Annotated in this window: 56 protein-coding genes and 2 pseudogenes (1 of these 58 cut by a window edge); 25 read left to right on the forward strand and 33 right to left on the reverse strand. The window is 73.7% G+C overall.

Translation table 11 applies throughout. The features are described 5' to 3' along the window. A pseudogene (locus ACWD5O_RS26975) lies at positions 1-321 on the forward strand (hypothetical protein); the annotation flags it as partial. Positions 322-758: 437 nt separating this feature from the next. Here the strand turns inward: ACWD5O_RS26975 and ACWD5O_RS26980 are convergent. Both ACWD5O_RS26980 and ACWD5O_RS26985 read right to left on the reverse strand, forming a co-directional pair. Then, complete coding sequence (locus tag ACWD5O_RS26980) at positions 759-1,595, reverse strand: undecaprenyl-diphosphate phosphatase (protein ID WP_450006404.1); 837 nt, start codon at positions 1,593-1,595, stop codon at positions 759-761. Then, on the reverse strand, positions 1,592-2,644 hold the full coding sequence (locus ACWD5O_RS26985) for an LLM class F420-dependent oxidoreductase (protein ID WP_354967701.1): 1,053 nt from the start codon (positions 2,642-2,644) through the stop codon (positions 1,592-1,594). The genes ACWD5O_RS26980 and ACWD5O_RS26985 overlap by 4 nt, the downstream gene beginning before the upstream one ends. A gap of 187 nt (positions 2,645-2,831) precedes the next feature. Between ACWD5O_RS26985 and ACWD5O_RS26990 the strand changes: the two genes are divergently transcribed. Continuing rightward, positions 2,832-3,803: an aldo/keto reductase gene (locus tag ACWD5O_RS26990; RefSeq protein WP_450006400.1), complete on the forward strand. Its 972-nt coding sequence runs from the start codon at positions 2,832-2,834 to the stop codon at positions 3,801-3,803. A 33-nt stretch (positions 3,804-3,836) separates the two neighbouring features. Here the strand turns inward: ACWD5O_RS26990 and ACWD5O_RS26995 are convergent, their stop codons facing one another. The 3 genes from ACWD5O_RS26995 to ACWD5O_RS27005 are packed head-to-tail and all read right to left on the reverse strand — an operon-like array spanning position 3,837 to position 6,165. Continuing rightward, complete coding sequence (locus tag ACWD5O_RS26995) at positions 3,837-4,754, reverse strand: hypothetical protein (RefSeq protein ID WP_450086946.1); 918 nt, start codon at positions 4,752-4,754, stop codon at positions 3,837-3,839. Between the two features lie 20 nt (positions 4,755-4,774). Next, positions 4,775-5,836, reverse strand: a complete 1,062-nt coding sequence (locus ACWD5O_RS27000; protein ID WP_354967698.1) for a WXG100 family type VII secretion target — start codon at positions 5,834-5,836, stop codon at positions 4,775-4,777. Next, a complete protein-coding gene (locus ACWD5O_RS27005; RefSeq protein ID WP_354967697.1) occupies positions 5,833-6,165 on the reverse strand; it encodes a hypothetical protein in 333 nt (110 codons plus the stop codon). Before ACWD5O_RS27005 ends, ACWD5O_RS27000 begins: the two co-directional genes overlap by 4 nt. A 93-nt stretch (positions 6,166-6,258) precedes the next feature. On the opposite strand from ACWD5O_RS27005, the gene ACWD5O_RS27010 reads away from it, so the two are divergent. The 3 genes from ACWD5O_RS27010 (at position 6,259) to ACWD5O_RS27020 (ending at position 7,742) form a co-directional block, all read left to right on the forward strand. After that, entirely contained in the window at positions 6,259-6,678 is a 420-nt protein-coding gene (locus tag ACWD5O_RS27010) for a YbaB/EbfC family nucleoid-associated protein (RefSeq protein ID WP_450086947.1), read from the forward strand. Further along, positions 6,675-7,439 carry an SseB family protein gene (locus ACWD5O_RS27015; RefSeq protein ID WP_450006390.1) on the forward strand — a complete coding sequence of 255 codons (765 nt, stop codon included), beginning with the start codon at positions 6,675-6,677 and terminating at the stop codon, positions 7,437-7,439. Before ACWD5O_RS27010 ends, ACWD5O_RS27015 begins: the two co-directional genes overlap by 4 nt. Positions 7,440-7,550: 111 nt before the next feature. Continuing rightward, positions 7,551-7,742, forward strand: a complete 192-nt coding sequence (locus ACWD5O_RS27020) for a DUF5703 family protein (RefSeq protein ID WP_089021145.1) — start codon at positions 7,551-7,553, stop codon at positions 7,740-7,742. A gap of 71 nt (positions 7,743-7,813) precedes the next feature. Here ACWD5O_RS27020 and ACWD5O_RS27025 read toward each other — a convergent pair whose 3' ends face one another. Continuing rightward, a complete protein-coding gene (locus ACWD5O_RS27025; protein WP_354967694.1) occupies positions 7,814-8,482 on the reverse strand; it encodes a hypothetical protein in 669 nt (222 codons plus the stop codon). Between the two features lie 58 nt (positions 8,483-8,540). Beyond that, the gene (locus ACWD5O_RS27030) at positions 8,541-9,869 is read right to left on the reverse strand and encodes a M20/M25/M40 family metallo-hydrolase (RefSeq protein ID WP_450086948.1); all 1,329 of its coding nucleotides are present in this window, start codon (positions 9,867-9,869) and stop codon (positions 8,541-8,543) included. Between the two features lie 174 nt (positions 9,870-10,043). On the opposite strand from ACWD5O_RS27030, the gene ACWD5O_RS27035 reads away from it, so the two are divergent. The 3 genes from ACWD5O_RS27035 (at position 10,044) to ACWD5O_RS27045 (ending at position 11,975) form a co-directional block, all read left to right on the forward strand. Beyond that, positions 10,044-10,646: a hemerythrin domain-containing protein gene (locus ACWD5O_RS27035; RefSeq protein WP_450086949.1), complete on the forward strand. Its 603-nt coding sequence runs from the start codon at positions 10,044-10,046 to the stop codon at positions 10,644-10,646. A gap of 86 nt (positions 10,647-10,732) precedes the next feature. Continuing rightward, positions 10,733-11,704: a LysR family transcriptional regulator gene (locus tag ACWD5O_RS27040; RefSeq protein ID WP_450086950.1), complete on the forward strand. Its 972-nt coding sequence runs from the start codon at positions 10,733-10,735 to the stop codon at positions 11,702-11,704. Positions 11,705-11,732: 28 nt separating this feature from the next. Beyond that, positions 11,733-11,975, forward strand: coding sequence for a hypothetical protein (locus ACWD5O_RS27045; RefSeq protein WP_387328053.1), 243 nt, complete (start codon positions 11,733-11,735; stop codon positions 11,973-11,975). A 59-nt stretch (positions 11,976-12,034) separates the two neighbouring features. Here the strand turns inward: ACWD5O_RS27045 and ACWD5O_RS27050 are convergent, their stop codons facing one another. The 3 genes from ACWD5O_RS27050 to ACWD5O_RS27060 are packed head-to-tail and all read right to left on the reverse strand — an operon-like array spanning position 12,035 to position 15,149. Next, positions 12,035-12,385: a DUF3140 domain-containing protein gene (locus tag ACWD5O_RS27050; protein ID WP_354967690.1), complete on the reverse strand. Its 351-nt coding sequence runs from the start codon at positions 12,383-12,385 to the stop codon at positions 12,035-12,037. Continuing rightward, positions 12,385-12,597: a hypothetical protein gene (locus ACWD5O_RS27055; RefSeq protein ID WP_450086951.1), complete on the reverse strand. Its 213-nt coding sequence runs from the start codon at positions 12,595-12,597 to the stop codon at positions 12,385-12,387. Before ACWD5O_RS27055 ends, ACWD5O_RS27050 begins: the two co-directional genes overlap by 1 nt. Continuing rightward, positions 12,594-15,149, reverse strand: coding sequence for an ATP-dependent Clp protease ATP-binding subunit (locus ACWD5O_RS27060; RefSeq protein ID WP_354967688.1), 2,556 nt, complete (start codon positions 15,147-15,149; stop codon positions 12,594-12,596). Before ACWD5O_RS27060 ends, ACWD5O_RS27055 begins: the two co-directional genes overlap by 4 nt. A gap of 140 nt (positions 15,150-15,289) precedes the next feature. Here ACWD5O_RS27060 and ACWD5O_RS27065 point away from each other — a divergent pair, with 140 nt between their 5' ends. From ACWD5O_RS27065 to ACWD5O_RS27085, 5 genes are all read left to right on the forward strand, one after another. Next, entirely contained in the window at positions 15,290-15,682 is a 393-nt protein-coding gene (locus tag ACWD5O_RS27065; RefSeq protein WP_354967687.1) for a PIN domain-containing protein, read from the forward strand. 151 nt (positions 15,683-15,833) lie between these two features. Next, on the forward strand, positions 15,834-16,094 hold the full coding sequence (locus tag ACWD5O_RS27070; RefSeq protein WP_030504016.1) for a hypothetical protein: 261 nt from the start codon (positions 15,834-15,836) through the stop codon (positions 16,092-16,094). A gap of 6 nt (positions 16,095-16,100) precedes the next feature. Continuing rightward, positions 16,101-17,114 carry a hypothetical protein gene (locus ACWD5O_RS27075; protein ID WP_450086952.1) on the forward strand — a complete coding sequence of 338 codons (1,014 nt, stop codon included), beginning with the start codon at positions 16,101-16,103 and terminating at the stop codon, positions 17,112-17,114. Continuing rightward, positions 17,107-19,782, forward strand: coding sequence for an FtsK/SpoIIIE domain-containing protein (locus ACWD5O_RS27080; protein WP_450086953.1), 2,676 nt, complete (start codon positions 17,107-17,109; stop codon positions 19,780-19,782). Before ACWD5O_RS27075 ends, ACWD5O_RS27080 begins: the two co-directional genes overlap by 8 nt. Continuing rightward, a complete protein-coding gene (locus ACWD5O_RS27085; RefSeq protein ID WP_450086954.1) occupies positions 19,779-20,444 on the forward strand; it encodes a hypothetical protein in 666 nt (221 codons plus the stop codon). Before ACWD5O_RS27080 ends, ACWD5O_RS27085 begins: the two co-directional genes overlap by 4 nt. A gap of 47 nt (positions 20,445-20,491) precedes the next feature. On the opposite strand, the gene ACWD5O_RS27090 is transcribed toward ACWD5O_RS27085, so the two are convergent. Both ACWD5O_RS27090 and ACWD5O_RS27095 read right to left on the reverse strand, forming a co-directional pair. Further along, positions 20,492-21,766: a cupin domain-containing protein gene (locus ACWD5O_RS27090; protein ID WP_450086955.1), complete on the reverse strand. Its 1,275-nt coding sequence runs from the start codon at positions 21,764-21,766 to the stop codon at positions 20,492-20,494. A 10-nt stretch (positions 21,767-21,776) separates the two neighbouring features. Next, positions 21,777-22,082: a hypothetical protein gene (locus ACWD5O_RS27095; protein WP_354967682.1), complete on the reverse strand. Its 306-nt coding sequence runs from the start codon at positions 22,080-22,082 to the stop codon at positions 21,777-21,779. A gap of 167 nt (positions 22,083-22,249) precedes the next feature. Here ACWD5O_RS27095 and ACWD5O_RS27100 point away from each other — a divergent pair. Continuing rightward, positions 22,250-22,648, forward strand: a pseudogene (locus ACWD5O_RS27100) (DUF72 domain-containing protein); the annotation flags it as partial. A 77-nt stretch (positions 22,649-22,725) separates the two neighbouring features. Here the strand turns inward: ACWD5O_RS27100 and ACWD5O_RS27105 are convergent. From ACWD5O_RS27105 to ACWD5O_RS27145, 9 genes are all read right to left on the reverse strand, one after another. Further along, positions 22,726-23,154 (reverse strand): DUF2267 domain-containing protein, encoded by a 429-nt coding sequence (locus ACWD5O_RS27105; protein WP_354967681.1) that lies wholly within the window; start codon positions 23,152-23,154, stop codon positions 22,726-22,728. Between the two features lie 298 nt (positions 23,155-23,452). After that, positions 23,453-24,325 (reverse strand): DUF72 domain-containing protein, encoded by an 873-nt coding sequence (locus ACWD5O_RS27110; protein ID WP_450086956.1) that lies wholly within the window; start codon positions 24,323-24,325, stop codon positions 23,453-23,455. A gap of 48 nt (positions 24,326-24,373) precedes the next feature. Next, positions 24,374-24,772 (reverse strand): TraR/DksA family transcriptional regulator, encoded by a 399-nt coding sequence (locus tag ACWD5O_RS27115; protein WP_089021162.1) that lies wholly within the window; start codon positions 24,770-24,772, stop codon positions 24,374-24,376. Positions 24,773-25,102: 330 nt separating this feature from the next. Further along, entirely contained in the window at positions 25,103-25,765 is a 663-nt protein-coding gene (locus tag ACWD5O_RS27120) for a uridine kinase (RefSeq protein WP_450086957.1), read from the reverse strand. 50 nt (positions 25,766-25,815) lie between these two features. Continuing rightward, positions 25,816-26,421, reverse strand: coding sequence for a winged helix-turn-helix domain-containing protein (locus tag ACWD5O_RS27125; RefSeq protein ID WP_450086958.1), 606 nt, complete (start codon positions 26,419-26,421; stop codon positions 25,816-25,818). Between the two features lie 259 nt (positions 26,422-26,680). After that, positions 26,681-27,244, reverse strand: a complete 564-nt coding sequence (locus tag ACWD5O_RS27130) for a winged helix-turn-helix domain-containing protein (RefSeq protein ID WP_450086959.1) — start codon at positions 27,242-27,244, stop codon at positions 26,681-26,683. A 51-nt stretch (positions 27,245-27,295) separates the two neighbouring features. Next, on the reverse strand, positions 27,296-27,784 hold the full coding sequence (locus ACWD5O_RS27135) for a rhodanese-like domain-containing protein (protein ID WP_450086960.1): 489 nt from the start codon (positions 27,782-27,784) through the stop codon (positions 27,296-27,298). A 43-nt stretch (positions 27,785-27,827) separates the two neighbouring features. Further along, positions 27,828-28,283 (reverse strand): cysteine dioxygenase, encoded by a 456-nt coding sequence (locus tag ACWD5O_RS27140; protein WP_450086961.1) that lies wholly within the window; start codon positions 28,281-28,283, stop codon positions 27,828-27,830. Between the two features lie 109 nt (positions 28,284-28,392). Further along, on the reverse strand, positions 28,393-28,770 hold the full coding sequence (locus tag ACWD5O_RS27145; RefSeq protein ID WP_450086962.1) for a signal peptidase I: 378 nt from the start codon (positions 28,768-28,770) through the stop codon (positions 28,393-28,395). A gap of 108 nt (positions 28,771-28,878) precedes the next feature. On the opposite strand from ACWD5O_RS27145, the gene ACWD5O_RS27150 reads away from it, so the two are divergent. Both ACWD5O_RS27150 and ACWD5O_RS27155 read left to right on the forward strand, forming a co-directional pair. Beyond that, complete coding sequence (locus tag ACWD5O_RS27150) at positions 28,879-29,226, forward strand: ankyrin repeat domain-containing protein (RefSeq protein WP_450086997.1); 348 nt, start codon at positions 28,879-28,881, stop codon at positions 29,224-29,226. Positions 29,227-29,258: 32 nt separating this feature from the next. Continuing rightward, positions 29,259-30,209: a DUF3500 domain-containing protein gene (locus ACWD5O_RS27155; RefSeq protein WP_450086963.1), complete on the forward strand. Its 951-nt coding sequence runs from the start codon at positions 29,259-29,261 to the stop codon at positions 30,207-30,209. Between the two features lie 21 nt (positions 30,210-30,230). Here the strand turns inward: ACWD5O_RS27155 and ACWD5O_RS27160 are convergent, their stop codons facing one another. From ACWD5O_RS27160 to ACWD5O_RS27190, 7 genes are all read right to left on the reverse strand, one after another. Then, positions 30,231-31,031 (reverse strand): methyltransferase domain-containing protein, encoded by an 801-nt coding sequence (locus ACWD5O_RS27160; RefSeq protein WP_450086964.1) that lies wholly within the window; start codon positions 31,029-31,031, stop codon positions 30,231-30,233. Positions 31,032-31,192: 161 nt separating this feature from the next. After that, a complete protein-coding gene (locus ACWD5O_RS27165; protein WP_450086965.1) occupies positions 31,193-31,696 on the reverse strand; it encodes a DUF2231 domain-containing protein in 504 nt (167 codons plus the stop codon). 165 nt (positions 31,697-31,861) lie between these two features. Next, entirely contained in the window at positions 31,862-32,602 is a 741-nt protein-coding gene (locus tag ACWD5O_RS27170; protein ID WP_387328013.1) for a GAF and ANTAR domain-containing protein, read from the reverse strand. A 190-nt stretch (positions 32,603-32,792) separates the two neighbouring features. Then, positions 32,793-35,084: an accessory Sec system translocase SecA2 gene (gene secA2, locus ACWD5O_RS27175; protein WP_450086966.1), complete on the reverse strand. Its 2,292-nt coding sequence runs from the start codon at positions 35,082-35,084 to the stop codon at positions 32,793-32,795. An 85-nt stretch (positions 35,085-35,169) separates the two neighbouring features. After that, entirely contained in the window at positions 35,170-36,921 is a 1,752-nt protein-coding gene (locus ACWD5O_RS27180; protein ID WP_450086967.1) for an ABC transporter ATP-binding protein, read from the reverse strand. A 52-nt stretch (positions 36,922-36,973) separates the two neighbouring features. Continuing rightward, the gene (locus ACWD5O_RS27185; RefSeq protein ID WP_450086968.1) at positions 36,974-38,062 is read right to left on the reverse strand and encodes a zinc-binding dehydrogenase; all 1,089 of its coding nucleotides are present in this window, start codon (positions 38,060-38,062) and stop codon (positions 36,974-36,976) included. Next, a complete protein-coding gene (locus ACWD5O_RS27190) occupies positions 38,055-39,065 on the reverse strand; it encodes a Gfo/Idh/MocA family protein (RefSeq protein ID WP_450086969.1) in 1,011 nt (336 codons plus the stop codon). Before ACWD5O_RS27190 ends, ACWD5O_RS27185 begins: the two co-directional genes overlap by 8 nt. Before the next feature lie 226 nt (positions 39,066-39,291). Between ACWD5O_RS27190 and ACWD5O_RS27195 the strand changes: the two genes are divergently transcribed. From ACWD5O_RS27195 to ctaD, 5 genes are all read left to right on the forward strand, one after another. Further along, a complete protein-coding gene (locus ACWD5O_RS27195) occupies positions 39,292-40,275 on the forward strand; it encodes a glucosyl-3-phosphoglycerate synthase (RefSeq protein ID WP_450086998.1) in 984 nt (327 codons plus the stop codon). A 43-nt stretch (positions 40,276-40,318) separates the two neighbouring features. Further along, complete coding sequence (locus ACWD5O_RS27200; RefSeq protein WP_354967663.1) at positions 40,319-41,476, forward strand: glycosyltransferase; 1,158 nt, start codon at positions 40,319-40,321, stop codon at positions 41,474-41,476. An 81-nt stretch (positions 41,477-41,557) separates the two neighbouring features. Beyond that, the gene (locus ACWD5O_RS27205) at positions 41,558-42,016 is read left to right on the forward strand and encodes a DUF4383 domain-containing protein (RefSeq protein WP_354967662.1); all 459 of its coding nucleotides are present in this window, start codon (positions 41,558-41,560) and stop codon (positions 42,014-42,016) included. A gap of 106 nt (positions 42,017-42,122) precedes the next feature. Then, positions 42,123-42,851, forward strand: coding sequence for an STAS domain-containing protein (locus tag ACWD5O_RS27210; protein WP_450086970.1), 729 nt, complete (start codon positions 42,123-42,125; stop codon positions 42,849-42,851). Between the two features lie 126 nt (positions 42,852-42,977). Continuing rightward, positions 42,978-44,969, forward strand: a complete 1,992-nt coding sequence (gene ctaD, locus ACWD5O_RS27215) for an aa3-type cytochrome oxidase subunit I (RefSeq protein ID WP_450086971.1) — start codon at positions 42,978-42,980, stop codon at positions 44,967-44,969. A 72-nt stretch (positions 44,970-45,041) separates the two neighbouring features. On the opposite strand, the gene ACWD5O_RS27220 is transcribed toward ctaD, so the two are convergent. Both ACWD5O_RS27220 and ACWD5O_RS27225 read right to left on the reverse strand, forming a co-directional pair. After that, a complete protein-coding gene (locus ACWD5O_RS27220) occupies positions 45,042-46,178 on the reverse strand; it encodes a SigB/SigF/SigG family RNA polymerase sigma factor (protein WP_450086972.1) in 1,137 nt (378 codons plus the stop codon). 223 nt (positions 46,179-46,401) lie between these two features. Continuing rightward, on the reverse strand, positions 46,402-47,814 hold the full coding sequence (locus ACWD5O_RS27225; protein WP_450086973.1) for a hypothetical protein: 1,413 nt from the start codon (positions 47,812-47,814) through the stop codon (positions 46,402-46,404). A 233-nt stretch (positions 47,815-48,047) separates the two neighbouring features. Between ACWD5O_RS27225 and ACWD5O_RS27230 the strand changes: the two genes are divergently transcribed. After that, positions 48,048-48,278 (forward strand): CDGSH iron-sulfur domain-containing protein, encoded by a 231-nt coding sequence (locus ACWD5O_RS27230; protein ID WP_354967658.1) that lies wholly within the window; start codon positions 48,048-48,050, stop codon positions 48,276-48,278. A gap of 9 nt (positions 48,279-48,287) precedes the next feature. On the opposite strand, the gene ACWD5O_RS27235 is transcribed toward ACWD5O_RS27230, so the two are convergent. The 3 genes from ACWD5O_RS27235 to ACWD5O_RS27245 are packed head-to-tail and all read right to left on the reverse strand — an operon-like array spanning position 48,288 to position 52,294. Then, positions 48,288-49,373, reverse strand: a complete 1,086-nt coding sequence (locus tag ACWD5O_RS27235) for an iron-containing redox enzyme family protein (RefSeq protein ID WP_450086974.1) — start codon at positions 49,371-49,373, stop codon at positions 48,288-48,290. A gap of 49 nt (positions 49,374-49,422) precedes the next feature. Next, on the reverse strand, positions 49,423-51,177 hold the full coding sequence (locus ACWD5O_RS27240; protein WP_450086999.1) for a thiamine pyrophosphate-binding protein: 1,755 nt from the start codon (positions 51,175-51,177) through the stop codon (positions 49,423-49,425). After that, positions 51,170-52,294: a baeRF2 domain-containing protein gene (locus ACWD5O_RS27245; RefSeq protein WP_450086975.1), complete on the reverse strand. Its 1,125-nt coding sequence runs from the start codon at positions 52,292-52,294 to the stop codon at positions 51,170-51,172. Before ACWD5O_RS27245 ends, ACWD5O_RS27240 begins: the two co-directional genes overlap by 8 nt. Before the next feature lie 142 nt (positions 52,295-52,436). On the opposite strand from ACWD5O_RS27245, the gene ACWD5O_RS27250 reads away from it, so the two are divergent. The 3 genes in view from ACWD5O_RS27250 to ACWD5O_RS27260 are tightly spaced (at most 50 nt apart) and all read left to right on the forward strand, a layout consistent with a single transcriptional unit that may run on beyond the window. After that, positions 52,437-52,985 carry a hypothetical protein gene (locus tag ACWD5O_RS27250; RefSeq protein WP_450087000.1) on the forward strand — a complete coding sequence of 183 codons (549 nt, stop codon included), beginning with the start codon at positions 52,437-52,439 and terminating at the stop codon, positions 52,983-52,985. A 50-nt stretch (positions 52,986-53,035) separates the two neighbouring features. Further along, on the forward strand, positions 53,036-53,485 hold the full coding sequence (locus tag ACWD5O_RS27255) for an alpha/beta fold hydrolase (protein WP_450086976.1): 450 nt from the start codon (positions 53,036-53,038) through the stop codon (positions 53,483-53,485). Between the two features lie 36 nt (positions 53,486-53,521). Then, positions 53,522-53,833, forward strand: partial view of a hypothetical protein gene (locus ACWD5O_RS27260; protein WP_450086977.1) — the 5' portion only. 63 nt of this gene lie beyond the right edge of the window; 312 of the gene's 375 nt are visible here — the first part of the coding sequence; it begins with the start codon at positions 53,522-53,524; the stop codon falls past the right edge of the window.

A 53,833-nucleotide genomic window follows, 5' to 3' on the forward strand; every position in this document is an offset into this window, starting at 1 on the left:
CGGGCCGCGGTGATCTCGATCGCCACGAGCCTGCAGGAGTCGAAGCTGGAGAACCTGGGCCACCTCGGCGACGCCAACGACCATGACTCGCTGGGTCTGTTCCAGCAGCGCCCGACCTCGGGTTGGGGCACGCCGGAGCAGATCACCAACCCCGAGTACTCCACCACCGCATTCCTCAAGGGCCTCAAGCAGGTCGACGGGTGGCAGGACATGGCGCTGACCGACGCCGCGCAGACCGTGCAGGTCTCGGCCTACCCCGATGCCTACGCCCAGTGGGAGCAGCAGGCCACCGACCTGGTCGCCCAGCACTGGAACAGCTGACCCACCGCACCACCGCACGACATCGACCGCTGGCCGGCACCCCACCCGGGTGCCGGCCAGCGGCATACCCACGACCGAATCTTGGACAGTTCCCGTCACCGGTGAACGGAAACTGTCCAATATTGGCGACGCACGGCGGGGGCGCCCGGGTGGGGGAACAAGGTCGGGCCTGGGCTGGTTGTGGACAGTGTCGGTGTGATCCAGTGTCCCCGGGCCTCACCTAATACCGCCCTCGCGGAATACCGTTCGGCTGGAACCGCGTCGCGCCACTCGCCGAGAGGCGACCTGCACACCGACACCAACGCCGCCCCCAGCCCACCGGCCGGGGGCGGCGCTGTCTTTCCACCGACGGAGTCTTGGACTGCGGGTGGGGCGAACGCGGACGGCCCCCGCCTCGCCCGGAGGGCGGTGGTGGGGGCCGTCGACGGATCGGTCGGTCAGGTGGCGCTGATCGTGCCGGTCAGCAGCAGGGCGAGGACCAAAGTGCCCAGCGCGACCCGGTACAGCACGAAGACGTACAGGGTGTGGTGGGCGACGTAGCGGAGCAGCCAGGCGATGGCCGCGTACCCGATGCCGAAGGCGATCACGGTGGCCACGATCATCTGGGCGACGGTGGGTGCGGACGTGCCCGGGGCGGACGGTTCGAAGACGTCCCCGAGGCTGAACACGCCGGACATGACCACCGCCGGGATGGCCAGCAGGAACGAGTACCGCGCCGCCGCCTCCCGGGTCAGGTTGAGCAGCAGCCCGGCGGTGAGCGTGCCCCCGGAGCGGGACACCCCCGGGATCAGCGCCATGGCCTGGGCGAAGCCCATCACCACGCCGTCCTTCATGCGGAAGTTCTCCAGGGTGCGGGTCTGCCGCCCCCAGTACTCGGCGAACGCCAGCACGAACGCGAAGACGATCAGCGTGGTCGCGACGACCCACAGGTTTCGCCCGGCGGTCTTGATCTGGTCCTTGAACACGAAACCGAACAGCCCGATCGGGATCGAGCCGACGATGACGTACCAGCCCATGCGGTAGTCGAGGCTGGAACGGACCGACTTGTCCCTGATGCCGACCAGCCAGGTCCGGGTGATCCGCCAGATGTCCTTGGCGAAGTAGATCAGCACGGCGGCCTCGGTGCCGAGCTGGGTGACCGCCGTGAACGACGCGCCCGCGTCGCGGTCAAAGAAGATCGCCGAGGTGATCCGTAGATGCCCCGACGAGCTGACCGGAAGGAACTCGGTCAATCCCTGGACGATGCCCAGGACGATGGCCTCGACCCAGGTCACTCGCCGACTCCTGAGAGGTCGAGCGCCTCGGCGACGGTACGGAGGGTCTGCACACCGCTGTCCCGGTCGGCCACGAACAGCGTCACCGACAGCGTGGTGACGCCCGCGGCGGCGTACTCCCGCATCCGCTCGGCGATGCGCTCCTTCGGGCCGAGCAGTGAGGTGCGGTCGATGAACTCCATCGGCACCGCGGCGGCCGCGTCACGCTGCCGCTTGGCCAGGTACAGGTCCTGCACCTCGCGGGCGGCGTCGCCGTAGCCCATCCGGGTGGCGAGCTGGTTGTAGAAGTTCTGCTGCCGGCTGCCCATCCCGCCGACGTAGAGCGCGGCGTACCAGCGCACCAGCTCGGCGCAGGAGGCCACGTCGTCGCCGACCACCACCGGCACCGAGGGCACCACGTCGAAGCCGGCCAGTTCCTTGCCGACCTTGGCCCGCCCGGCGCTGACCGCGGCGAGATGCTCGTCGGCGAACTCCGGGGCGTAGAACACGGCCAGCCAGCCGTCGGCGATCTCGCCGGCCAGCTCCAGGTTCTTCGGGCCGACCGCGGCCAGGTAGATCGGGATGTGCTCGCGGGGCGGGTGGAAGCCCAGCCGCAGCGCCTTGCCGGGGCCGTCCGGCAGCGGCAGTGTGTAGTGCTCGCCGTCGTACGCCACCTCCTTGCGGGCGATGGCCAGCTTGACGATGTCCACGAACTCGCGGGTCCGGGCCAGGGGCTTGGCGAAGCGCACCCCGTGCCAGCCCTCGGAGACCTGCGGGCCGGAGACGCCGAGGCCGAGCCGGAACCGGCCGCCGGAGAGCGCGTCGATGGTGGCGGCGGTCATCGCGGTGGCGGCCGGCGTACGGGCCGGGATCTGCATCACCGCGGCGCCCACGTCGATCCGTTCGGTCTGGCCGGCCATCCAGGCGAGCATGCTGGGCGAGTCGGAGCCGTAGGCCTCCGCGGCCCACACCACCGAGTAGCCGAGCCGGTCCGCTTCCTGGGCCAGCGCCAGGTGGTCTGCTGGCGTGCTCCACGCCGTCTGGTATCCGAGGCTGAGCCCGAGTCGCACTGGTCCTCCCCCATCCGTGGCACAGGTCGCATCAGGTTACGCAATGCCGTTTACGGCCTCGATCACCGGCTCGCCACCAATGATCCCCCGTCCGTCGGGGTACCCCCAGCCGGCGGAACCGGCAGAACTGGCAGAGATGACGGGAGCGAGGATATCGGTGGCGGCGGGTTCGAAATAAGGTTCACCCATGCAACAGCGACCGCTCGGCCGAAGCGGGCTGGCGGTTTCCCGGCTCGCGCTCGGCACCATGACGTGGGGCCGGGACACCGACGCCGACGATGCGGCCGCCCAGCTGAAGAGTTACCTGGACGCGGGCGGCAACCTGATCGACACCGCCGACGTGTACGGCGACGGGGACGCCGAGTCGGTGATCGGCTCGCTGCTGGGCACCCTCGTTCCTCGCGACGATCTGCTGATCGCCACGAAGGCGGGGTTGCGCCCGGGCAGCGGCCGGCGCCGTGACGGCTCACGGGGGCACCTGCTGCGCACCCTGGACGCCTCCCTGCGTCGGCTCGGCACCGACCACGTGGACCTGTTCCAGGTGCACGGGTACGACCCGGACACCCCGCTGGAGGAGACCCTGGCCGCGCTGGACCACGCGGTGGCCAGCGGGAAAGTCCGCTATGTCGGAGTGTCGAACTTCTCCGGCTGGCAGACCGCGCGGGCCGCCGCCTGGCAGACCGCCTGGCCGGGCCGGGCGCCGGTGGTCGCCGCCCAGGTGGAGTACTCGCTGCTGGAGCGGGGCGTGGAGCGGGAGGTGCTGCCCGCCTGCGAGGCGCTCGGCCTCGGCGTGCTGCCGTGGTCGCCGCTGGGCCGGGGGGTGCTCACCGGGAAGTACCGCCATGGCCGTCCAGCGGACTCCCGGGCCGCCTCGCCGCACTTCGAGCGGTTCGTCGCCACGTACCTGGAGCCGCGTTGCTCCAGTATCGTGGAGGCGGTGGCGACCGCGGCCGGCGGGCTGGGTGTGTCGCCGATGGAGGTGGCGCTGGCCTGGATCCGGGACCGGCCCGGGGTGACCGCGCCGATCCTCGGCGCCCGCACGGTCGGGCAGTTGCTCGGTGCGCTCCAGGTCGAGCGGATCACGCTGCCCGAGGAGATCACCACCGCCCTGGACGACGTCTCCGCCGTGCCGGTGGGCTACCCGGAGCGGGACGGCTAGCAGTTCCGGCCACACGCCCAGGGCGGGTCCGCCTCAGATCGCCGGCCGCTGGCCGGGGATGTCCCGGACGGCGGCGAGGAATCGTGCCTGGTCGTCCCGGGTCGCCGGGTTGACGATCCGGATCCAGGAACCGTCGTCGAACCCGATGGTGGACGGGAACTGCATCAGTCGCGCGGCGCTGTGGTCGCAGTCGACGCGGGTCACCCGGTGCCGCTCCACGCTCCACAGCACCCGGGGCTGACGGCGGTCCGGCCGGCCCTCGTCCGGGCGGCGGCCCATCCGCAGCAGGTGCAGGTGCGTGTCGGTCACCACCAGCGGCGTGCCGGTGTAGCGCTCCAGGAAGAGCAGCAGGCTGCCGGCGAGGCTGGCCAGCTCACCGCTGAAGACGTACCGGCGCTGGTAGGCGATCTCGGCGAGCTGGTCGGCCAGCGGGCGGTACTGGCTGAGCCGGAACAGCGCCCGGAAGGCCTCCTGCTCGGGCGTCAACGGCAGCGGTTGCCGGGGCTCGGCGCCCTGGCGCGGCGCCGGCAGGCCGGCGTCCGGGTCGGCCGCGTCCGCGACGCCGCCGGCGAGCGCGGCGGCCTTGCCGGGGAGCAGCAGGACACCCGCGGCGATCCGCAACGGTGTCAGCACGGCGTCCACCCAGACCACCGGGTTGACGATGTTGAGCAGCCCGAACAGCGCCCGGGGTTCCAATGACTCGGCCACGGCCTCGGACATCGTGTCGGCGAACTGGCTGCCCGTCCGGTGCATCTCGTCTGCCCGGACAGGCGCCAGCCCAACGTAGCGGACCTCCTGGTCGGGCAGCAGCGGTGCGACCAGGGCGCGTTCCGGCTCGTCGCTGGTGCGGAACTCGTCGCGCAGCTCGCGGGCTTTGTCCCGGGCCGCCCGCGCACCGCCGAGCACCGCGTCGGTCAACCGACCGAGCCGGCCCCGCTCCCCTGACGTCACGCCTTACCTCCTCGACCGGCCTAACGGCCCGCCGGCTGGTTCGCGGGCGGCTGCCCGAAGACATTCTGGTCGATCCAGTCGGCACCGCCCTGCACCGCCTGGTCGATCTGGTCGCTGACCTGCTCGCTGCCGGGAACGGAGAGGCCGCTGGTGAGGGCGACGGACCCCCAGGTGACGCCGTGCACGATGGAGTTCGGCACGTTCCACGGCAGGTTGGTCGCCCAGTCCCGGGCGATCACCCGGGCGCCGTCGGCGACGCCGTGCGCCCGCAGCGCGGCGGCCCTTTCCAGGGCGCCCATGTCGAACGGTGAACCCGACTTGCCCAGCTTGTAGGTGCCCTTCGCCGGGTCGAGGACCTTGTGGTGCCACTTGTCGGCCTTGCCGGCGGCGCGCCGCTTGTCGGCGTACTTCTGGCCGGTGCGCAGCTTCTTCTGCATGTCGACGAGCTTGTCGAGGTGGTTGCGCAGCTTGCGCAGGTACAGCATGACCCGCTGGAGCAGGCGGATGACCTTCTGCAGGTGCGCCGCCAGCGGCCTGATGATCTTCAGCATGCGGGTGAGCACGATCAGGCCCCTGGTCACGGCGACCCCCATGCCCGCCACCCAGGACGCCCCGGCGGTGAACGGCGCCATCAGCAACGCCGTCACCAGCGTCACCAGCAGGAAGTTCACGAACTCGACGCAGAGGTCGACGAGCACGTCGTGCACGGTCTGCAGACCGTCGGCGACGCTGCGCAGATACTCCGCGGTGGCGGCGAACTGCTCGGCGACGTCGAGCAGTTGCTGTTCCACCTCGGCCAGCCGCTGGCCGTACGCCTCACCGGCGGGCGAGCGCCACCCGGGCTGCGCGGCCTCGCGGTCGCCGCGGTGCACCTGCGCGAGGTCGCGCACCTGCCCGGCCAGCGCGTCCCACTCGGCGGCCTTCGCGCGCAGCACGGCGGGCTCGCCGTCGACCATGTCGACGAGCTGGATCAGTGGCCAGGCGAGAGTGCGGCAGACGCTGTCGACCGCGGCCTCCACGCCGGAGAGTGCGTTGTCGAGGCCGTTCCACAGCTGGACGGCGCTGCCTGCCGGCCCGCTCATCCGGGCAGCCCCGCCTGGATGGCCTTGAACCCGCCGTCGAGGTCCTGCTCGTTGCGCTCGTACGTCTCGACCGTGTCGGCCAGCGCGCTGGCGACCCGGCCGAACGCGGCGTTGGCCGCGCCGAACAGCTCCACGCCACCGGCGACCTGCTCGGCGTACTTGCCGCGGAGCATGTCGCTGGCGAACGGCAGATGACCGAAGGCGTCCGACGGCACGTCACCGGCCGAGACGATCTGACTCTCCAGCGCCGCCAGCGAGCTGGCGACCCGCTTGGCGGCTGTCTCCAGTCGACGGACCGCCTGCACGTCGACCTCGATGTCCGGCGCCATGCCGTTCCTCCCCCGTGTGTTCAGCGCACCGACGATACGATTCCCCGACCGTCGGGCACCACCCCGGTGCACGGTCCACGGGGGAGGAATCTCATGACTGACCCGATGTCCGCGTTCGACGCGCTCGCCGGACGGATCGCCGACATCGAACGCCGGTTCGCGGGCCTGGGCGACGACCTGGCCGACCTGTCCGGCACCGCGAGCGACGAGAGTGGCCTGGTCTCCGCGACCGTCGACGCCACCGGCGTGCTCACCGGCCTCAACCTCGCGCCCGCCGCGCTGCGCGCCGGCACCGAGGGGTTGGCGGAGCTGGTGCTCGACGCGTACCAGCGGGCCCGCACGGCGGCCACCGAGCGGGTCGAGGAGCGCACCGAGGGGTTGGGCGTCGAGCTCGGCGCGGGCCTGACCGACCTGTTCGGCAAGCCCGGTGACTTCTCGGCACTGGGGCGCCTGGAGGAGACCATCGGCCGGCTCGGGCGGCTGGACGACCGCCTGCCGGGTTCACCGGCATGACCTCGCCGACCTGGCCGGAGATCGTCGTGCGACTACGGGACACCGTTGCCCGCTGCGACCGCGACACCGACCTGGAGCTCACCGCCGCGGCGCGGGGGATCCGGCTGCTGGTACGCCGCGACGTGGTTCGGGCGCTCTGCCCCGGCTACGACGAGGCACGCCTGGCCGCGCTCGGCTGGCGCCGCCCGACCGGCGACGCGCACTGGTGGTACGAGTCGCCGCGCACCCCGGAGCAGTTGGACCGGCTCAGCATGGTGGTGACCCGTACGGCCGCCGAGGTGCTGACCGACGCCCCGGGCGCGCTCTCCTGCCGACCCGTGCCACCGGCCACCCGCCCCACCTCGGAGGTGCGGCCGGTCACCCCCGGGCCGGCGCCGACCGAGGCGGCGGAGCCGGGGGTGGTGGCGCTGCTCGCCGCGGCCGTCGACCGACGCGACCTGCCCGGATACCTCGGCGTGCTGGCCGGCGCCATGGTGTGCGTGCCGCTGGCCGGGGAACCGGCGGCGGACGGCGACTTCCCGTGGACGGTGGTCGGCGATGCGACGGGCGCGCCCCTGCTGCCGGTCTTCACCTCCTCGCAGGCCCTTGCCGCGTTCGCCGGGGACGGCGTGCCGTTCGTCGCGCTGCCCTGCGCCGAGCTGCTCGAGGACTGGCCGGACGAGTCGTGGGGGCTGGCGGTGGACGTGGGCAGTGCCCGGGCGGTCACCCTGGCCGCGCCGGCGCTGGCCGTCCTGCTTACGGCGAACGCCTCGGCCGGGTAGGGGCAGGGATCAGGCGGCGGCGCCCAGGGCGGCACGAACCACGCACGGCAGCGGCCTTGGTCACCCCGCCGGGGGTGGCGAAGGGCCGCTGGGCTGGGCAGCATGGGTGGCATGGACTACGAATACGCGCCGCTGCGGTTGCCGCCGAACGTCGACCGGTTGACCGCCGCGGCGCAGTTGGCGATCCAGGCGGAGTTCTCCGGATGGGAGTTGGCCCGGGTGCGGCTGTTCCGGGACGGCACCCGGCAGGTGGTGCTACGTCGGCGACGGGCCAACCAGCCGCAGCCGGGCCTGTCGTACTGACGCCCGGTCGGGCCGGGGGCGCGACGCCCGGGGCCCGGCCGTGATCGGTCGGGCCCCGGGCGTGTCACGGCCTAGTGCTGATGGCCGGCGTGGTCGTGGTCGTGGTCGTCGTCGAGCTCCAGGAACGGGTGCTCGTCGAGGCGGCCGACCAGCCGGTCGTCGGCCGCCGGCTGGAACGGGCCGACCGCGTCGTCGTCGTCGAACGACTCCAGGTCGACCGGGGTGCCCACCTCGCTGACCATGACCACCCCGTCGAGCGGCTCCAGCTCGGGGACGTCCAGCGCGCCGAGCGAGCCGTCGCCGCTCTGCAGCAGCTCCAACACCGCCTCACCGACACCCTCCACCGGCGCCGGCTCGTCGTCCTCCGGGGTGCCCTCGCGGCGGGCCGCCTCGGCCACCCGCAGCAGCGCGGAGATGCTCGGCACCCGGTAGTCGCGGCGCTGGCGCACCGAGATCACCCGGGGGTGCGGGTCGCTGGCCTCGCCTGCCTCGGCGCCGCCGAAGCGCTCGTCGGCCTCGTCCGGGTCGATCGAGTCGACGTCCCACGGCGTCACCTCGCCGAAGGCGTCGAGCAGCCGCTCGTCGTAGGCGTAGGACGCGTTGTTCAAAGCCACGTACGCCTGCCAGACGTCGTCGTCGTCGACGCGGCCCTGTGCGGCACGTACGGCGGCCAGGTGGTGGCGGGCCGCTTCGATCACCCGCTCGAGAGCGGCGTCCAGCTCACCATGCTGGTCGGTCATGTGGGGCAGTCCCTTCACGATGGGGAGGGTCCGAGCCGGGTGCGGCTACCGGACACGGCTAGCAGGTGCGGAGGAACCGGTCGAGTACCCGCACGCCGAACTGTAGTCCGTCGACCGGAACGCGCTCGTCGATGCCGTGGAACAACGCGGAGAAGTTCAGGTCGGCGGGCAGCCGCAGAGGGGCGAACCCGAAGCAGCGGATGCCGAGCTGCGAGAACGCCTTGGCGTCGGTGCCGCCGGAGAGCATGTACGGCACCGGCCGCGCGCCCGGGTCCTCGGCGCGCAGCGCCGCCGACATGGCCTCGACCAGGTCACCGTCGAAGGTGGTCTCCAACGCCGGCTGCCGCTGCACGTACTCGATCGCGATGTCCGGGCCGACCAAGTCGCGCAGTTGGCGCTCCAGCAGCTCGGACTGGCCGGGCAGACTGCGGCAGTCGATGGTGGCGGTGGCCCGGCCGGGGATCACGTTGTCCTTGTAACCGGCGGCCAAGCGGGTCGGGTTCGCCGTGTTGCGGATGGTCGCGCCGATGATGTTGGCGATCGGGCCGAGCTTGGCGATGGCCGTCTCCGGGTCCTCCGGGTCCAGCTCGATGCCGAGCAGGTCGGAGACCTCCTCGAGGAAGGCCCGCACGGTGTCGGTGACCACCACCGGGAAACGGTGCCGACCGATCCGGGCCACCGCCTCGGCGAGCGCGGTGACCGCGTTGTCGTCGTGCACCATCGAGCCGTGCCCGGGACGGCCTTTGGCGTGCAGCCGCAGCCAGTCGATGCCCTTCTCCGCGGTCTCGATGAGGTAGAGCCGCTGACTGCCGTTCACCGAGTACGAGAAACCACCGACCTCACCGATCGCCTCGGTGCAGCCGTCGAAGAGCTCCCGGTGGTTGTCCACCAGGTAACGCGCGCCGTAGTCGCTGCCCGCCTCCTCGTCGGCGGTGTACGCCAGCACGATGTCGCGCGGGGGGCGTACGCCGGTGCGCTGCCAGTGCCGCACCACGGCCAGCACCATGGCGTCGAAGTCCTTCATGTCGATGGCGCCCCGACCCCACAGGTAGCCGTCGCGCAGTTCGCCGGAGAAGGGGTGCACCGACCACTCGTCGGCGTCGGCGGGCACCACGTCCAGGTGGCCGTGCACCAGCAGGGCACCCCGGCTCGGGTCGGTGCCGGGGATCCGGGCCACCACGTTCGCCCGGCCGGGCGCGGACTCGTGCAGCACGGACTCCAGGCCCACCTCGGCGAGCTTCTCCGCCACGTATTCGGCCGCACGACGCTCACCGACGCTGGTGTCGTTGTCCCCCGTGTTGGTGGTGTCGATACGCAGCAGGTCGCGGCAGAGGTCCACGACCTCTGCGGTGGGTTCCGGTCGGGCGGGGGCGGCATCGCTCGTCATCGCCTCTTCATACCAGCCCGAGCTGGCCGGCGGGCCGGCGCACCGGCCGAGGTGGGCCGGGCATTCAGGGCGGCGGATACGGGAGACGGTTTCGCCGGGCCCGCCTTCGGGTACCGCCGCCCACGACCGCACGTCCCCTGCCGGAGCTTCCGCCCGCCAGTCGAGGAGGGCACCATGTCCGCCGTTTCCCTGCCGCCGCTGCCGCCCACGCCCGAGGAGGGCTACCGGCCCGGCGGACGCAGCATCGCCGACATCGTGGACCAGGAGCACCGGCAACTGCTGGCGTTGCTGGACCAGTTGACCGGCGCCGACGCCGCGCCGCAGGACGGGCTCGCGGTGCTCACCGCCGCGTTGTCGCGGCACCTCTCCGCGGAGGAGCAGTACCTGCTGCCGGCGGTGCGCGCCGCGCTACCGGACGCGGCCGAGCGGGTGGACGCCGAGATCAACGCCGACGCGGCGCTGCTGGGCACCCTCAAGGCGCTGAGCGACGAGACGCTGACCGAGGTCGCCGAGCGGGTTCGCCGACACGTGCACGGGGTCGGCGCGCTCGTCGCGGAGCTGCGCGCGGTGGCCACCGAGGAGGAGCTGATCCGGCTGGGCAACCGGCTGGAGATCGCCGAGGAGGCGGCGCCGACCCGACCGCACCCGGGCACCCCGGCCACGCCGCCGTGGAACCGGATCGTCGAGCCGGCGGTGGGAGTGGTGGACAAGGTGCGCGACGCGGTGACCGGCCGGCCGACGTACCTGGCGGACCTGCCGGAGCCACCGCGCGGCTGAGGAGCGGCGACACCCACCGATGCATTCAGCCTCACCGATCCGTCCGGACCCTTCCGCCGACTGCGGCGTAGTCCTACCGTCACGGTATGAACCTGGAGCTGCGACACCTACGGGTGGTCTGCGCGATCGCGGAGACGGGGAGCGTGACCAAGGCGGCGTCGGCGCTCGGCCTGGCCCAGCCGGCGCTCACCGCCCAGCTCCAGCGGATCGAGCGGACACTGGGCGGGCCGCTGTTCGACCGGGACCGCCGCGGCGCGCGGCCCACCGCGCTCGGTGAGCTGGTGCTGGCCCGGGCCCGGGTGCTGCTGCCGGCGATGAAGGGCCTGCAGGACGAGGCGGCCCGGCTGGCCTGCGGCGGGGAGGCGCCGCGCTGGTACCGGTTCGGCGGGGTGAACAGCCCGATCCTGGGGCGGTTGGTGCACCGGCTGGCCGCCGAGCAGCCGCCCGCGCAGATCACCACGTACGCGTCCTGGTCGGTGGACGAGTTGGCGCAGTTGGTGGCCGGCGGCCGGTTGGATTTCGCGCTCACCGGGGTGTGCGGTGACGCCGTCCCGTCGGCCGAGTTCGGGTTGAGCTGGCGGGAGGTGGCCGTCGACCCGGTGCTGGTGCTGCTGCCGGAGACCCATCCCCTCGCGGCGCGCGACGAGGTGCGGTTGGGCGACCTGCGCCACGAGCAGTGGGTGGCCGCGCCGGGCGACGGCTGCTTCGGCGACTGCTTCGCCGCCGCCTGCGCCCGCGCCGGCTTCACCCCCCGCAAGGTGTACGAGACCGACGTGCGGGGCTGCGTCGACCTGGTGGACGCCGGTGAGGCGGTGGCCCTGTGTCAGGCGACGTTCCGCCTGGTGGACGGGCTGGTCACCCGACGGCTGGCCGGGATACCGCTGCGCTGGCGGCTGCTGCTGGGCTGGCACCCGGACTCGCCCGCCGCCCAGGGGGCGGAGCTGGTGCTGGAGACGGCCAAGGCCGCGTACACCGACTCACTGGCCCCCCACCCCAGCTACCTGGCCTGGCTGCTGCGCAATCCCGGGTTCGGCGTCCAACAGCCCAGCCGGGTCTGATCCACCGTTGGTGGGGTATCTGGCGGACATGACCGACCTCTACCCGCCCACCGGCGACCGGGACCTGCTCCACCAGGCGGCCGCCGCGCACACCGCCGCCATCCGCGAGACGGAGGCGTTCCTGCGCCGGCTGCCGGACGTGCCCGACCCGGCCGACATCGCCGAGTACGCCAACCTGCTCAGCCGCGAGGAACGGAGCCGCGGCGAGCGGGACGCCGCCGCCGACGCGGTCGGGCTGACCATCGGCAGCCTGGAACCCGATCAGGCCTGACCAGGCTCGACGCGACGGTGCCGTCCCTGCCCGGGACGGCACCGTCGAGCGTGCACCGCTCAGCGTTCGACGAGGGGGTCGTGGCCCAGGTCGAGCAAGGAGTGCCGCCACTCGTCGTCGGCGTTGCCGCGCGGCGGCTTGGCGTCCATCAGCTCGCGGATCCGGTCGACCGCGTCCTGCATCACCTCGATGTCCTCCGGGGTGAGGTCGACCTTGCGCTTGGCCAGCACCTTGAGGATCTCCCGGCCCGGCTGGGGCAGGTCGAGGTCCGGGTTTGGCCCGAACGACTCTTCGCCAGAACCACGGGTCAGCAGCCAGCTGCGCAGCTGCGCAGACGGGACGTTGACCTCGGCGTGGAAGTCATCCCAGAGCACCTCCACCTCGGGGTCGATGCGAGTCTCGCGTGCCATCAGGTCTCCTCTCCGGGCGGCGGCCCGGACGTCTCCGGGTCCCCCTCGTCGGTCTTCGGATGCAGGCCCTCCGGCGGCACCCGCGTCCTCCTGGGGTTCGCGGTGGGCGGCGCCAGGATCGGATGGGGATGGTCGTCCTCGTCCCGGGATTCCGCGGCCTCGGCGGGCTCGTGCGGTTCCTCGGGTTCCGGCCGTCGCGCGGCCCCGCTCATCGCGGGTGTGTGGTCGTGGCAGCGGTGTACCCCCGCTCACCCGCGGTCACGTCGAAGGTGAGCGCGCCCTCGCGGGCGTCCACAGTGACCTTCTGCCCGGGTGAGATCGCCGACTCCAGCAGCATCCGGGACAGGTGGTTGTCCACCTCCCGCTGGATCACCCGGCGCAGTGGGCGGGCGCCGAATTCCGGCTGGTAGCCGTGCTCGGCGAGCCAGTCGACGCCGGCGGCGGTGAAGTCCACCTGGATGTCCTGGGCGTGCAGCCGGCGGCGGGTCTCCTCCAGCAGCAGCCCGGTGATCTGACGCAGCTGCTCGGCCTCCAGCCGGCGGAAGATGATGACCTCGTCGATCCGGTTGAGGAACTCCGGGCGGAAGTTCTCCTGCAGGCGGCGCATCAGCCGCTCGCGCAGCTCGTCGCTCTCCTGCTCGCTGCCCGGCGCGCCGGTGCCGAACCCGACGCTGCGCTGAGCGCCGGTGATCAGCTCGGAGCCGAGGTTGCTCGTCATGATCAGTACGGTGTTCTTGAAGTTCACCGTGCGGCCCTGGCTGTCGGTCAGCCGCCCGTCGTCCAGCACCTGGAGCAGGATGTTGAACACGTCCGGATGGGCCTTCTCGATCTCGTCGAGCAGCACCACCGCGTACGGGCGGCGGCGCACCGCCTCGGTGAGCTGGCCGGCCTCCTCGTAGCCGACGTACCCGGGCGGGGCGCCCACCAGCCGGCTGACCGTGTGTCGCTCCTGGAACTCGCTCATGTCCACCCGGACCATCCGGTCCGCCTCGCCGAACAAGGCCTCGGCCAGGGCGCGGGCCAGCTCGGTCTTGCCGACGCCGGTCGGGCCGAGGAACAGGAAGCTGCCCATCGGCCGCTCCGGGTCGGCCAGCCCGGCACGGGAGCGGCGCACCGCCTCGGCGACCGCGGTGACCGCGTCGTCCTGACCGACCACCTTCTGGTGCAGCTGACCCTCCAGGCGCAGCAGCCGGTCCCGTTCCTCCTCGGTGAGCTGGCTGACCGGGATGCCGGTGGCCCGGGAGACCACCTCGGCGATCTCCTGCGGACCCACCTCCGGCACCTGCGAGGAGGCGCCCTCGTCGCCGCTCGCGCGGCGCACCTGCTCCTCCAGCTCGGCGATCCGGTCGCGCAACGTGGACGCCCGCTCGTACTGCTCGTCGGCGACGGCCTGTTCCTTGTCCCTGCGTACGTCGTCGAGCTGCTGCTCCAGCTCCCGCACGTCGGAGGCGGGGGTGCGGGTGCGCAGCCGGACCCGGGCGCCGGCCTGGTCGATCAGGTCGATGGCCTTGTCCGGCAGGAACCGGTCGGTGACGTACCGGTCGGACAGCTCGGCGGCGGCGACCAGCGCCTCGTCGGTGAACCGCACCTGGTGGTGGGCCTCGTACCGGTCGCGGAGCCCGCGCAGGATGGCGATGGTGTCGTCGACGCTCGGCTCGGGCACCAGCACCGGCTGGAAGCGCCGGGCCAGCGCGGCATCCTTCTCGATGCTCTTTCGGTATTCGTCCAGCGTCGTCGCGCCGATCACCCGCAGCTCGCCGCGGGCCAGCGCCGGCTTGAGCATGTTGGACGCGTCCATGCCGCCCTCGCTGCCGGCGCCACCGGCCCCGACCAGGGTGTGGATCTCGTCCATGAAGATGATCAGCTCGTCGCGGTGCGCCCGGATCTCGTCGATCACCTTCTTCAGCCGCTCCTCGAAGTCACCCCGGTATCGGGTGCCGGCGACCAGGCCGGCCAGGTCGAGCTGCACCACCCGCTTGCCGAGCAGGGTCTGCGGCACGTCCCCGTCGCAGATCCGCTCGGCCAGGCCCTCGACGATGGCGGTCTTACCGACGCCGGCCTCACCGATCAGGACCGGGTTGTTCTTGGTACGCCGGGACAGGATCTCCACGGCCTGCTCGATCTCGTCGGCGCGTCCGATCACCGGGTCAATCTGGTCGGCGCGGGCCAGGTCGGTGAGGTCCTGCCCGTACTGGTCCAGCGTGGGGGTGCCCCGGTCCGGCTTCGGCCCCGTCATCGGGCCGCGCTCGGCGTTGGCGGCCTGCAACGACTCCGGCTGGATCCGGCCGGCCGCCAGCATCCGCCCGGCCGGCGACTCCGGGTTGAGCGGCAGCGCCATCAGGATGTGCTCGGGGCCGATGTAGTTCGCGCCCATCGCCCGGGACAGCTGGTGGGCGTCGAGCAGCGCCCGCTTGGCCGCCGGCGTCAGCGACAGGTTGGGTGGCACCTCGCCGCGGGGCGCGCCGTCGCCCCGCCCGCCGAGCGCGTTGAGCAGGGTGTCCGGGTCGGCGCCGGCCCGGCGTACCAGGTCACGCAGGGGTTCGCGTTGCAGCGCCGCCCAGAGCAGATGGTCGGTGTCCAGGTCGCTGCTCTGCCGTTGCGCGGCCCGCCGGGCCGCGTCGGCCAGCATCTCCCGCGCGTCGGCCGTCATCAGCCGGGTGATGTCGACCCGGTGCGCAGGTCGGCGTCCTCCCTCACCCCGGCCGAAGTACCGGGCCAGGAATTCGTCCCACGGGTCGGAGCCGAGGTCGCCGGGTCCCATCATGTCTGTCCTCCGCAGTTGGGTGCGGCACGGTCGCCAGGGGCTACCCGACGCGCGTGCCGACAAACGCCGCACGTGGCGGCGCACCGCCGTTGTGGGAGTGGCGTCGGGCGGGCGGCCGCCGGTGGTGGCAGGCTGACGGGATGGATGAGACCCCGCTGCTGATCGTGGACGGCGCCAACGTGGTGGGTTCGCGCCCGAACGGGTGGTGGCGGGACCGGGCCGGGGCCGCCGCCCGGCTGCGTGACTCGCTGGCGCCGGTGGCCTCTTCCGGCCTGCCGGACCGGCTGGCCGCCCCGGTGGAGGTGGTGCTGGTGGTCGAGGGGGCCGCGCGGGACGTGCCCGGCACCGACACGGTGCGGGTGGCCTCGGCGCCCGGCTCGGGTGACGACACCGTGGTCGACCTGGTCGAGGCTGCCCCGGGGCGCCGCCGGCTGGTGGTCACCGCCGACCGGGAGCTGCGCGACCGGGTCACCGCCCTGGGCGCCGAGGTGTACGGGCCACGCTGGCTACGCGACACGCCGGCGAACACCTGAGAGGCTCTCGCACTGGGACTCCCACAGAATGGACTCCCGGCGCATCCGGTCCGCAACGGGACGGGCGGGCAGGAACACCGACAGGGCGGATGTTCTCCCGCGGACGCCGATAGGCTCTAATGGAACTCTCCCCGCCCCAGGAGGTTCCGCCGTGGCGAGCGTCGCCGAGCTGAAGGCTGCCATCGATGTCGCCCTCCAACAGATCGGTGACGGGCAGACAGCCGTGCAGGCGGCCGGCGAGAAGCTGGCCGAGGCACAGCAGACCCTGGCCGGCGCGCTGGAGGGCAGCGGGCACGAGACGGTGGAGGCGGCCCAGGCCTCGCTGACACAGGCCAGCCAGGAGCTGGAGGAGTGTCTCGCCGCGACACTGGTCGCGGTGGAGCAGGCGCAGCTCTACGTCGCCACGCTGTAGGCCGCCATGTCCATCATCGAGGACGTCGGTGGGCAGGTCCGTGCCGCCAGCGAGGAGTTCCCGGTGGCCCTGCTCGGGCAGGCGCTGGAGAAGTTCGGCCTGGCCGCGGAGCGGCTGCGCTGGGTACGACAGGAGTCGGCCAACCCGATGGGCGTGCCCGAGCTGTCCGCCGCCACCGAGCATGCCGAGACCGCCGGTTACGCGCTGCGGGTGGCGCAGGAGCAGCTGTCGGCGTACCTGGCCGCGATCGGGCTGGCCGCGGACGGCGCGCCGCCGCCACGCCCGCAACAACGCGAACCCCGGCACGACGCGCGGCCGCCCGGCGGGCCCGCCACCGTCGCGCCGGAGCCGGCCGAGCAGGTCCGGCTGCGCCGCTGGTGGTCGGTGCGGGTGGCGGAGCTGACCGGTGGAGGCGAGGGCGGCGCCGACGAGCCCGACGAACGGCTGGACGACTCCCAGGAGCTGCTGCGCCGGGTGGTACGCGGGGTGCGCGCCGGCGACCGGGACCGGCTGCGCACCGAGCTGCGCCGCGCCCCGGCCGACGTGGGCCTGGGGATGGCGGCGCTGGCGCCGCCGCTGCTGCGCGAGCTGGCCGGCGAGCTGCTGGGCCACCCGCCCCGCGCCGCCGACCTCGGCCGGTTGCGCGGGGAGCTGGACGGACGCGTCCGCGACCTGCTGCCCGGGCTGCCGCCGCCGGTGCTGGAGACGCTGCTGGCCCGGGTCTGCCGGATGCCGCCACCGCGCGGTTCCGGCGAGCCTTCGCACGCCGCCGACTCCGCGGTGACGGCCGGCGTGGCGGCCGGGCTGCTGCTCGCCCGGCTCGGTCGGGACCTGCCCACCGCCGCCGGCCCGCAGGCCGCGGCCGCCGGGCAGCCGGTCGGCGCGGGGCAACGCCCCGGTGGTGCGGGCCCACAGCTCCGCGATGCCGGCCGGCAGCACGCCGCTGGGCCGCCGCGCGCGGGCGGCGGCCCGTGGCGGGACGCGCCGGCGCCGCAGCGACGCCGGAGCTCCGATGGCTGACCGGCGCGGCCAACTGGCCGCCCGGGTCCGGGGCACCCTCGCCGAGGCTCTGGGCGCCACCCGTACCCGGCTGTCCGCGGCACAGGCGGAGCTGACCGCCGCGCGGGACCGCCTGGCCCGGGTGCGCCGGGCGGCCGCCGCCGTACCGGATCGGGTCGGCGGCCAGCGGGACCACCGGCTGGCCGAGATCGACGCCCGGCACGCCGCCCGGATCGCCGAGCTGGCCCGCCACGCCGCCGACGCCGCCCGTCGGGAGGCGCCCGGCTGCGCCAGCGCCGACTGGCCGCAGTGGACACCGACGCCCACCCGCCGGGCCGAGTCGCCCGGCGCGCTGCGTGTCGGCACGGTCCGGATCGACGACGTCGACCCGGTGCCCGCGCTGGTGCCACTGCTCGACGCCGGGCACGTGCACCTCTCCGGGGACGACCGCGCCGGCTGCGACGCGGTGGTGGCCGCGCTGCTGCTGCGGGCCGTCGGCCGCGCCGACCCGGGCGCGGTACGGCTGATCGGATACGACCCCGAGCACCTCGGCGGCGGCCTGGCCGGGTTCGCCCCGCTGGGCACGGCGGGGCTGCTCACCTTCGTCGGCCCCGGCGGGCTGGGCCCCCTCCTGGACGACCTCGTCGAGCAGATCCGCCGGATCAACGAGACCGTGCTGGCCGGCGAGTACGGCTCACTGCGGGAACTGGCCACGGCGACCGGCCGCCGCCCCGAACCGTGGCGGGTGGCGGTGCTGCTCGGCGGCGACGAGCTGAACCGGCACGAGCGCGGGCAGCTCGACCGGGTGGTGCGGGCTGGCGCGGCGTGCGGTGTGCACCTGGTGGTCCGTGGCGTGCCGCTGCCGGAGGACCTGACGGTGACCCGGGTGGTCGCCGAGGCGTCCGGCGCCCGGATCGGCGGCCCGTCCGGCCTGCCGGTGCGGCTGGACCCGCCCCCACCGGCGGCGCTGATCACCGAGACCTGCCGGGAGGCTGCCGCGCGGGTGAAGGCCGGCCCGCCGCCGGCACCGTTCGCCGACCTGCTGCCTGCGCCGGAGCTGATGTGGCGAGAGGACTCCGCCGCCGGGCTGACCGCCCCCATCGGCGAGGGCCCGCAGGGCCGGCCGGTGCGGTTGACGCTGGGCGACTACCCGCCGCACGCGCTGATCGGCGGGCCGTCCGGCACCGGCAAGACCAACCTGATCTTCGCCTGGATCGGCGCGCTGGCGGCCCGCTACTCCCCCGCCGAGCTGGAGTTCTACCTGCTCGACTTCAAGGAGGGGGTGTCCTTCGCACGGTTCGCGAAGGGCCGGGGCGACCCGAGCTGGCTGCCGCACATGCGGTTGGTCGGGATCAACGTGAACACCGACCGGGAGTTCGGGCTGGCGCTGCTGCGGTTCCTCGCCGAGGAGCTGCGCCGGCGGGCCGACGCGGCCAAGAAGCACGAGGTGACCAAGCTGGCCGAGCTGCGCGCGGTCGACCCGACGGGGCACTGGCCGCGGATCGTCGCGGTGGTCGACGAGTTCCAGATGCTGCTGGCCGGCCGGGACGTGGTCGCCCGGGAGGCGGCGGACCTGCTGGAGGACCTGGCCCGGCGGGGCCGGTCGCAGGGCATCCACCTGGTGCTCGCCTCGCAGGACGTGCGCGGCATCGAGGCGTTGTGGGGCCGCCCGGCGCTGGTCGCCCAGTTCGCCCTGCGCATCGCGCTGCCCAAGGCGTTACGGATCCTGGCCGAGCGCAACGACGCGGCGCAGTCGCTGCCCCGCTGGCACGCGGTGGTCAACGCCGAGTCGGGCATGGTGGAGGGCAACGAGATCGCCCGGATCCCGGCGGCCAGCGACTGGGACACGTGGAGCGGACTGCAGAACCGGCTGTGGCGGATGCGCCCGTCCGACGCGGCGCCGGCCCGGCTCTTCGACGGCGACGCGATCCCCCGGCTGGCGGAGGCCCCGGACTTCCGGGCGCTCGCCGCTCCTGCCGACGGGACCGCGCCGCGCAGCCCGGTGGCCCTGCTCGGCGAGATCATCGACGTGCAGGCCCGCTCGGCGGCGCTGCGGCTGCCGCGCGCCCCCGGGCGCAACCTCGCGGTGCTGGGCACCCGGGTGGACGAGGCGTGCGCGGTGCTGGACGCTGCCGCCCGGTCGCTGGCCCGCCAACATCCGCCCGGCACGGCCCGGTTCTCCATCGCCTGTCTGGACCCCGACGCCGACCCGATGGCCCGCGCTCTCTACGACGACCTTGCCGACGACGCCGCCTGGTACGACGAGGAGACCGTCGGTGAGCTGATGGCCGAGACGGCCGACGGGCTGGCCGGCCCCGGCAGCCCGCACTACCTGCTGCTGTTCGCGGTGGACGCGGCGGCCGGGGCGCTGGCCGCGCGGGTGGGCAGCCGGACCGGCCTGGAGCAGCTGCGCCGGGTCCTGCACGACGGGCCGGAACGGCGAACCCATGTGCTGGCCTGGTGGCGGGGGGTGGCCCGGATGCGCGCCGACCTGGGCGGGCCGGCCGCGCGCACCGACCAGATCGGCGCTTGGGTGGCGCTGGACGCGCACGGCGGCGAGCTGGGCGCCTCGCTCTATCCGGGCACCGGCGGCCCGGACTGGTATCCCCGCCCGTGGCGGGGGCTCTTCTTCGACCGGGCGGTGCACCGCACCGGGCAAGTGATCATCCCCTATGGACCGTCACGATGAACCAACCGGTGGCCAGTGAGACGTACGCGGCCCAGCTGCGGCGACTGGCGGAGCTGACCGCCCGGGTGCGCGAACAGCGCGCCGAGGCGCACACGTGGTACGACCGGCAGTGCGCGGCGGCCGAACGGGCTGTCGCCGACGCCGCCGAGCAGGTGCGGCACGCCGAGGAGGAGCTGGTCGCGGCGCGCGAGCAGCAGGAACGGGTGGACGCGGAGGTGGCGCACCTGTGGCAGCAGTTGCGGGAGCGGCTCGGCGCCGGCGCCCGTCGCCTCGGTGGCCCGCCCACCCCGGTCGACGGTGGTGCGACGGACCCGGTGCTGCTGCTCAGCCGGGCCCGTGACCTGCTCGACCGGGCCGGCCAGCCGGGTGAGCTGCCCGGCTCGGTCAACCCGCTGCTGGCGCTCTGCGGGGTGGCCGGCGCTGTGCTGGCGTACGCGCTGGGCGCCGGCGCGCGTGCGCTCGGCGTCGGGTACGGCGGCGACCTCGCGGTCGGGATGCCGGTGCTGGCGCTGGTGGTGACCCTCCTGGGGCCACTGGTCGGCCTGGTGCCGGCGCGAATGGTGGCGGACCGCCGGCACGCGGTGCTCGGGCCCCGGCCGATCACCGTGGTGCTCGGCGCCGGCCTGCTCACCACCGCGCTGCTGCTGGTGCTCGGCCGCTGACCCGACCAGGCCGGCCCGACCGGGCTGGTGCCCCCGGCGGTTCGCGTTCAGGCCGGGACCAGCACGGCCTCGCGCAGCAGGCGGCGGGCCAGGGTGACCCGGTCGGCGTCGTCGGGCAGCCCGGGCAGGTCGCCAACCCGGGTGACCGCGCCGCTGAGCAGGACGCGGACCGCCGGCTCGCAGTCGGCGGGCAGGGTGATGGTGCGGTCGAACAGCCGCAGCGCCACCGTGTCCGTCCCGTGCGGCCCGAGCTGCCAGCGTAGGCCCGGGCGCAGGGTGAGCAGGGAGTCGGCGTCCAGTGCGGCCAGCGCGCCGGCCTGCGCGAGCGGCCGGATCGGCGCCGGGCGGGCGGCCGGCCAGGCCCGCTGCCGTAGCCGCGCGGCGACGGCGCCCGGATCGACGCGCAGCAGCCAGTCCCGTAGCGCCTCCACCGTCTCGGTCAGCTCCGGTTCGATGGCGTCCGGGTCGGCGACGTCGGTGCCGAACGGCAGGCTCGCCCGCAGCCGCTGGTCCTCGGCTGCGAGGGTGAGCATCTCCTCGACCAGGGCGTAACGGGTCAGCGCGCGGATGCCGATGGTCAGGTGCAGGGAGCTGGCCTCCTGCGCCTGCGCGCTGTGCAGCCAGCCGCGCGGCAGGTAGAGCGCGTCGCCGGGGGCGAGCACCACGTCCAGCGCGGCGGGGCCCTGCGCGGTGGCGCCGACCTCGTCGGCGCGGCCGCCCCAGGGCTGCTTCTCCAGTGGGTCGGGCAGCACCGGCGGGTGGATTCGCCAGTGCTTGCGACCGTCGACCTGGAGCACGAACACGTCGTGGGTATCGTAGTGGGTGGCGAAGCCCTGGCTGCCCGCGGGGGTGAGGTAGGCGTTGATCTGCAGCGGTTGGCTCAACGCGAGGCCCAGGTCGCGGGCGAAGTCGATCAGCGGCGGCCAGATCCGGTGCAGGCCCTGCAGCACCAGGGTGGCGCCGGAGGCGTACTGCTCCAGGACACGCTCGTCGAGCACCTGGTCGCTGATCTCCGCGCCGGCGCCGCCACCGCCGGTCCAGCGCGCCGCCGGGACGAGCTGCCCGTCCCTGGCGACGCGCAGGAAGGGGGTACGCAGACCGCGCCGGCTGAGCAGCTCGTCGGCGTCGGCGGGGCTGAACAGGTCGGTGAAGCCGGCCGGGTCGGGCAGCTCGGCGGCGCGGGACAGCAGCGGGGTGTGGCCCCAGTGCGCGGCGGCGAACTTGGCCGGTTCGACCGAGACGCAGCGGGCCAGCGCGGCGGCGGCGCGCACGGACGGAACCGCCGGGCGACCGTGGCCGCCCGGCGGGTCGAGACGTGTCATGACGCTGCCGTCACCGCGCGCCGCCGTCGGCGCCACCGTCCTGCTGGCCGGGGGTCGCACCGCCGTCGGCCGGGCCCTCCGCGCCACCATCCGCGCCACCGTCCTGGCGACCCGGGGTCGCACCGCCGTCGGCCGGGCCCTCCGCGCCACCATCCGCGCCACCGTCCTGGCGACCCGGAGTGGCACCGCCGTCGGCCGGGCCCTCCGCGCCACCATCCGCGCCACCGTCCTGGCGACCCGGGGTCGCACCGCCGTCGGCCGGGCCCTCCAGGCCGCCGCCGCCCGTGGTCTGCATGTCGTCATCGTTGAGTGCCATCGGTACTCCCTCGGGTGTGCCGCCCCGCCGTACGCCGGGGTTCGTCGTGCTGCGGGTGGTACCCCACGCGCGATCTTCTCTAACCCACACCGTAGACGCCGAACCGGGGCGACACGGGCGGTTCACCGGGCGGCGCGGATCGGTGCCAGGATGCAGGGGTGATCCTGGTGGGCACGTCCGGCTGGCAGTACCGGGACTGGCGCGGCCGCTTCTGTCCGAAGGGGCTGCCGCAGCGGCTCTGGTTGGAGCACTTCGCGGCCGGGTTCGCGACCGTCGAGGTCAACAACGCCTTCTACCGGCTGCCCGAGCGGGACACCTTCGCCGCCTGGCGGGCCCGGACACCGGACGACTTCTGCGTGGCGGTGAAGATGAGCCGCTACCTGACCCACATCAAGCGACTACGTGACCCGGCCGAGCCGGTGGCCCGGTTCCTCGGCCGGGCGACCGCGCTCGGTGACCGGCTCGGCCCGGTGCTGCTGCAACTTCCACCGAACCTGCCGGCGAACGTCGACGCGCTCGACGCGACGCTGCGGCTGTTTCCGGCCGACGTGCGGGTGGCGGTGGAACCACGCACCGCCGACGGACGCGGTGGCCGCCCCGCACGGCTGAGCCCGCCCGACGGTCGTCGGGCGGGCTCACGGCGTCACGGCAGCATCCGGGCCAGGTCCTTGGGCATGGTGTCCTTGACGTCCTGCCATTCGCCCTGGGTGACGTGCCGGCGCAGGGTGTCGAGCACCACCTGCGTCACCCGCTCCGGACCGCCCTCGACGTCGTACGGGAATCCTTGGCGCACCTCGTAGAGGAAGTCGTCCCGGTTGAGCTTGATCGGGACGTCCGAGGGGTTCCAGCCGTCGAAGTAGATCCCCCGGACCAGGATCGGCAGCTGCTGGGCGAACTCCACGCTCTCGTTCACCGGCAGCCGGTCCCGCAGCAGGTGCAGCACCGTGCGCAACGCCGCGTACGACTGGTTGCGGCGGTCCTTCGGCCAGCCGTAGGCGTTCTCGATGTCCTTGAGGATGAGGTTCGTCTTGTCCAGCGAGGACTCGAACGCCGAGATCATCGTGTCAGCCATCGGTCGACCCCCGTTCCGCGGTGTCCCACCGTTGGTCGTCCCTGCGCCGTGGCGGCCCCGCCGGGCCGCGTCGGGCCCGTATCGGACTGCCCTGCGGCGCGCGCCGGGCGTTGTCGGCCGTACCGACCACGTGCAGGACGGCACCACGCCGTCTATCCGCCACCAGTCGAACCGTCATCCCCGTCACCTCCGTGTCGTCTCCGGCGCCGGCCGCCGTCACGACCGCACGCACCTGCCAGCCTGCCCGTCCGGTGGGTGACCCGGCCCCACCCGGAACGGGTGAGCCGGACGACGCCGGTCAGTCCGTGCCGAGCAGCCCGGCGAGGGTCTTCGCGTTCGTCTGCGCGTAGTCGCGGTAGCAGTTGTTCATGAGCACGTGCGTCTGCCCGGCCTCGTCGGCCAGCTCGCGCAGCTTCGGCGCCCAGTCGGCCAGCTCCCGTTTGGAGTAGTGGTAGCCGAACTTCTCGTGGATGTCCTTGCTGGTCCACTTGTCGCTGTGGCCGTGGAAGCGCATCACGGCGAGGTCCGCGGTCGCGGCCAGCACCGGGGGCAACGACGAGCGATGGCCCTGCGGCATGTCCACACAGACGTACGGCAGCCGGTGCTCCCGCAGGAAGGCGAGCGTCTCGTCGGCGTTGGCGCCGTCGAACCAGGAGGCGTGGCGGAACTCGTAGACCGGCCGCAGCGGCGCGCAGCGCTTCGCCACCTCCAACAGGTACTGCTTGTTGTCCCGCTTGATGGTGAACCAGGGCGGGAACTGGAACAGCAGCGCTCCCAGCTTGCCCGCCTCGACCAGCGGGTCCAACGCGGACAGGAAGCGCGTCCACACCTCCTCGTACGCCTGCGCGGGCAGGTCGTCAGGGTAGATGTTCTTCTTGTCGGTCTCCGGGCGCAGGTCCTTGTAGAGCGCGCTGACCCGGGTGGGATGACCGGTCAGCAGGCTGAACGCCTTGATGTTGAACGTGAAGCCGGCCGGGGTGCGCTCGGCCCAGAGCCGTGCGGTCGCCTCGGCGGGCGGCGAGTAGTAGGTGGCGTCCACCTCGACCAGCGGAAACTGCCGGGCGTAGTACGCCAGCCGCTTCTCCGGCGTGTCCGCGGTCTGCGGATACCAGCCCGAGTCCAGCAGCGTGCGGTCGGTCCAGGACGCGGTTCCCACGAGGATGTCACCCATGGGTGGAGTCCATCGCGTCGTGGACCGACCGGCAACCGCTGGCGTCGCTCAGGCCGCCCGCCGCTCGCGGGTCTGCTTGCAGGCCACGCAGGTGGTGGCGGACGGGAAGATCTCCAGCCGCTCCACAGGGATCGCCGCCGAGCAGCCTTCACACCAGCCGTAGGTGCCCTCCGCGAGCCGGGCGAGGGCGTGCTCGTACTGGGCGCGGCGGTCGAGGATGGTGCGCAACAGGGACTGCGCGGTGTCGCGCTCGGCCGTCTTGGTGCCGCTGTCGGCCTGGTCGTCACCCGCGGTGTCACCGACCTCCACCAGCCGCAGCACCTGGCTCTGCAGCACGGCCTGCTCGTACTCCGCGGACAGCTCGTCGTAGCGCGCCTGGAGGGAGAGCCGGATCTCATCGATCTCCGCCTGGGAACGGCCCGTACCGACCGTGTCGTGGACGAGCATCGCTGCCTGCCTTTCCTGGGCCTGGTCTAGGTGAACCGGGATGCCGGCGGCACCTGGCCCCGGTCACGGTCGCATCTGGTGCGCGGGCGGTCACCCGCGCTCTGTGAGCCGGGCGAGTACCCGCCCGGGCAGTCGAGCAAACCGGCGAATTTGACCGAGACTCCGGGCCGGCGGCGGCAACGTCCGCGAGCGTTATACCTGTACCTCTGAGGTATATCTATGACTCTGAGGTATAACGCTCGTGAGCGTGTTGGGCTGGCACGAGGTTGGGCCGAGGAAACAGGGGCGTGTGGCAGCCGGACAGCGATGAGGTGCCGCGGCCCGCGGTTGTCAGGCGTCGGCGCCGGGCTCCACGAGTGCCGGGCGGCGGGGGTCGTCGGCCCGCACCACCACATCGGCGAAGCTGGCCGGGACGACCTCCTCGGCGTACCGGTCGAAGGCCGGCAGGGTCCAGTCCTGGGCCGGTTCGGTACGTCGGCGCAGCGCCGCGGCGGACAGCTCCAGGTGGATGGTGATGTCGAAGGGCAGGCCGCCGCCGAGCAGCAGCGCGCCGCTGACGAGGACCACGCCGCCCGGCGGCAGGTCGACGTAGCGGGCGCGGCTGGCCCGGTCGGCGACGGCGTCCCAGAGCGAGGGGAGCAGCCGCCCGGTGCCGCCGGGGCCGGCCGGGTCGAGGACCTCCCGGCGCAATCCGGCCTCGTCCACCCAGCCCTCGTAGTAGGCGTCCGGGTTGGTCCGGCCGAGTTCGAAGCGCAGCGACGCGGGACGGAGGAAGTCGGTGGCGCGTACGTGCAGCACCGGACGGCCCCGGGCGCGCAACGGTTCGACCAGCGCGGCGGCCAGCTCGTCCGGGCCGGCAGCGGGGGCGCCGTCCACCGCCACGCGCAGGCGCGCGGGCCCGGCGGCGGCGGTCGCGGCGTGGGTCGCGGCGTCGGCCAGCCGGCCGGTCAGCTCGGTGACGAGCAGGTCGGGCGAGATGGGGCGGATGCGCACCCTGACCATCCTGCCCCGGGCCGGGCGGGACGCCGGCGCCGGTCAGCCGGTCAGCCGGTGCGGTCGATGGTGACCCGGGCGTCGTCGGCCAGCCGGTAGCCCACGCCGTAGACGGTGGTGACCAGCGGGACGTCGACGCCCACCTTGCCGCGCAGCCGACGCACGTGCACGTCGACGGTGCGGACGCCGGCGTGCTCGTAGCCCCAGACGGCGTTGAGCAGTTGCAGTCGGGTGAAGACCCGGCGGGGATGCGCCACCAGGTGCAGCAGCAGGTCGAACTCCAGCCGGGTCAGCGGCAGCGGCTCGTCGTCGCGCAGCACCGACCGGGACGAGGCGAGGATGTGCAGGGCAGGAATGGTCGGGCTCAGTGCTCGGGCCGGCGACCGGTTGGCCGGCACCGCGTCGGCGCGGCGTTCGACCGGGACCGAGCTGGTGATCACAGCCTCGCCGCGTTCCAGCAGCTCGCGGGCCGCCTCCAGCAGCCGGCGTGCGGGCGGTGTCAGCGACTCCTCGCAGGCCAGCGGGATGGACAGCGTCACGGTGAGCACGGGCGCGGCGGTGTTCGCCGGGCGGCGCTGCCCGCCCGGCGGTCGACCGGGCACCGCGGGTTGGGACGTATGCCATCCGGCGCGCGACGAGGCGGGGCTGACCGACATGGTCCTCCTTGGCTGGTCCGGGTATCTCCCCACGGCCCGGGACGCCGCTTCATCGATGCTTCCCGGCGCCCGGGCGAGGGTCAAGAGGCGGCTGCGTTGCATGAATGTGACAATTGACGAACACATCGGAGCCACGTGCTCGCTCTGCGTACGAGGCCAGATGATTACAGCAGAGCCATCCGGATGACCCGATACGGGGGTCCCCGTCCGGTTCACCGCCGCCCGTTCCGCCGCCTATGGATTGAAAGTCGAAGGATGTTCAGCGGTTGCGGTCCACGCTGATCCACGCCTCGTCGGCCAGCCGGTAACCCACTCCGTAGACGGTGGTGACGACCGGCACCCCGGTCAGCTTGGCGCGCAGCCGGCGGACGTGCACGTCCACCGTCCGGGCAACCGCGTGTTCGTAACCCCAGACGTTGGCCAGCAGCTGAAGGCGGGTGAAGACCCGGCGCGGCCGCTCGGCCAGGAACAGCAGCAGCTCGTACTCGATGCGGGTCAGCGGGACGACCCGGTCGCCACGGCGGACCATCCGCGAGCCAGCCAGGATGCGCACCTGGTCCCCGTCGGCGGCAGACGGCTCCGCGCTGTCGGTGGGGGCCGGTCGCGACGTCGGCGGGACATCGTCGACGGTGCGCAGCCGGCCCTCCCCCGCCTCGGCCAACTCGCCGAGCAGTTGCACCAGCCGGGTCAGCCGGGGGCTCAGCGGCCCCGGGGCGAGGTCGAGGGTGATGGTCAGGGTCGGGCCGGTGCGCGGGCGGGCCGGCGCGGCCCGGTCGGAACGGCGCGCCGGGTGAGGGCGCGCGGGGATGGCGACGACGGACATGGTGCCTCCTGAGATGGCGGTACGCCCGCCACGCCCGGTGCGGCGTGGCGGTCAGCGGCGCGCCGGGCCGGCGGTGACCGGGGACGCGAGGGAGGACGCGCGGTGCAGCGGCGTCGGGCCGAGAGCGGGCAGGCCGGCGATCCGCCAGGCGGCGAAGCCGCCGGCCACGTCGGTGGCCCGGTGCAGGCCGATGTCCCGCAGGGCGGCCGCGGCGAGCGACGAGGTGTAACCCTCCTGGCAGAGGATCACCACCGGCACGTCGTAGTCGACCGCCTGCGGCAGGCGGGCCGGACAGCGCGGGTCGAAGCGCCACTCCAGCACGTTGCGCTCGACCGCGAGCGACCCCGGCACGACGCCGTGCGCGGCCCGCTGAGCGGCCGGGCGGATGTCGACCAGCAGCGCGCCCGCCCGGTAGGCCAGGTGCGCCCGCTCCGGGTCCAGCCGGTCGAGCCGGGCGCGAGCGGCGGCCAGGATCTCGTCGACGCCCCGGGAGCCCGGCGGCGGCACGGGGGCCGGACAGCGCTCGGCGGTTACCCGCATTCTCGGTTCCTTCCGGTAATGGGGGTGGATGGTGGCCGTCCGGTCACCAGGACCGGCCGGCCTCGGCGACCTCGGCGACCCGCAGCCGCCCGTCGAGGAGGTGGTAACGGGTCATCCGGCGCAGCGCCGGCCGGTAGACGTGCACGCTGACCGCCGGCGTCGTGCCCCGGTTGGTCACCGTGTGCACGTGCCGGGGGCCGAAGCGGCGACCGGCGCCGGCGGGCAGCACGCGTGGGCGCAGCCGACCGCCGGCGACGATCTCCTCGGTGAGCGCCCCGGCGACCACCCGGAACGCTCCGGCGGAGCCGCCGTGGTCGTGCAGGTCGGTGCCCTGCCCGGGCAGCCAGCTCAGCGCCCACACCTCGTGCTGGGCGTCGGCGGCCAGCCGGGCGTACCAGCGCTCGTCGGGGTCGAACCGCAGCGCCACCGGCCAGTCGGACGGATCGGCCCAACGGGCTGCGAGGGCGAGCAGGTCGGGCTCCGGGCGGCGGTGGGTCATGACGGTCCTCGCGGGTCGGTCGGCGGGTGCCCCCGTACTCTAGCCGGTAAACCCTATAGGTTTAGTAGGTAATTCCAGCAGGCGGGACGCCGGTCACGAGGGCGCCGACTCAGCGCAAGACCGGCGGGTCCACCCGGTAGCCGGGCAGCGACGGCCACCGCACGGTCAGCACCACCGAGGCGCACTCGGCGTACCAGGAGTGGTCCACCCCGCGGGCCCACACCACGTAGTCGCCCGGCGCCGCCAACCGCACCGTCCGATCCGGAAGCTCCACCCGGAACCGTCCCTCGATCAGCACGAGCAGCGTCGTCCGCCGTTCCCCGGTCGCCCACCGCGAGCGGGCCTCCCCGGGCGGGTGCACACCCCACTTCACCTCGACGTCGGCGCTGTGCCGGACCTCCCCCGGCGGCGCGAAGTGCCCGAGCAGCCATCCCGCGTTGCCGGCGCCGTCGACACCGGCGTTGCCCACGTACACCGTCTCACCCATCGGACCCTCCCCCAGCACGCCGGCCGAGCAACCTATCAGGGCCCACGCGACTAACCTGGACCGGTGACCGAGGACCTCGACGCCGAGACGCTGGCGTTCGCGCACCGGATGTTCGACCTGGCCCGCTCGGGCTCCACCGAGGAGCTGACCGCCCAGGTCGACGCCGGCCTACCGGTGAACCTGACCAACGACAAGGGCGACACGCTGCTGATCCTGGCCGCGTACCACGCGCACCCGTACACCGTCGCCGCCCTGCTGGCTCGCGGCGCCGACCACTCCAGGATCAACGACCGGGGCCAGACGGCACTGGCTGCCGCGGTCTTCCGCAGCAGCACCGACGCGGTTCGCGCGTTGCTCGCCGCCGGCGCCGACCCCGCGCACGGCAACCCGTCCGCGGCGGAGACCGCGCAGTTCTTCGACCTGCCGGAGATGACAGAGCTGCTGCGAGCCGGCTGACACCGGCCCCGCCAGCCCGGTATACAGGGTCGGTGGAAGATCCCCTGCCCGAGCAGATGCGCGCCGCCGGCACCGCGCTGCTGGCCGCGCTCGACGCGACGGCCCGTGACCGCGCCGTGCACCCGTTCGACGACGAGACGGCCCGACGCTGGCTGGAGTATCGGCCCCGGCCCCGCCCCGGCGCCTGCCTGGCGGAGCTGGACATCGCCGGGCGCAAGGCCGCGCACCGGCTGCTGGCCACCGCGCTCAGCCCCTCGGCGTACGCGCAGGCCATGGCGATCGTCGCGCTGGAGGAGGTGCTGGACCGGGCCGAGGACTGGCAGCGGGGGCGGCACAGCGGCGACTACTGGATCGCGGTGTTCGGCGATCCGGAACACGACGACCGCTGGGCGTGGCGGCTGGAGGGCCACCACCTGTCGGTGAGCATGACCGTGGTGGACGACCAGGTCTCCCCCGCCCCGGTCTTCTTCGGCGCCAACCCGGCGGCGGTCCGGTACGCCGGCCGGCCGGTCTCGCGGCCACTCGGCCCCGAGGAGGACCTGGCCCGCGCGCTGCTCGACGCGCTCGGCCCGGCCGAGCGGGCCGCGGCGATCATCGCCGACGAGGCCCCGGCGGACATCATCAGCGCCACCCGCGGGCGGGTCGACGCCCCGTTGGAGCCGCTCGGCGTGCCGGCGAGCCGACTGGGGCCCACCGGCCGGGCGCTGCTCGACCAGGTGGTCGCGCTGTACCTGGACCGGCTGTCACCGGAGCTGGCGATCCGGGAGGCACACCGGCTCGACGGCGGCCAGCTGCACTTCGCCTGGGCCGGCCCGACCCGCCCCGGGCAGCGGCACTACTACCGGGTGCAGGGCGACGACCTGCTGATCGAGTACGACAACACCACCGAGAACGGCAACCACGCGCACACCGTGCTCCGCCGCCCGGCGAGCGACTTCGGCGCCGACGTCCTGGCCGCCCACCACCAGACCGACCCCCACTGACGGGCTCTGACCGGTGGTGGGTCAGGGGTGGGTGGCTTCGATGAGGAAGCGGTGGGCGTGGGCCACGAACGGGCCCTCGGTGGTGATCTGGTGGTGCAGGGCTCGCAGCTGTGGCTGGTAGCGGTCCACAGTGAAGTCGGGCACCGTCCAGATCACCTTGCGCAGGAACCAGACCACCGCGCCGATGTCGTGGAAGACCGCCCGCAGCGCCGCCCGGCGCAGGACCACCACGGTCAGGCCGGCGGCGCGGACGGCGGCGACAGCCTGCTCGGGGTGCCGCTGGGTCGGCGGCGGCAGCGGGCCGAGCATCGCCTCGCTCACCTCCCGCATGGTGCCCGGCCCGATCTGCTGGGACAGGAACGTGCCGCCCGGACGCAGCACCCGGGCCGTCTCGGCCCAGTCGGTGCGGACCGGGTGCCGGCTGACCACCAGGTCGAAGGAGGCGTCGCGGAACGGCAGCGGCGCGGCCGGGGTCACCGCCACCACCGTCGCGCCGACCCGGCGCAGGCTGCGCCGGGCGACCTCGACGTTGGGCGGCCAGCCCTCGGTGGCCGTCAGCAGCCGTGGTGGCCGGGGGACCTCGGCGAGCACCTCGCCACCGCCGGTGTCCACGTCCAGCGCCGCGTCGGCGTGCGCCATCCGGTCGGCGACCAACCGGGCGTACCCCCAGGGTGGGCGTTCCTCGGTGGCCCGACCGACCAGCCAGTCGAAGCCCCAGCCGTCGACCGGCTCGGCGGCCGCTTCCGCGATCAGGTTCTCGACGTCGCGCTCAGTTTCCACGCCGGCCAGCCTCGCCGGCCGCCCCCACCGCTGGCAACGCATTTGCCGCCGCGCCGTCCGCTCGCCGCCCGCTCTCCTGGCCGGCCGCGTAACGCGGTGATCCACTCCGTATCGCCGACATCGGGGCATCCCTCGGGCCGGGACACCGCGACATCGCCGACACCGAGTCGATCATGCCGAGCGCCGTGCGTGCGCGGGTCGCGTCAGGGGCGAGGGCGGACGACCTCGGCGGTGGAGCCGGCCACGCCGCCGAGCGCGTCGAACGTGCCCGCCTCGGTGCGGCGCGGCCCGTCGAACTGGCGCATCAGCCGGGCTCCCAGGTGCACGCCGACCCCGCCGACGGCCAGCGCGACCATCTCGGTGAACAGGATCGCGGCTGACGCGCCACGCTGCGGGGAGTGCGCCCGGATCAGGCAGGTGAGCAGGAACATGCCCGCCATCGTCGCGTTCACCAGGTTGAAGGCGACGGCGGTGCGGCGGGTGCGGTCACCCGGCACGTCCCACAGGTCGACCATTCCGGCGACCGCGGTCATCGCGGCGGCGAACAGGGCGGCGACGCCGGTCCAGTAGCCGACCTCGCCCAGGAAGGCCGGCCCACCGATGACGTCGGTGAGATCGAAGACGGTGGCGCTGACGAAGAGCCCGAGCGGGAACGTCACCAGCATCGGTTGGATGGGGTGTCCCTGCACCCGCAGCCGGCTCTGCATCGGTCCTCCCCCGGGTCGGCGCAGCTCACCAGTACCAGAGTGCTACCCGAGCCTTACAACGGCGAAACAACGCCATCGGACTCGCCACCGACCGGGAGAACGGGCGCCCCGGCCGCGCCGTCTACGCCGGACTGCCGGAAGCCGGCAGGGCGCGGGCCGGCTGGGTCAGGTGTCGCGTTGCCGGGAGACCGTCCGGACCAGCCGCTCAGCGACCTCGCGCAGCGGGATGGCCAACGAGGACGCGGCGGTACGCAACACCTCCAGCGCCTCGGCCGGCGGGCACCCGCGCTGCGTCATGATCACGCCGACGGCCTGCCCCACCACCCCCTCGTGCAGCAGCGCGGCGTCCCGCTCACCGGCGAGGGCGAGCTGGCGGCCCCGGTCCCGGACGGCGGCCAGCAGCAGGCCGGCGTGCTCGGCGAGCAGCATCGCGGTCAACTGGTGCTGCGGGGTGAGCAGGTCCGGCGCGGCGGCGTACAGGTTGATCGCCCCGATCACCTGGTCGTCGATGTCCACCGGCGCGGAGATCACGCCGCGGACCCCGAGGTCGCGGGCGCGCGCCGTCCAGGCCGGCCACCGTGGCTCCCCGGCCAGGTCGACGGCGAGGATCATCTCTCGGCGCCGGATCGCGCTCATCGCCGGCGAGTCGGGCCCGTTCCGCAGGTCGTCCAGGCCGGCGAGCCGCTCGTCGGAGGCGGCCACCCCGGCGGGCTCGCCCGCGCGCAGGGCCGTGAACCCGCACCAGCGTACGCCGGCGACCGCGTCCCGGGTGACCCGGACCAGCGCCAGCAGCGCCTCATCGAAATCGGTCAGCGTGATCAGGCCGGCGGTGAGCTCGCGCAGCAGCGCGGCGGTCTCCAGCACACCGAGGCTCTGCAGCACCGGTTCCCGCGTGTCCAGGTTCACCGGTCCACAGCCCCCGTACGCCCCCGCGCACACCCAGCGAGCATCGTCACCTGTGTCATCGTCTGCTCTCTCCCGGACTGGACCGACCAGCCCTACTACCCTCGCAAACCCGGGTCGAAACGGCGTAAATCGGGGTCCCTGCGGCGCGCGTACGCGCAACAGGGACCCCGAAAGCCGCTGAGCCGTCGCGTCAGCGCGGAGCGCCGCTGAGCCGCCGCCCGATCGCCGCGATCAGCCGGTCCAGCTCGGAGCCGAACGGGTTGTCGTGTACCAGGTACGTCCAGGTGGCGGTCGGCCGGACCAGCGCGCCGTCGTCCGGGTCCCAGTCCTCGTCAAATTCGGTCTCGGCGAACGTGGCGAGGGTGCGGGCCTCGATCTCCGGCACCAGGTTGTTGAACGCCGGCACCGCGGCCCGGTGGAACTCGTCCAGCGGGTCGAGCCGGCCCAGCGCGCGCAGGTGCACGCCCTCGCGGACCTCGGACAGCTCGGCCAGGTGCTCCGCCCAGAGCCGGTCCAGGTGGTAGAGCGCGATCGACCGGGCCGCCCGGGCGAGCACGTCCTCGTCCATCTCGCTGGCCTTCTCGGGCATCTTGTCGAGCAGCATCAGCGCGGCCACGTCGCTGGTCAGCAGCCGCTCCCGACGCAGGGCGAGGGCCTTGCGCTGCTGCTCGATCACCACGCTGTAGCGCCACGTGTTGCGGTGGATCTCGTGGTTGACGCCCTCGGCGACCCGCTGGGCGTGCTCCACCGCGTAGTCCACCTGGTCGTCGGTGACCAGGCCGTCCGCGTTCATCCGCGGCGACGCCGGCACCGCGTCGGCGGCGTGCCGGACGACCAGGTCGTCCTCCAGGCTGACGAAGAAGACCGAGCCACCCGGGTCGCCCTGCCGGCCGGCCCGGCCGCGCAGCTGGTCGTCCACCCGACGGCTGTCGTGCCGGCCGCTGCCGATCAGGTATAGACCGCCCAGCTCGGCCACCCGCTCCTGGTCAACCTGGTCGCTGCCGCCGAGCCGGATGTCCACGCCACGGCCGGCCATCTGGGTGGAGACCGTCACCGCGCCGTACGCGCCAGCCTCGGCGATGATCGCCGCTTCCTCGTCGTCGTTCTTGGCGTTCAGCACCACGCAGGGCACCCCGGCCGCGTTCAGCCCGGCGGCCAGCCCCTCGGACTCCTTGACGTCCAGCGTGCCGACCAGCACCGGCCGCCCCGCCTCGTGGCAGCGGCGGATCTCGTCGATCAGCGCCTCGTCCTTCTCCGCCCGGGTGGCGTAGATGCGGTCCGGCTCGTCCTCGCGCACGCACGGGGTGTTCGGCGGGATCACCGCCACCTCGAGGCCGAAGAACTCCCGCAGCTGGTCGCCGACCAGCACCGCGGTGGCGGTCATCCCGCAGACCTTCGGGTAGAGCGCGATGTACGCCTGCATGGCGATGGTGCCCAGCACCTCACCCTCGGCGGTGGCGTCCAGGCCCTCCTTGGCCTCGACCGCCGCCTGGAGCCCGTCCGGCCAGCGGCGGCGCTGGGCCACCCGGCCGCGCATCTCGTCGATCAGCTCGACCGAGCCGTCCCGGACGATGTAGTCCACGTCGCGGTGCAGCAGGGCGTGCGCGTGCAGCGCCACGTTGACCGCGGAGAGCTGCGCGACGTGCTCCTCGTCGTACAGGTCGATGCCGAGCTTGGCCTCGACGGCGGCCAGGCCGGCGGCGGTGAACGCCACGCTGCGCCCGTCCTCGGGGATCGTGTAGTGCTTGCCCCTGTGCAGCCCGCGCACCAGCGCGGCGGCGGCGTGCACCGGGTCCTGCTCGCCCGGCACCGAGCCGGCGAGGACCATCGGCACCCGGGCCTCGTCGATCATGATCGAGTCGGCCTCGTCCACGATCGCGGTGGCCAGCGGCGGCTGCACCCGGTCGGCCACGTCGGTGACCAGTTGGTCGCGCAGGTAGTCGAAGCCCGCCTCGCTGACCGAGACGTAGGTGACGTCACAGGCGTACGCGTCGCGCCGCTCCTGCGGGGTGGAGGCCTCGTTGACCCAGCCGACGCTCAGGCCGAGCAGGGTGTAGACCGGCTCCATCCACTGGGCGTCGCGGCGGGCCAGGTAGTCGTTGACGGTGAGCACGTGCACCGGCCCGTTTCCGAGCCGGACGTGCCCGTATGCGGCGATCGCGGCGGTCAGGGTCTTGCCCTCACCGGTGGCCATCTCGGCGACCTTGCCGGACAGCAGCGACATCGCGCCGAGCAGCTGTACGTCGTACGGCCGCTGGTCGAGGGCGCGGCGGGCGGCCTCCCGACCGACCGCGCAGATCTCCTCGTAGTCGGTCGCCGCGCCGGCGGCCTCGGTCAACTCGGCGTCGTCCAGCGCGGCGAGGTCATCCTCGCGCGCCTCGATCGCCGGCAGCAGTTTCTCCAGCGGAGCAAGATCCACCGTCGAGCCCGGGCGCTGGAGGAACCGCCGGAACTTGCTCTTGAACCGTTGCGACACACCCATGAGCGGCAACGGTACGCGATTCGAACCGGCTTTTGCCGCCCGGCCGCCCAGCCACCGGCCGCATGTCGACGCCGACGCCGCCGGGTCAGCCGACCAGCAGCTGATGGGTGGCCAGCTCCCGGTAGAGCGGGTCGGTGGCGGTCAGCTCGGCGTGGGTGCCCACGGCCACCACCCGACCGCCGTCGAGGACGACGATCTGGTCGGCGTCGACCACGGTGGCGAGCCGGTGCGCCACGATCAACAGTGTCCGGCGGACGGCCACCGCGTCGATGGCGCGGCGCAGCGCGACCTCGTTGCGCGCGTCGAGGTTGCTGGTCGGCTCGTCGAGCAGCAGCACCGGCGGGCCGGCCAGCAGCGCCCGGGCGATGGCCAGCCGCTGCCGCTCACCCCCGGAGAGCAGGACGCCACCCTCGCCCACCTGAACCTCCAGGCCCTGCGGGGACCGGTGCGCCAGATGAGCCAGGTTGACCTTGTCGAGGACCTCGTGCAGTCGGTCGTCGGTGGCGTCCGGGGTGGTGATCAGCAGGTTCTCCCGCAGCGTTCCGGCCAGCACCGGGGCTTCCTGCTCGACGTAGCCGAGCTGGGCCCGCAGCACGTCGCGGGGCAGCTCCCGTACGTCCCTGCCGTCCAGCCGGACGGCACCGGCGCTCACCTCGTAGAAGCGTTCGACCAGGGCCAGCAGGGTCGACTTTCCGGCGCCGGACGGGCCCACCAGGGCGGTGCGGGTGCCGGCTGGCACCGCGAAGCTCACCTCGTGCAGCACCGCTTCGCCGCCCGGGTAGCCGAACCCCACCCGGTCGAACTCGATCATCGGGGCGGGGCGGCGCGGGGTCGCCGTCACCCCGGTTCCCACCGGCCGGTCCGCCCCGCCCTCCGCCGGCACCGCGAGGATCTCCTCGATCCGCTGCAACGCGCCCAGGCCGGTCTGCAACTGGGTGTACGCGCGCAACACCTGGGCCAGAGGCAGGGCCAGGAAGAACAGGTACATGACGAAGGCGACGAGGTCGCCGACGGTGATCGCGCCGGCGGCCACCCGGGCGCCGCCGATGCCGAGCACCAGCAGGAAGGCGCCCTGCACGGTGACCGAGCCGATCGGACCGACCACCGCCTGCACCCGGGCCACCCGCAGTCCCGCCGCGTACGCCGACCGGGCGCTGCCGGTGACGATCTCCGCCTCGCGGGCCTCGGCCCGGCTCGCCCGGATGGTCCGGGCCGCCGAGATGGCCCGCTCCACCGCCGAGGTCATCTCGCCGATCCGTTCCTGGGCGGCACGGGCCAGCGCCCGGACCCGCCGGGCGAAGGTGGCCGCGAAGCCCAGCCCCAGCCCCACACCGAGCAGGGTCACGCCGAACAGCAGCGGGTCGAGCAGCACCATCGCAGTACCCGCGCCGAGCACCATCACCGCCCCGGTGACCGTCTCGAACAACCCGGAGGTGACCACTGCGCGCAGCAGGGTGGTGTCCGAACCCACCCGGGAGAGCAGGTCGCCGGTGCGCCGGCTGTCGTACTCGGCGATGGGCAGCCGCAGCAGGTGCCCGGCCAGCCGCCGCCGGGTGCCCAGCACCAGCCCCTCGGCGGTGCGCTGCAGCAGGTAGTCGCGCAGCCCGCCGACCGCCGCGCCGAGCACCACCAGCACCACCAGCACCGCCACCAGGTCGGTCACCGCGCCGCCGGCGCTCACCCGGTCGAGCACCGACCGGGTGAGCAGCGGCTGGGCGAGCGAAGCCGCCGCACCGGCCAGCGACAGGGCGCCCACCACGGCGAGCGTGCCGCGGTGCTCACGCAGGTACGGCAGCAGCGCGGCCAGGCCGACGGGCCGGGCGTCAGGGGTGCTCATGGCGGGAACGGTAGCCCGCCCGGTCACCCGGGAAGCCCGCTCCGGCGCCGGATCAGCCGGTCAGCACCACCTGAAGCTCGTGGCGGCGGCGCTCGGCCAGGTCGGTGAGCAGGGTGGGCGCCTCGTCGAACGGCACCACCGCCGAGATCAGGTGCTTGCGGATCACGTCCCCGTACGCCCGGAGCAGGTCGACGGTCTCGGCGGAGAGCCGCTCCCGGTCCCAGGTGGGCGCGAGCCCGCGCGGCACCCGACCGATCTGCGCGCAGCGCAGTGACAGCCCGTTGTGGTGGAACTCCTCGCCGAACCGGACCGCGTCCGCGCCGCCCTGGTAGAAGGCGAGGTCGATCACGGTGCCCTGTGGCCGCAGCAGCCGCAGCGCGAGTTGCAACGCCCACGCCTGCCCCCGGCACTGGAACACCACGTCGGCGCCGCGGTCGCCGGCGGTGTGCGCCCAGCGGGTCTTGAGCACCGCAGCGGGGTCGTCCGAGCCCGGGTCGAGGGTTTCCAGGCCGAGCGCCTCGGCGACCTGCCGGCGTTGCGGGGTGGGGTCGAGCACCATCACCGAGGCGGCGCCGTGCCGCCGGGCGAACAGCGCGGTCAGCAGCGCCACCACCCCGGCGCCGACCACCGCGACCCGCCGGCCGCGCACCCCGTCGCCCAGCGAGCGGACGCCCGCGCCGTACAGGTCGGCGGCGGCGTGCAGCAGACCGTTGGCGCAGATCGGGCCCATGTGCGCGACGTAGACGCCGAGCAGCGGGTCCAGGTCGTCGGGGAGCGGCACGAACCGTTCGGCGACCGGGTCGGCCAGCCAGCCGGTGCGGTGCCCGTACGTCATCGCACCCACCGCGCCCACCGCGACCGCCGGGGTGGCGCTCTCCACCACCCGGCCGACCTGCATGTAGCCCAGCCGGGTCACCGGGTACGGGGTGCTCGCCCCGCCCGGCTGGAACAGCCCCAGGTCGGCGTTCCAGGTGACGTGCAGGTATGGGTTGGTGCCTTTGACGTAGCTCAGTTCGGTGCCGGCGGAGACGCCGCTGAACAGCGTCTCGACCCGGAAGGTGCCGGGGCGCGGCGGGGCGGCGTCCTGCTCGACCAGTTCCACCCGGCCGGGGGCGGAGACCACCACGACCCTGTCACGCATCGACGGTCACCCCGGTCGCGAGCACCGTCGGCCCGACGGGTGTGGTGAGCCGCACGGTCTCGCCGGTGCGGGCCGAGTCGGCCACCGCGAGGGCCAGCCGCTGGGTGCCCAACGCCTCGGCGTACGGGACGCGCACGTCGTCGCCGATGCCGCGCACCGCGTCGATGAAGGCGCGGTCGACCGCCACCCGGGCGGCCTCCGGGTCGGCCGGCAGGTGCCGCTCACCGTCGCTGTCGCGGATCAGCAGGCCGTCCTCGGTGATCGACAGAGCCAGCCCGTCGGCGAGGATCTCCAGCCCGGCCCGGTGCTTCCAGCCCAGCACGCAGGCCGCGCTGAGCGTGCCGACCGCGCCGCCGGCGAAGCGCAGCGTGGCGGTGGTCACCGAGTCGATGTCGGCGCCGTCCACCGGCGGCGGTGTGCCGTTGCCGTACGCGGTGACCTCGGTGACCTCGCCGACCAGCGCGCGGATCAGGTCCAGCACGTGCGCGGCCTGCTCGACCACCGGGCCGCCGGAGCGGTCCCGCCGCGACCACCAGGCCACCGGCGGCACCTTGTCCAGCCAGGAGCCGCTGACCATCCGCACCGGACGGTCGGCGAGCAGCTCGCGGGCCTGATCGAGCACGCTCAGGTAGCGCCAGTGGTGTCCGACGGCGGTACGCAGCCCGCGCCGGGCGATCAGATCGGCGATCCGCTCGGCGGTCACCAGGTCGATCGCGACGGGCTTCTCCACGAACATCGGCACACCGGCGTCGATCACCGCTTCCTCGGCCGGGCCGTGCGCGAACGGTGGCACGCAGACGTAGACTGCGTCCGGAGCGGCGGCCAGCAGCTCGGCGACGTCGGCGCAGGCTCGGCCGGCGTGCTGCGCGACCAGCGCCGACGCCGCCTCCGGGGCCACGTCGGTCACGCCGATCAGCTCGACGTCATCGAACCCCGCGAGCACGCGGGCGTGCCGCTGTGCCACTCCACCGGCGCCCACCAGACCCACCCGGCATACACGCATTCGACAAGCCCTTCGAGAGTGTTTCATCTTCGATGGGAGCAGTCCCCCGGGGTGAGCGCAATCAAACGTTCATCCCCCGGGAACGCGGCGAGGTCACCCCTGTGATCAAGCTGTTCGCTGGAGGCGGTTAGCGCATGGTGAGGAATGGGAACAACCAATCTCGGTTTCCGCCCACGATTCAAAAGGGGTGCCCGTGCGGGATACGACATCGAGCGTGTCACCGGTGGTGGAGGCGTGGGCCACGTACCGGACGACGTCGGCGGCGGCGTGGCCGGCACGCCGGCTGCTGCGTGCCAAGGGGCAGAGCCGGGTCAGCGTCGTGCTGCCGGCGCACAACGAGGAGGCCACGGTCGGTGCGATCGTGGCGACCATCCGGGAGCACCTGATGGATCGGGTCGCCCTGGTCGACGAGCTGATCGTGGTGGACTCGCGGTCGACCGACCGCACCGCGCAGGTGGCCCGGGCCGCCGGCGCGGAGGTGGTCAGCCAGGACGAGATGACCCGGGGGCTGCCCCGGCTCACCGGCAAGGGCGACGCGCTCTGGGCCGGCCTGGCCGCCGCGGAGGGGGACGTGGTGGCGTTCATCGACGCCGACCTGCGGGAGTTCCGGCCGCACTTCGTGAGCGGGCTGCTCGGCCCACTGCTGACCGACCCGTCGGTGGAATTCGTGAAGGGCTTCTACCACCGGCCCCTGGTGGGCACCGCCAGCGTCGAGCCGGACGGCGGCGGCCGCGTTACCGAGTTGATGGCGCGACCGCTGCTCAACCTCTTCTGGCCCGAGCTGGCCGGCTTCGTCCAGCCGCTCGCCGGCGAGTACGCCGGCCGGCGCGAGGTGCTGGCCCAGGTGCCGTTCGTCTCCGGGTACGGAGTGGAGACGGCGATGCTGATCGATCTGCTCGACCTGGTCGGCCTGGACGCGTTGGCGCAGGTCGACCTCGGTGAACGCAAGCACCGGCACCAGGACACGGCGGCGCTCGGCCGGATGTCGGCACAGATCATGCTGACCGCCTGGGCCCGGTTGCAACGGCGTGGCTGGGCGATCCCCGGCATGTCACCGGAGGTGCTGCTGACCCAGTTCCGCCGCGGCGGCTCCGACACGCTGCCGAACCTCGACCGCGAGATCGTGGTCAGCGACGTGTCCATCGAGGAGCGCCCGCCGCTGGCCGAGCTGCGCCACCGGGTGCCCCGCCGACGGGTGGCCGCGGCGTGAGGGCCGGGGCGTTCATGTCGGGCGCATGGGAGGGCCGGGACCGATGAGCCTCACCGTGCTGATGAACGCCGGCCCGTGGCTGTCCGTGCCGCCGCCGGGCTACGGCGGCATCGAGAACGTTATCGCCACTCTGGTGCCGGAGCTGCGGCGTCTCGGCGTACGGGTGGTGCTCGCCTCGGTGGAGAGCAGCAGCCTGCCGGTGGACGAGAAGGTGTCGGTGTTTCCCGACGGGCAGTTCGCCGCGCTTCAGCGGCCGTACAACCAGGTCTGCGGGATCGCGCAGGCGCACCTGGCCGGGGTGGTGCGCGAGCTGCACGCCCGCGACGACATCGACCTGGTGCACGATCACGTGGAGGCGGTCGGGCTGGCCACCCTCACGGCGATGGGACCGTCCGGCCCGCCGACCCTGCACACCCTGCACTGGGACCTGGCCAAGCACCCCGCGCTCTACGGCAGCCTGGACGGCGGCGAGCGGGTCCGCGTCAACGGCGTGTCCGCGTCTCAGCTGGCCCGGGCCCCGCAGGCGCTCCGCGAGCACTCGGTGGGGCACGTGCACCTGTCCACCCCGCTGGCCGTGGACGCCGACCGGCGGTCCCTCCCGGAGAAGGGCGAGCACCTGCTCATCCTCGGCCGGATCAACCCGGGCAAGGGGCAGGACGTGGGCGCCCGGCTCGCTCACCAGGTCGGTTTCCCGCTGGTGCTGGCCGGGCCTGTCGGCCCCTACCACCGCCCGGCCGACCTGGCCGCGGCCGGCGACGAGGCCCGGCAGAACCCGGACGTGCGGTTCTTCCTCGACGAGGTGGCGCCGCACGTCGACGGTGACCTCGTCCGCTGGGTCGGCACCGTGGCCGGTCAGGAGCGTGACGACCTGCTCGCCAGCGCCCGCGCCTCGCTGTTCCCGCTGCGCTGGGAGGAGCCGGGCGGCACGGCGGTGGTCGAGTCGCTCGCCCTGGGCACGCCGGTGGTGGCGACGGCCCGGGGGTGCCTGCCGGAGCTGATCGAGCACGGTCGCACCGGGCTGCTCACCGCCGACGAGGAGGAGCTGGGTGAGCTGGTGCTGGCCGCCGAGCTGCTCGACGCCGACGAGTGCCGTCGGGTGGCCGCGCAGCGGTTCACCCCGGCGGTGATGGCTCAGCGGTACGTCGAGCTGTATCAGCGGGTCCGCCAGCCGGCCAGCGCGCCGCGCCTGCAACCGGTCTGACCGGCGCCTCCGACGGGTTTGCGATCGGCGGCGACGGGTAGCCCGCAGCGCTCACGCCCGCCCCGCAGCGAGGAGTCGGTGATGGTCGGACCGATGGCGCACTCCCGGGCCCGGCACAATCCGGCCGACGGCAAGCCGCCGGTACGACGGGCCGCCGGGACCGTGGCGGTGCTGTTCCTGCTGATCGGCGTGCTCGGCTTCGTCCCGGGGATCACCAGCGGCACGTCCGATCTCCGGTTCGCCGGTCACGGCTCGGGCGCGTACCTGTTCGGCGTGTTCCAGGTGTCGGTGCTGCACAACCTGGTGCACCTGCTGTTCGGGGTGGCCGGCCTGGTGCTGGCCCGGACGGTCGGCGGCGCGCGGGCGTTCCTCGTCGGCGGCGGCGCCGTCTACCTGGTGTTGTGGCTGTACGGCCTCGCGGTGGACCACGACACCGGGGCGAACGTGCTGCCGGTCAACGACGCCGACGACTGGCTGCACCTCGGCCTCGGCGTCGGCATGATCGCGTTGGGCGTGCTGACCGGCCGTGCCCGTCCCTGACCGGCCGCGTCACCCGTGACCTGCCTCGCCCGGCCCGTAGGTCCGGTTTGACCGTGGTGCGCCTCGGGTAGTTCGCAGGTCCCGGCACATCAGCGAGGTGAGGCCCATGTCCAGCCGGATCACCTGGGAGGTGAGCGACACCGCACCGGTGGCGGTCGTCCGGCTCTGCGGTCCGCTGGACCTGGGCACCATGCGGTCGGTGCACCGCGTGTTGGACCGGGTGCTGGCCGCTCAACCGGATGCGCTGGTGGTCGACCTCGCCGAGGTCACCGTCCGGGACCGGCTGGCGCTGTCCGTCTTCGCCGCGACGGCCCGGCGGGCCGCGGAGTGGCCGGCCGTGCCGGTGGTGCTCTGCGCGCCACCGCCGGCCGCCGCGCGTTGGCTGGCCGAGTCGACCGCGTGCCGGATGGTTCCGGTGTCCCGGGACTGCGAAGAGGCGACCCGGGTGGCCGGCGCCGCCGCTCCGCCCCGGTTGCAGGCCCGGCTGGAGCCGGTGGCCGAGGCCTGCCGGCGGGCTCGGGAGCTGGTCGTCGACGCGTGCACGCGGTGGAATCTTCCCGATGCCGCCGGCCCGGCCGCACTGGTGCTCAGTGAGCTCGTCGGCAACGTGGTCCGGCACGCGGGCACGCCGATGCAGGTGACGGTGACCCTGCGCCGGCCGTACCTGCACCTGGCCGTGGTGGACGGCAGCCGGGCGGCGGCCCGGCCGGCCGAGGCGGACCTGCGCGCCGAGGGTGGGCGCAGGCTGCTGCTGGTTCGGGAGCTGGCTCAGCGGTGGGGCAGCGTGCCGGCCGGCCAGGGCAAGGCGGTCTGGGCGATGGTGCCGGCAACGTGAGCGTTCCGGGTGGTTCCGCCAACCTCTGGCGAACTGACTGAAATTGCCGCTCTGCCCTGGTTTCATGGTCAGAGGGTCGGGTAGGTACACCCGTCCTTTTCTGTCACAACGGCGGGGTGAGCAGCCATGGCCAAGCGGGTAACCACGGAACCCAGTCGCGATCGGGGCCCGGCGATCCTGGCACCGGCCCGCTTCGGGGGCTTCCCCGGGCCACTGCGAACGCCGACCCCCGGCAGCTCTCTGATCAAGTTCCTCGCCACCACCGACCACAAGCAGATCGGTGTGCTCTACCTGCTCACCTCGTTCGGCTTCTTCCTGCTGGCCGGGCTGCAGGCGATGCTGATGCGGGGCGAGTTGGCCCGCCCCGGGCTGCAGTTCCTCTCCTCGGAGCAGTACAACCAGCTGTTCACCTCGCACGGCGCGGTGATGCTGCTGCTGTTCGCCACCCCTGCGGCGTTCGGGTTCGCCAACTTCATCGTGCCGATCCAGATCGGCGCGCCGGACGTGTCGTTCCCCCGCCTCAACGCGCTGGCCTACTGGCTGTACCTGTTCGGCGGGCTGATGGTGGTCGGCGGGCTCCTGACGCCCGGCGGCTCGGCCGACTTCGGCTGGACGGCGTACAGCCCACTGAGCAGCGCCGAGCACTCCCCCGGCGTCGGCGCGAACATGTGGGTCATCGGCCTGGTCATCTCCGGCCTGGGCACCATCCTCGGCGCGGTCAACCTGATCACCACGATCCTGACCCTGCGCGCGCCCGGGATGACCATGTTCCGGATGCCGATCTTCACGTGGAACATGCTGTTCACCAGCCTGCTGGTGATCATGGTCTTCCCGCTGCTGGCCGCCGCGCTGCTGGCGCTGTCGGCCGACCGGCTGCTCAACGCGCACGTGTTCGATCCGGGCACCGGCGGCCCGATGCTCTGGCAGCACCTGTTCTGGTTCTTCGGCCACCCCGAGGTCTACATCATCGCGCTGCCGTTCTTCGGCATCATCAGCGAGGTCATCCCGGTCTTCTCCCGCAAGCCGCTCTTCGGCTACACCGGCATCGTGCTGGCCACCGCCGCGATCACCTTCCTGTCGATGACGGTCTGGGCGCACCACATGTTCGCCACCGGCCAGGTGCTGCTGCCGTTCTTCAGCATCCTGAGCTACCTGATCGCCGTGCCGACCGGCGTGAAGTTCTTCAACTGGATCGGCACCATGTGGAAGGGACAGCTCACCTTCGAGACGCCGATGCTGTTCTCCATCGGCTTCCTGGTCACCTTCCTGCTCGGCGGACTCACCGGGGTGCTGCTGGCCAGCCCGCCGGCGGACTGGCACACCCACGACACCTACTTCGTGGTGGCGCACTTCCACTACGTGGTCTTCGGCACGGTGGTCTTCGCACTCTTCGCCGGCTACTACTTCTGGTGGCCGAAGATGACCGGACGGCTCCTCGACGACCGGATCGGCAAGGCGCACTTCTGGACCATGTTCATCGGCTTCCACGGCACCTTCCTGGTGCACCACTGGCTGGGCAGCGAGGGGATGCCCCGCCGGTACGCCGACTACCTGCCGACCGACGGCTTCACCACGCTGAACACGATCTCCAGCATCTTCGCGTTCATCCTCGGCCTGTCCACCCTGTTCTTCATGTACAACGCCTGGAAGTCCTGGCGGTACGGGGCGATGGTGACGGTGGACGACCCGTGGGGCTTCGGCAACTCCCTCGAATGGGCCACCACCTGCCCGCCGCCACTGCGCAACTTCGACCGGATGCCCCGGATCCGCTCCGAGCGTCCCGCGTTCGACCTGAAGTACGGCCCGCTCGTCGCCGACCTGGGCCGGGACCTGCCACAGCGCACGACCAAGCCGCCACAGCACCTCGCCGAGGAGTTGCGTATGGAGCACCACGTGCCGGAGTCGCCCGCCGCCGAGGGCGCGCACGGCGCCCGCGACGCGACCGAGTTCCAGCCGACCCCGCAGTCCGGTGCCCGGCCCGTGGAGGTCCCGGAGCCCGAGGGCATCCGCCGGCCGAGCTTCGAGCAGAGCGACGCGCCCGAGGACAAAGAGGAGGCGCCGAAGCCACACGAGCGCTGGCGGCACCCGCACAGCGACCAGGACCCCGAGGAACGCTGACCAGCGGTACGCGCTGACGAGGGCCGACACCCGCGGGTGCCGGCCCTCGTCGCTTACGGTGCCCGGCTGCGCTCAGTCCCGCGCGGGTGCCAGGCCGGCGGCGGTGAGCGAGCGGCGTACCGCGGGTTGGACCCGGGTCAGCCGCAGCGGCACCCCGGTCCGGGCGGCCGCGTCCCGTCCGGCCATCAACGCGGCGATCCCGCCGGCGTCGAAGCCGCCCGCGCCGACCAGGTCGACGACCACCTCGCTGGGCTGGCCGGTGACCGCCTCCAGCATCACCCGGCGCAGCTGGTCGGCGCCGTCCCGGTCGATCTCGCCGCCGACCTCGACGACCACCCGGTCGCCGTTCTGCTTCACCGAGATCCGGGTCTTGCCCGGGTCCGGCTCGGCGGCGCCGTTCTGCCAGGGCGGCGGCGCGTCGGCGAGCATCGCCTGCCGCAGCCAGGTCAGCGCCCGCGACAGCAGCCGGGAGACGTGCATCTGCGAGATGCCGAACCGGGCGGCGATCTCCGCCTGGGTCTGGTTGCCGTAGAAGCGCATCGCCAGGATCCGCCGTTCCCGCCAGGGCAGGCGGTGCAGCAGGCCGCTCACGGTCACCCGGTCGTCGACCGATTCCAGCGCGTTGTCCGATTCGCCGACCAGGTCACCGAACTCCGCGGAGCTCTCCCCGCCCACCGGGGCGTTGAGCGAGGCCGGGCTGTAGCCGGCCGCCGACTCCAACGCCGCGAGGATCTCCTCCTCCGGCGTCTCCAACCGCTTGGACAGCTCCGCGACGGTGGGCGCCCGGGACAACTCGCTGGTCAGCGCGGCGGTGGCCTGGCCGACCTCCAGGATCAGGTCGCGTAGCCGGCGGGGCACGTGCACGCCCCAGGTGCGGTCCCGGAAGTGCCGCTTGATCTCACCCACGATGGTGATCGCGGCGTACGCGGTGAACGAGCCCCGTTCCGGGTCATACCGGTCGACGGCGTTGACCAGGCCGAGCCGGGCCACCTGCTCCAGGTCCTCCAGTGGCTCCCCACGCCCCCGGTACCGGCGGGCCAGGCGGCCAGCGAACGGCAGCGCGAAGCGGACCAGGTCGTCCCGTGCCTCCTGCCGCCGCTCCGGCGGCAGCCCCTCGATTCGGGCCGCGTACGCCAGCGCTGCCGCATCGAGGTCCTCCAGACCTCGATCGGTGGGTGGTGGTGTGGTCGTGCTCGTCTGTCCGAACATCCGCGCCTCCCTCAGGAAGGTCCCCCGCCCGGATCGGGAAACCGGTCGTGCGCGTGGTCGAGCCACGCACCGGGCCGGAAAAGTGGGTCAGTGACTGGGATGCCAGCGGGCGACAACGCCTTTGCGCAGCGCAATCAGGCCGTCGCAGTCAGCGATGTTCCCGCTCCGTAGGTACTCAATCACGGGACCCCGGGTTCGCGAGGATGTTTCGGCGTGCTCCGCCTCAGGAGATCAGCAACCCCTGGTGGCCGCCGCTGTCCCGGAGCACGGAGAGCGCCTCGGCGGCCCCCAGCGGGGGCGGCGTGGGCAGGTCGTACGGCTGGGCGCGGAGCACCTCGGTGGCCCGGCGGGTGGGTACCGAGGTGACCGGGTAGCCCCGAGCGGCGGTCCGGTCCAACGCCCGACGACGCCGGCCGAACCCGGCCACGGCCAACCACTGCGGCAGCCCGGCCAGGGCGGGCGAGCGCACCCCGGGCGGCTCGGGCAGCACGTCCACCGAGCTGAACGTCTCGCTGCCGGCCAGCCACCACTCGGCCTCGTCCACGCTGCGCCGGGTGGCGTTCTCGCACCAGTACGGCACCAGCCCCGCGCGCACCACCTGCCACGGATCGATCAACCGGCCGCACTCCACCACCAACCGGTCACCGGTCTTGCCGGCGCCGCGGAGCCAGTGCCGGTACAGGTCGGCCACTGCCGCGCTCAGCGCCGCCGGCCGGGGCACCAGCACCCGGTGCACCGGGTGCTCCCGGCGGGCCACCCAGTCCCGCGCGGCCAGCTCGAAGCCCGAGTCCACGCCGTGCTCGGCTGCGCCCGAGGGGACGGACATCTCCGGCGGCTCCCACCGGGCGGCATCCCCGCCGACGGAGCGCAGCACCTGCCGCAGCGCGTGGCTGTCGGGGTGGAAGTCCACCGGGTCCAGCCCGCTGGCCGGGCAGCCGACCTGGAAGCTGTGCCCCGGGCCGCGCTCCAGCACCGGCCAGGTCCGCGCGTCGTGAACCAGCACCACGGGGGCCCCGGTGGTCAGCCGGTCGGCCAGGAACTGCGTGTAGGCCGCCGGCAGCGCCCGCCAGCGGGCGGCCAGCGACACGGTCACCCCGGTCAGCGGGCCACGGCTGGCGGGGCAGTGCACCTGGCGGAGATGCACGTCGGGGTTGCCGGCGAGCAGTCGGGCGGCGAGCGCCTCGCCGTGCTCCAGCGCCGCACCCGGGCGGTCCACCGCACCGCCGGTCCAGTGCACCGACATCTCGAAGCCGGCCGGCAGCCACGGCACGCCGAGTGCCACCGCGAGGTGGGCCGCCGCGCCATGCGGTGAGCCGATCAGCACGCCCGGGTAGCGCTGGCGCGGGTACTGGTCGACGAACCAGCGGGCGACCCGCCCCGCGTCCACCTCGTCGACCTGAGCCATGGTGAGCGCGACCCGGCCGGCGGCCCGGCTGACCGCGGCGCGACGGACCGGCTCCGGGGCGCCGGGGAACCGCGACACCGGCCCGGCGTGCCCGAGGTCGGCGCAGTCCACGCCACGCAGTGCCCGGGCGGTGGCGGCGACCAGCACCCGGGCGGGACTGCTTACGGCCACGACCCGGTCGCCGGCCAGACCGGCACCGTCGGCCGTGAGCCCCTTGCGCACCTTGTGCACCGGCTCCACCTTGCCTCGTTCGCTCACCACGCGGCCCGGCTTCCCGTCCCGATGGGGTTCAAACGGGGCATCACCCACCCGGCGGCACAATCCGCTGGTCGGCGGGGGTCCACGGTCATCACCGGCGTTCCACGACGATCCGCCGTGGGCGGCGGGAGCGGGTCGCCGGGGGCGAACGGGCCGGGCACGGTGGCCCGGGTTTCGCCGGGGCCAGGGCGGGCACTTCCGGGCTCATGCGCACCGACGACACGAGCGAGCCGGCCGCCGCGACGATCACCCCGTACCAGGACGGACCGCTGCTGGTCCGCGGCGACTTCGCCCTGGTCACCCCTGACGGCGAGCGGATCGACGCCCGCCGGGGCACGGTGGCGCTGTGCCGGTGCGGCAGGTCGGCGCTCAAGCCGTTCTGCGACGGCACCCACAAGATGGTGAACTTCCGCGCGGGAACCGCCCGGGAGGGGTGACCGCCGCGGTCAGGCGACGCCGGCCAGGGGTCCCGCGGTGGCGGCAGCGATCGCCGGCAGCGAGACGGTCAGCGCGGTGCGCGCCCGCAGCGAGCTGCGGCCGGCGGCCCAGCTGTCCAGCAGGTGCGCGGCGAACAGCCGGTCCACCGCGAGCGCGGCCGCCGCGCCGAAGAGCACGTCACCGGCCAGCGCCGGCTCGGCGCGGACCAGCCCGCCGCACAGGTCGTGCGCGGCGATCTGCTCGTGCACCGCGTCGGCCTCGACGTGCTCGTCGTAGAAGCGGGTGGCGACCTCGTCCAGGCCGAGCCGGCGCAGCCCGTTGCCGTAGCGGCGGTTCGGCACCGACGAGGTCATCTCGAAGGCGGCCAGGTGACCGAGCAGCGCGCCACGCAGGCGTCGGTGCAGCCCGAAGAGCGACATCAGGTTGTTGGTCGCCAGCGTCACCGCGGGCACCACGTCGAGGTGGGCGCCGTAGCCGGTGTCCAGGCCCAGCCGGTCGAGCGTGCGCCGGAACAGCTCGGCGTGCATACGATCCAGCCGGCCGTTGCCGTACTCGTCGGTCTGGATCTCCACCAGGGCGGCCTTCGCCGGGCCGCCGAGGCGGGGCAGCGCCCAGCTGTGCGGATCCGCTTCGCGCAGGTGGTAGACCGAGCGGTGGGCGACGAACTCGCGGAACTGGGCGAGGTCGGCACGCCGCTGGAGGGTGGTCGCCAGCGGAGGCCCGTCGTCGGCCGCGACCAGCTCGGCCAGGGCCGCCGCCACCCCGTCCGGCGGCAGCGGCGGCGGGGCGGACAGCCGGCGCAGCGCCGCCTCGAAGGGCCGCTCGGCACGGGCCCGCAGGGCCAGCAGCGTCGGCTGCCACTCCCAGCTCTCATCCACCCCGCGCCAACCCCGGTAGTGCAGCTCGTAGCAGAGGAACAGGGTCAGCTGGAGATCCTCGTCCGCGAGCGGGTCCGCCGGGTCGAGGTCGGCACCGAGGCCCGCCGGCAGATCGTGCGGCGGACGCCGCAAGGCCCCGGCCACCGCCGCGGAGAGCGGACCGCGTGGCTGCGGTAGGGGCGCGGGACCGTAACGACGGTCGGCGGGCTCCAGCATGTGACCTCCAGCGTCCTCGGGCCGCTACTGATGCCCAGGCGGGCCACCCCTAAACGAGGCCCTCCGCGTTCACGGTGAGCTCCACCTGCTCGCGGACCCGCCGGGCGGCCTCCCCGTCGGCGTACAGGCCGCGCAGGTCGGCGAAGGCCGGCTGCGGCGGCGCCAGTGGCACGGCGGCGTCGACCACCGCCTCCAGCACACACGGCCGGTTCGCGGCGAGCGCCTCGTCCCAGGCCGCACCGACCAGCTCCGGGCGGTCCACCCGGACGCCGTGCAGCCCGAGCAGCCGCGCCCAGCCGGCGTACGGCACGTCCGGGCGGCGCTGCGCCGGGTCGGGCGACGTCTGCCGCCCGCCACCCATGCCGGACTGGTCACGGTTGTTGAGCACCAGCACCACCAGCCGCGGATCGCGCCACTTCTGCCAGAGATGCGCCACGGTGATCAGCTCAGCGAGCCCGTTGAGCTGCATGGCGCCGTCACCGACCAGCGCGAGCACCGGCTGGTTGGGGGCGGCGAGCTTGGCGGCCACCGCGTACGGCAGGGCGCAGCCCATCGAGCCGAGGGTGCCGCACAGCTGCGCGTTCACCCCGGGCGGCAGGACGAGGTGCCGGGCGTACCAGTAGAGGACCGACCCGACGTCCACGGCGACCGCGCCGACGGCCGGCAACCGGGTGGACAGCTCCTGGAGCACGAGCTGCGGGTTGACCGGGTCGGCCGGCGCGGCGGCCCGGTCGGCCGCGCCCGAGCGCCACCGGTCCACCGAGCTCTGCACCGTGGCGCGCCACTGCTGGTTGGGCCGGTGCGGCACCCGCGCCAGCAGCGCCCGCAGCGTCTCGGCGGCGTCACCGACGAGCGGCACGTCCGCCGGGTACCGGGTGCCGATCCGCCGCCCGTCGATGTCGATCTGGACGGTTCGGGCCTGACCGGGCATCGGGAAGTAGTCCGTCCACGGATCGTTGGTGCCCACCATCAGCAGTGTGTCGCAGCCGCCCATCAGCTCGGCCGCGGCCGACGTGCCGACCTCGCCGAGCACCCCGGCGTGGTAGGGCAGCCGCTCGTCGAGCACCGGCTTGCCCAGCAGCGAGGTGGCCACCCCGGCGCCGAGCCGGTCGGCCAACTCGGTGATCTCCCCGGCCGCGTCCCGACCGCCCTGGCCCACCAGGATCGCCGTGCGCTGGCCGCTGCCGAGCAGCTGCGCGGCGGCGTCGAGGTCCATGTCGTGCGGCAGCACCCGGGCCAGCGGCACGCCCGGGGTCGCCGAGATCACGCCGACCGACTGCGGCTGCAGGTCGGGCACCACAGCCTCCTGCAACTGTCGGGGCAGCACCACGCAGGTCGGGCTGCGGGTCGCCGCCGCGGTGCGGAACGCCTGGTCCAGCAGCGCGGGTACGTCCTCGGGTCTGCGGCCGTACTGCACGAACTGGTTGCACACGTCCGCGAAGAGCCGGCTGAGCCCGATCTGCTGGTGCGCGCCGCCGAGCGGCCCGGAGATGTCCTCGCCGATGATCGCCACCACCGGCGTGCTGTCCAACTTGGCGTCGTAGAGGCCGTTGAGCAGCTGGACCGCGCTGGGCCCCTGGGTGGCCAGGCAGACCCCGATGCCGCCGGTGAACTTGGCGTGCCCAGTGGCCATGAAGGAGGCGGTCTCCTCGTGCCGGGCCGGGACGAACGCCGGGTCGCCGCCCGTGCGGTCCAGCGCCTGGACCAGCGGGGCGATCGCCGCGCCCGGGTACCCGAAGGCGCGTGGCACCCGCCAGGCCAGGAGCCGCTCCACCACCAGGTCGGCCACGCTGCGCTCAGCCATTGCCGCGCCCGGGCGTGCTGGCATCGACGTACCGCAGGACCGCGCCGACGCCGTCGCTGAGCTCGGGCGCCTCGTCCGGGTCCAGCACGGTCAGCGCCGCGTCGGTGCCGACCAGCGCCCGGACCAGGGCCGCGTCGGCACGGACCCGTTGCGGGTCGGTCACCGACATCGCCGCCAGCTGCCCCGGGTCGACGGCGATCTCGGTCGGCTCGGGGCCGACCCACAGCTCGCCGTTGGCCGACGGATCGTCCACGATCAGCATGGTGTCCACCTGGTTGCGTTGCAGGGCCGAGACGACCGCGTCGAGCCCGGCGCCGACGTCCTCCTGCACGCCGAACCGGTCCAGCGCGGCGCTGATCCGCTGATCGGCGACCTCGGCGATGGTCTGCACGGTGAGGTCGTCCAGCAGCGTCTGGTCGGCGCCGCCGGCCCGCGAGCCCGCGTCGGTGCGCACCATGAGGTCCTGCCAACGCTCCGGCATCTGGGCGGCGATCATCCCGGTGGCCCGGACATCGCCGGCCACCACCACCACCTCCGCGCCGACCTTCTCGGCCAGCTCCACGGTCGCCGCGGTGACGTCGCCGGCGTTGTGGTGCCAGGCCTCCATGGCGGCCTTCTGGTAGATGTCCTGGGACCAGCCGCCGGGCTGCACCCGGCGCACCTGGAAGGTCTCCCGGCCGACGACGTGCGCCTTCCGGGGCACACCGCCGGCGCTGATCGCGATGGCGTCCGCGCCGGTCCGGTCGGCCAGCACCCGCACCCACGCCACCTGCTCGCCGCGCTGGGCGAGCAACGGCATCACATGCGGCAGTGGCGCGTAACTCGCCAGGTCGCTCAGTGGTGGCGCGGAGAGGTACTCGGAGAGCACCACCCGGCCGCGGGTGGCGAAGACCGCGAGGCCGTAGTCGCCGACCATCGGGTCGTGGCCACGGATCACCCGGTCCAGCGCGGCGACGGTCGCCTCGTCCGCGCCCTGGTCGGTCAGTTGACGCGCCAGGGCACGCCAGCGCAGTGCCAGCGCCTGGTGGGCGTCCTCCGTGTCGGCGGAGGCGTCCAGGTACACCGAGCACCACGGCCCGGGTCGGTCGTAGAGCGGGCGCAGGAAGGACAGCTGCATGCTCGACCCCTTTCCAGCTCGGCCCCCCGCTTACCCGGGTCGCCCGGGATGTCACCTCGCGGCCGTGAGCCCGTGACCAGGTTTCATTCACGTCGTTCAACCGGGGACGTCGATACGATGCGTGAACAGAAGCGGACTCTCGGTGGTGGAGATGGACAGCGGACTCGATACCAGACGGATCGTGCACCCGACAGAGCGGATCGTCACCGGGCGGTTGGTCCGCCTGCTCGACGGCTACACGCGCGAGGTGCGCATCGGCCAGCCGGTGCTGGTCGTGGTGCTCGCCGCAGCCGCGTTCGCCGCGCTCCCCGCCCTGCTGCTGCGCTCGCTCTTCTCCGCCGGGAGCGGCGGCACCCGGCGGCGCTGGAAGGAGCTGAAGCAGGGCCCGGAATACCTGGTCACAGCGGTGCGGCTGCGCAACACCGCCAACCAGCTCTGCGAGGTGGAGCTGCACGGCCACCTGCCGCAGAGCGCCCTGCACCCCGCCGACCAGGTGCAGCTGACCCTGCGCCCGCAACGCGACCCGGAGCTGCCACCCCGGATCGAGCGGATCGTTAACCTCACCACCGGGCAGCTGCTCACCCCGCGTACCGCGACGCTCTGGTCGCATCTCGGCCCGCCGCTGCTGTTGCAGGCGGTGCTGGGCGCGCTGCTGCTCGCCGGCGTCGCGGCCTGCTCCGCGCTGACCTGACCAGCCGGGCCCGGGTTTCCGCGCCCGGCGGGGTGCGCACCGGCATCGGCATGTTTCCCGGATTCACCCTCGACGAGATCGACGTCGGCCCGGTGCGCCTGCGGGTGCGCCACGGCGGGTCCGGCTCGCCGGTGGTGCTGCTGCACGGCCACCCCCGTACCCACGCGACCTGGCACCGGGTGGCGCCGCTGCTCGCCGAGCGACACACGGTGATCTGCCCCGACCTGCGCGGGTACGGCGGGTCGACGAAGCCGGCGGAGACCGCCGACCACTCCGCGTACGCCAAGCGGGCGATGGCCCACGACGTGGTCGCGCTGCTCGACGCGCTCGGCCACGAGCGGGCCGCGGTGGTCGGCCACGACCGCGGCGCGTACGCGGCGATGCGCACCGCGCTGGACCACCCGGATCGGGTCAGCCGGCTCGGTGTGCTCGACGGGGTGCCGATCGGTGCCGCACTGGTCGGCTGCGACGCCCGTTTCGCCGCCCGCTGGTGGCACTGATTCTTCCTCGGCCAGACCGACAAGCCGGCGGAACGGGTGATCAACGCGGATCCGGACGCCTGGTACGGCGGCTCCCCCGCCGAGATGGGCGAGGAGGCGTACGCGGACTACTCCCGGGCGATCCACGACCCGGCCACGGTCCACGCGATGTGCGAGGACTACCGGGCGGGCCTCGGCCCGGACCGGGCGGGCGACGACGCGGACCGCGCCGCCGGGCGGAAGATCGGCTGCCCGCTGCTGTTCGTCTGGGCCGAGCGCGACGACATGGTGGAGCTGCACGGCGACCCGGCGGCGATCTGGCGGGAGTGGGCCGACGACGTCCGGGCCACGTCGATCGACTCGGGCCAC

The organism is Micromonospora sp. NPDC005161, assembly GCF_053599855.1.

What these genes read in the sequence shown, in the direction of transcription:
- ACWD5O_RS27000 (WP_354967698.1), bottom strand. Translation starts at nt 5,836, where the DNA reads ATGAGCGGGCCGGCAGGCAGCGCCGTCCAGCTGTGGAACGGCCTCGAC.
- ACWD5O_RS27140 (WP_450086961.1), bottom strand. Translation starts at nt 28,283, where the DNA reads ATGACCCACCGCCGCCCGGAGCCCGACCTGCTCGCCCTCGCAGCCCGT.
- ACWD5O_RS27105 (WP_354967681.1), bottom strand. Translation starts at nt 23,154, where the DNA reads ATGGCTGACACGATGATCTCGGCGTTCGAGTCCTCGCTGGACAAGACG.
- ACWD5O_RS27185 (WP_450086968.1), bottom strand. Translation starts at nt 38,062, where the DNA reads ATGCGTGACAGGGTCGTGGTGGTCTCCGCCCCCGGCCGGGTGGAACTG.
- ACWD5O_RS27115 (WP_089021162.1), bottom strand. Translation starts at nt 24,772, where the DNA reads ATGCTCGTCCACGACACGGTCGGTACGGGCCGTTCCCAGGCGGAGATC.
- ACWD5O_RS27230 (WP_354967658.1), top strand. Translation starts at nt 48,048, where the DNA reads ATGCGCACCGACGACACGAGCGAGCCGGCCGCCGCGACGATCACCCCG.
- ACWD5O_RS27085 (WP_450086954.1), top strand. Translation starts at nt 19,779, where the DNA reads ATGAACCAACCGGTGGCCAGTGAGACGTACGCGGCCCAGCTGCGGCGA.
- ACWD5O_RS27040 (WP_450086950.1), top strand. Translation starts at nt 10,733, where the DNA reads ATGAACCTGGAGCTGCGACACCTACGGGTGGTCTGCGCGATCGCGGAG.
- ACWD5O_RS27095 (WP_354967682.1), bottom strand. Translation starts at nt 22,082, where the DNA reads ATGGCACTCAACGATGACGACATGCAGACCACGGGCGGCGGCGGCCTG.
- ACWD5O_RS27065 (WP_354967687.1), top strand. Translation starts at nt 15,290, where the DNA reads ATGGATGAGACCCCGCTGCTGATCGTGGACGGCGCCAACGTGGTGGGT.
- ACWD5O_RS27210 (WP_450086970.1), top strand. Translation starts at nt 42,123, where the DNA reads ATGTCCAGCCGGATCACCTGGGAGGTGAGCGACACCGCACCGGTGGCG.
- ACWD5O_RS27255 (WP_450086976.1), top strand. Translation starts at nt 53,036, where the DNA reads ATGTTTCCCGGATTCACCCTCGACGAGATCGACGTCGGCCCGGTGCGC.
- ACWD5O_RS27030 (WP_450086948.1), bottom strand. Translation starts at nt 9,869, where the DNA reads ATGACGAGCGATGCCGCCCCCGCCCGACCGGAACCCACCGCAGAGGTC.
- ACWD5O_RS27045 (WP_387328053.1), top strand. Translation starts at nt 11,733, where the DNA reads ATGACCGACCTCTACCCGCCCACCGGCGACCGGGACCTGCTCCACCAG.
- ACWD5O_RS27160 (WP_450086964.1), bottom strand. Translation starts at nt 31,031, where the DNA reads ATGCGTTGCCAGCGGTGGGGGCGGCCGGCGAGGCTGGCCGGCGTGGAA.
- ctaD (WP_450086971.1), top strand. Translation starts at nt 42,978, where the DNA reads ATGGCCAAGCGGGTAACCACGGAACCCAGTCGCGATCGGGGCCCGGCG.
- ACWD5O_RS27080 (WP_450086953.1), top strand. Translation starts at nt 17,107, where the DNA reads ATGGCTGACCGGCGCGGCCAACTGGCCGCCCGGGTCCGGGGCACCCTC.
- ACWD5O_RS27090 (WP_450086955.1), bottom strand. Translation starts at nt 21,766, where the DNA reads ATGACACGTCTCGACCCGCCGGGCGGCCACGGTCGCCCGGCGGTTCCG.
- ACWD5O_RS27130 (WP_450086959.1), bottom strand. Translation starts at nt 27,244, where the DNA reads ATGTCCGTCGTCGCCATCCCCGCGCGCCCTCACCCGGCGCGCCGTTCC.
- ACWD5O_RS27200 (WP_354967663.1), top strand. Translation starts at nt 40,319, where the DNA reads ATGAGCCTCACCGTGCTGATGAACGCCGGCCCGTGGCTGTCCGTGCCG.
- ACWD5O_RS27125 (WP_450086958.1), bottom strand. Translation starts at nt 26,421, where the DNA reads ATGTCGGTCAGCCCCGCCTCGTCGCGCGCCGGATGGCATACGTCCCAA.
- ACWD5O_RS27145 (WP_450086962.1), bottom strand. Translation starts at nt 28,770, where the DNA reads ATGGGTGAGACGGTGTACGTGGGCAACGCCGGTGTCGACGGCGCCGGC.
- ACWD5O_RS27245 (WP_450086975.1), bottom strand. Translation starts at nt 52,294, where the DNA reads ATGCAGCTGTCCTTCCTGCGCCCGCTCTACGACCGACCCGGGCCGTGG.
- ACWD5O_RS27075 (WP_450086952.1), top strand. Translation starts at nt 16,101, where the DNA reads ATGTCCATCATCGAGGACGTCGGTGGGCAGGTCCGTGCCGCCAGCGAG.
- ACWD5O_RS27205 (WP_354967662.1), top strand. Translation starts at nt 41,558, where the DNA reads ATGGTCGGACCGATGGCGCACTCCCGGGCCCGGCACAATCCGGCCGAC.
- ACWD5O_RS27220 (WP_450086972.1), bottom strand. Translation starts at nt 46,178, where the DNA reads ATGTTCGGACAGACGAGCACGACCACACCACCACCCACCGATCGAGGT.
- ACWD5O_RS27055 (WP_450086951.1), bottom strand. Translation starts at nt 12,597, where the DNA reads ATGAGCGGGGCCGCGCGACGGCCGGAACCCGAGGAACCGCACGAGCCC.
- ACWD5O_RS27235 (WP_450086974.1), bottom strand. Translation starts at nt 49,373, where the DNA reads ATGCTGGAGCCCGCCGACCGTCGTTACGGTCCCGCGCCCCTACCGCAG.
- ACWD5O_RS27020 (WP_089021145.1), top strand. Translation starts at nt 7,551, where the DNA reads ATGGACTACGAATACGCGCCGCTGCGGTTGCCGCCGAACGTCGACCGG.
- ACWD5O_RS27165 (WP_450086965.1), bottom strand. Translation starts at nt 31,696, where the DNA reads ATGCAGAGCCGGCTGCGGGTGCAGGGACACCCCATCCAACCGATGCTG.
- ACWD5O_RS27025 (WP_354967694.1), bottom strand. Translation starts at nt 8,482, where the DNA reads ATGACCGACCAGCATGGTGAGCTGGACGCCGCTCTCGAGCGGGTGATC.
- ACWD5O_RS27010 (WP_450086947.1), top strand. Translation starts at nt 6,259, where the DNA reads ATGACTGACCCGATGTCCGCGTTCGACGCGCTCGCCGGACGGATCGCC.
- ACWD5O_RS27190 (WP_450086969.1), bottom strand. Translation starts at nt 39,065, where the DNA reads ATGCGTGTATGCCGGGTGGGTCTGGTGGGCGCCGGTGGAGTGGCACAG.
- secA2 (WP_450086966.1), bottom strand. Translation starts at nt 35,084, where the DNA reads ATGGGTGTGTCGCAACGGTTCAAGAGCAAGTTCCGGCGGTTCCTCCAG.
- ACWD5O_RS27005 (WP_354967697.1), bottom strand. Translation starts at nt 6,165, where the DNA reads ATGGCGCCGGACATCGAGGTCGACGTGCAGGCGGTCCGTCGACTGGAG.
- ACWD5O_RS27135 (WP_450086960.1), bottom strand. Translation starts at nt 27,784, where the DNA reads ATGCGGGTAACCGCCGAGCGCTGTCCGGCCCCCGTGCCGCCGCCGGGC.
- ACWD5O_RS27110 (WP_450086956.1), bottom strand. Translation starts at nt 24,325, where the DNA reads ATGGGTGACATCCTCGTGGGAACCGCGTCCTGGACCGACCGCACGCTG.
- ACWD5O_RS26990 (WP_450006400.1), top strand. Translation starts at nt 2,832, where the DNA reads ATGCAACAGCGACCGCTCGGCCGAAGCGGGCTGGCGGTTTCCCGGCTC.
- ACWD5O_RS27240 (WP_450086999.1), bottom strand. Translation starts at nt 51,177, where the DNA reads ATGGCTGAGCGCAGCGTGGCCGACCTGGTGGTGGAGCGGCTCCTGGCC.
- ACWD5O_RS27050 (WP_354967690.1), bottom strand. Translation starts at nt 12,385, where the DNA reads ATGGCACGCGAGACTCGCATCGACCCCGAGGTGGAGGTGCTCTGGGAT.
- ACWD5O_RS27060 (WP_354967688.1), bottom strand. Translation starts at nt 15,149, where the DNA reads ATGATGGGACCCGGCGACCTCGGCTCCGACCCGTGGGACGAATTCCTG.
- ACWD5O_RS27035 (WP_450086949.1), top strand. Translation starts at nt 10,044, where the DNA reads ATGTCCGCCGTTTCCCTGCCGCCGCTGCCGCCCACGCCCGAGGAGGGC.
- ACWD5O_RS27150 (WP_450086997.1), top strand. Translation starts at nt 28,879, where the DNA reads ATGTTCGACCTGGCCCGCTCGGGCTCCACCGAGGAGCTGACCGCCCAG.
- ACWD5O_RS27180 (WP_450086967.1), bottom strand. Translation starts at nt 36,921, where the DNA reads ATGAGCACCCCTGACGCCCGGCCCGTCGGCCTGGCCGCGCTGCTGCCG.
- ACWD5O_RS27015 (WP_450006390.1), top strand. Translation starts at nt 6,675, where the DNA reads ATGACCTCGCCGACCTGGCCGGAGATCGTCGTGCGACTACGGGACACC.